Here is a 57,671-nt window from a genome sequence, read left to right as displayed (position 1 = left end):
CCAACTGTCGTGGCGACGTTTTCTGCCGGCGGTCGTATTCAGCAATCTTGGCATCGCGATCGCGTACTCGGTTTTTGGCGATTTTGCCGAACGACATCAATGGCTGCCACTTGCGTTAGGGGTATCGGTCGCCGTCCCCGTGCTCGTTGCCGCAGCGGCAAAACGGTACCTCCCCCAATGAGGCATTGATGGCCCCAATGAGACCTTGCTGGCATAGACGGACACGATTCTTCGGTTAAACTTTCGGCGATGAATAAACGACTTACCAAAATCAGTAAATATCTAAGCTTCGTGCTGAAGCATCACCCCGAGGCAATCGGCATCCGTCTCGATCCCTACGGCTACGCGAACATCGAAGAACTGGTAAAAAATGCAAACGCCAGCGGCAAATCGATCACGACCGAATTGGTCTACCAAGTCGTCGCCGAGAGCGAAGAACAGCGTTTCAGTTTGAGCGACGATCGGCTTCGCATTCGCGCGACTTGACACCGTTTTCTGAGTCCTCTTTCGAGCCCTCTTTCGAGTCCGTCTGCCGCAGCCCCCCACAACCCGACAACGCGCCTGTGACGCTCGAAACCATCGCCATCCCCAAATCGATCAAAGCGAATCCGCTAACGCCACGCGAGATTGATTTGATCGACCAAGTCAACGACCGCATCGAAGCGTTCATGCTGGGCGATTCCGCCGTGATCGAGACCTTCGTGCCTTGCGATTTCCAATGGCTGGCTCAATGTTTGGATTGGATTGATCAGCAACACTTCTCAGCGGGGCAGCGGTTTTGCGAACTCGGCAGCGGGTTTGGCGTGGCCGCGATGTTGGCCGCCCTGCGAGGGAAGACCGCCGTCGGCATCGAAATCGAATCGGCGTTGGTGGACCAGTCCAATCGACTGGCGAAGGACCTTGGGATTGCCGCTCGGTTTTACTGCGGCACCTTCGTGCCAAGTGCGATGGCGGGATCATTGGCGTTGTCACGCGAAGTCGATCACATTGCTACCGGCGGCGATGACGTCTACGACGCCACCGGGATCGCGTTCAACGCGTTCGATCTGTTCTTTGCCTTTCCATGGCCTGGCGAACACGAGTTCTATGAAACGCTGGTCGACTCCGCCGCCACACCGGGCGCAATGTTGTTGACCTACAACGAACGCGCAGGCATGAAGTTGTTTCGCAAGACTTATTGAGCCGCGACGCGTCAACGGCCGGGTTCCACGCACGCCCCGGTGCCTTACGGCTCACGGCTCCGGCTCACCTTTGCGATTTGGATCTGCTCAACATACGATGTGTGACATTCGTTCGATCGCGTAGGCTCCCCCGAAACTCTTGACGGCTTGTTGACTTAGTGAAGCTTCCTGCGGCAAGGGACGTATGATGGACTTCCTAGTCCGTCAATGGTGCATTCGACGGACTAGGAAGTCCATCGTACGACTAAATCAACAAGCCGTTATGGTTTCAGCTGTGTGCCGATCCAGCGTCCCCACTGCGGCTTGAGATCCGTTATGCTGGGGACGCTCCCACCTTGAACGTCCCGCCACTGAATCGCCTTTGTTCGCGGTTTCCCCGCCAACAAAGACGCTGAGAGCCCCACCTATGACTGCTCCACAAGCTTCGCTGCGTCGTGGCGATCTCGAATCGCCGCACGCCGCCAGCACCGTTCGCATGCGAGTTGTCGCGGTCAGTGTGCTGATGGCGTTTATGCTGTATCTGGACCGCGTCTGCTTGGGCGAGATCGTCAAAAGCAACTCCTTCCTGGGCGATTTTCCGGACGCGAGTAAAGAAGAAATTGGCGAGGTGCTCGGGGCATTCTTTTTTGCCTACGCCCTTTTTCAAGTTCCCTCGGGGTGGGCCAGCGACCGGTTTGGCGGCCGGGTAATGCTGACGTTCTATATACTTGCATGGTCGCTGTTGACCGGATTGTCAGGAATGGCAGGCACGCTCGGCGGGCTATTGATGGCCCGACTCGCCTTTGGCGTCGTCCAAGCCGGGGCGTATCCGACTAGCAGTGGAGTGATTCGCCGCTGGTTCCATTTTCGCAATCGAGCGATGGCCAGCTCGTTTGTGTCGATTGGCGGCCGTTTGGGCGGAACACTCGCCCCGTTCCTGACCACGCTGTTGATTCTGCAGCTCGGTAGTTGGCGTTACGTGCTATACCTGTACAGCATCATTGGGATTGTTGCGGCAGCGGCCTATTGGATCATCGTTCGCAATCGCCCCGAGGATCACCCGCGAGTCAACGCAAACGAAATTGAGTTGATCGGCAAACTCGACGCTGCCGAACCCAAGACCGATGCACGCGACATTTTGCCCATGCTAGGGGCGATCATCCAAAGCCGTTCACTTTGGCTCAATTCGATTGCTCAATTTTGTCTTGTGTTTGGCTGGGCATTTTTGATCACTTGGCTACCCACCTATTTAAAAGAAGAAAAAGGAGTCGAGTCGTTCTTGGGGTCATTGATGGTAACTGGGGTGCTTGCGATCGCGATTCCGGGACAATTGATCGGAGGCTGGCTCGGCAATCGGGCAGTCCGTTCGCTTGGACATCGCTGGGGACGTATCGCCCCGCTAAGTGCGACCTGCTTTTTAGCCGCACTTGCTTACGTCGGATGCTCGAGCTTTGATTCGGTTTGGATGATCGTTGCCTGTTGTGCGATGGTCTCGCTGATGACCGACATTGGAAACCCAACGGTGTGGGCGTTCATGCAAGACGTCGGCGGACGCAACACGGCCGCCGTCTTTGGCTGGGGAAACATGTGGGGCAACTTTGGTGCCGCCGCCAGTGCGATCGTGGTGCCACGCTTGATGACCATGGGCCGCTCGATCGAGGGAGTTTCAAGCGACGGACAATCGCTCGTCTTTCTTACTTGTGCGGGCATGTACATGATGGCGGGAATCGCCATCCTTGGAACCGACGCAACCCGGCTGATTCGCCAACCTACGACACCCCAGCCCTCGACGACTCTGGAATAAACTCAGCATGAAAATGATCTTCGACGCGCATCTGGACCTCAGCCTGAACGCTCTGGAATGGAACCGCGATCTGCGGCGACCGGTCGCCAAAATCCGCGAAACCGAGCGACCGCTTCCGGCGCGTTTGAATGGTCAAGCCGCTGGCACGGTTTCGTTACCCGAGATGCGTCGCGGAGGCATCGGGTTGTGTGTGGCGACTCAGATCGGAGGCTGTATGAAGCCCCGGTCGTATGTTGCCAACTGGGAATCGCCATCGCAGGCATGGGCGATGACGCAGGGACAATTGGCCTGGTATCGCGAGATGGAACGACTCGGTGAAATGGTACAAATCACTGATCGCGATGGACTCGAAACTCATTTACGTCGCTGGGCGGATCCCGTTGCTGCAGCCGAGCGAAACGAACCGATTGGCTACGTCTTGAGTCTGGAAGGATCCGATTCCATCGTGACGCTCGATCATCTGCAGCGTGCTTGGCAATATGGACTGCGTGCACTTGGCCCTGCGCATTATGGAATCGGACGCTACGCGATGGGGCATGACGTGCTGGGAGAATTTCCGCCCAGCGGAATTGAATTGATACGTGCGATGGATCAACTTGGCATGATCCTAGACGTGACGCATTTAAACGAGCCCTGTTTTTGGCAGGCGATCGAGATCTACGAAGGCCCGGTGTGGGCCAGTCATCAAAATTGCCGCGCGATCGTGGACGACGTTCGGCAATTCAGTGACGAACAAATCAAAGCGATTATCGATCGCGATGGAGTGCTCGGCGCCGCCTTTGACGTCTGGATGGTCGTGCCAGGATTTGTTCGTGGTCAATCCACCCCCGAATCCATCGGAGTCACGATGCGGCACATTGCCGACCATATCGATCACATTTGCCAGTTGGCGGGAAATACCAAACATTGCGGAATCGGCAGCGATTTGGACGGCGCCTTCGGTCGCGAACAATCCCCTAGCGATCTGGATACGATTGCGGATCTGCAGTCACTCGACTCGATTCTCAGCGACCGCGGCTACAGCGACGATGATGTGTCCGCCATCTTTCATGGCAATTTCCTGCGGGTCCTGCGACGTGCTTTTGCCTAAACGCAGGGGTGTTGCCAGGTAAATGGTTGCAAAACGGAGTTATCGAGTTCGTTGCTGCATCTCTCGTTCCGCGGTATCTTAACAGGTAGGTCCAAGAGGATTGACAAGCGAACGCTTGTCCTCGTTCCCGATGCAGCCTTATCTCTACTCGGAATTCCATGATGCGCAACGTCATTTACGCTGTTTCTTTGTTTACCTTAGCTGCATCGCTGGGTTGTGTCCCATCGACATCGACATCGACGTCCGACTCGGCGGGTTCATCGACGCCAGGCGTGACGGCCGAAGAGGCGACTCCACGCGAAACCGTTGGCAAGACAACTCAAAACGTGTTGGATTTGGAACAAGCGTTTCGCGACGGAGCGGAATTAGCAAGTACGAAAATCGAGTCTAAAAACCCATTGATGATCAATGCGGAAGCCTATCGAACCTCGGTCGGAAAGATTGGTGGCATGGGAGTCGAGCACGCCATCCAACTTCGCAATGCACAAAGCATCCAAGATCCCAAACCGCTGACCCACGAAGTGTTCATGGCCGAGATCATCAAGAAGGATCAGCCCGATGGCATCCGTTTGCCGATGCTGCCGTTTTACCAAGAATACGCGTGGGATCAAAAGAATCAGAAATTGGTCGTGGTCGATTTCCCGGCCAGAAAAGCGGAACGCGAGAAACAACGATAGCCGATCCTGCATCGATTCGATTGCCGCCCCATCCTTCTTAATTTCATTTCTAGGAGCGAAGGCAATGAGTGACGAAAACGGCCCCGCCGCAGTGGCGGTCCTCGATGCACACGGCTGTCATTTTATCCGTACGGTTGATCCCGACACCGCCCTCACGCTGTTCGCGGTCGTATCAGAGGATCCGCATGACTGGGATGAAATCGTTGACTACTGGCCACGTTACCGAACCCCGGTCGTGTGTGAGTTCCTTAGCGGTTTGGCTGTCGAAAACCTCGATCAGAAAACGGCGATCGAAACGATTCGGGAATGCGACGCATGGATGGTTTTGGATCTGAACGAGAAACGGCTTATCACCGGGCCGGGGGTTCCGGCGATCGGCCGCGACGAAGCGTTCTCGATGGCGCAAGACGACGCCAGCGAAGAGGAAAGGCAGAGTCAAAACTACCCGCTAAGTATCCATCTGCCGCCGTGGTGGGAATTGCATGAACAAGTCGACACGGCCGTGATTGACGCCCCACGCGAAACTCCGATCAACAAGCCTCATGTTGACCGCAACGTGTTGTACGGAGATCCGTTGATCCAGGACATTGCCGCTCGAACGCTCGAGACGGCTGCTAGTGAAGCGTGGTTGGCAAGTGACGCCAGCGAAAATCCTCGCAGCCGCCATCCGTTTACGATCGCAGTGCACCGCGATTGGCTGATGACGCCCCGAGATGACCTTGACGGCCGGATGCCGCGGCAATTGCTGCACGGCGGCCACCACTGGATCGGGCTTCTAGTCTGGGGACAACAACTCCGCGTGCAGGAACACGCTCCCGTCGTCGCCGCCCCCGACCATGTTTTCGGCTATGAAACCGCGCCGATGGGCGATGAAGAAATGGTGGTCTATTTCGATCTTTGCCGCGAACTGATCGACGCCGCTTGGGATTGGTGTACCTGTGAACGCGGGAAACACGCGATTGAACATGATCCCGAACACCGATTGCAGTTGGTTCAGTGGTTACGCGAGGTAAAGCAGCAGTGGCTCGAGGCGCCGTTTGAAGGCGGATCGCCGCCCAGTTTCATTATCGAGTGCAGTCAGCGACGCGTACCTCGCGGAGTCGGAGTCCCGATCGAGGGCATGACACGCCTGGAAGAAAAGGAACAACATGTCATCGATTGCGATTGCCCGATTTGCAGCATGATGGCCGATGGAGTCTTCGGTATGGGCTTTGTCGGCCTTGATGGCCACCACCTCGAACTCGACAACGAATTCGCGTTTTCGATGTTCGAAACACGTGAACAGTGGGAAGAGGAACAGCGCAGCTATGCAGCATTCTCAGAAGAATTTGAACACCAAGCGTCGGAACATTCCGAGCCAAAGGAACTGGACGAATTCGAATCAGTGTGGTCAGGGATCGTTTCTGACGCGCCCATCCCAGGCGATCCAAATGGGCATTTAAAAATGGCTTTCCTGCTAGCAGAAATCATCTCGGACATGGAAACGCTAGAAAATGCCGAAGACGAGATCCCCGTCTTAAACGAACGGTTTCGCGATTATCGCAACAGCGACGAAGATCAGCTAACCGCAACGGCGGAACGTCTAAAACGATACCTACAATTCCTCGCTAACGAACACCCTGAACTAACAGGGAAGTCAGCCGACTTTCAAAGCCGCATCGACGAACAACTCCGCCAACGAGACTCAGACGCATCAACCTGACACCGACTTGCCTTGACACCGCTTTACATAGAAATTCGCGATGCAAAGGCTCGATAGCGTGACACATGGCGTGACACGTTGGATCTCCGTTAGGCAGATCTCGTTTAAGCATAGGTCAAATAGGCAAGCAATCCGAGTTGAAACAACGTAATCCCCGACGTGACGCAGTGCCAACTATGAAATCGGTTGCGAAAGAGATGCACCAGCACGCCAAGCACGGTGATGGTTCCCAACGTTTTTCCGATCACAAAGTAACTGAAGAACGTCGGTTCCATCTTCAATAGTGCCAAGCAAATGGGATTCTTCTCCATCTCGAAAATCGTCTCCGAGTGCACAAACACAAGCAGCATGTCGTAGCAGGAAATCAAACCAATCACTGTACAACACACTGCGAAATACATGGAACGAAACCATGCAGGCAGTGTGGGGCAACCTTTTGAAAACCCGACATATTCCAATGTGGGGAATACGTTCGACATCATGTCTCTCTCCATTTAGTTGAAGTGAAAACGAGGTGAAGCACTGGACTAGCGACACCTTGAAACAAGGAGCGAAGTCCTTCGATTTGTTTTTTTACGAGTACGCACATGGCGTGCCACTCACACCCGAAGGAGGTGAGCAACCCCTTATGCATCCTCAACGGGTGATCATCGCCATCATTGAATTCCGGAACGTGCGATGCTGCTTCAAATCAGCTCTTGCGGTGCCGCGTAAACTAGCAAGCGGTAATTCGAGCGACCGTCACACACACCGGTTTTCCAACGCAAAACACAAGCAAAACTGCCTTTAATCGACTCTATTTTGAATTGCTAAAAAAACAGGCAGCATCGAATTTCGCCGCAGCCTCAAAAGGGGGCGCTAAGTGATTGGATCGACGTTGCAGCCTCGATTGTTTGATAGCTTGGGGAGGAATTGCTGCCAAAGCCGCATCGGCGATCCGCTTTCGCGTCGCATCGATATCGAGGCACGAAATAGAGGAAACGAATGGAAGGAAGCGAAGCAAACCTAATGATCAATCGGGGCGTCCCGACCCAAAGTCGCGTGGTCGGTTTCGGAACGACGGAGACGCTAAATTGATTCGCTGCAAAATTAGGAACGTGATATGCTGAGTCTCCTCCATTCCCTCAGGCTGTCTTTCCCACTCCTCTTGATTGCGATGACTTAAAACTGATGAGCATCTTGGCTGATTTCAAAAAGTTCGCGTTGCGTGGCAACATGATCGATCTGGCGATCGGATTCACGGTCGGAGCCGCTTTTACGACCGTGGTCAAGTCGTTAGTCAACGACATCATCATGCCTCCGATTGGCTGGATCACAGGCAATGCTGACTTTTCCGATTTGTTTTGGGTACTGCACGTTCCCGAGAAAGTGACGGTGCCCGAGAAAGGTTTCCAGACGCTCGAATCCGCGCAAGAGGCAGGCGCCGTCACCATCAACTACGGTATGTTTCTCAATACCTGTCTCTCGCTGGTGATTGTTGCCCTTGCGATGTTCATGATCATTCGCGCAGTCAATCGTGTGGACGAAGAACTTGACGAGCGTTTTGGTGAACCGAAGCCGTCGGAAGAACCGTCAGACAAAAAGTGTGACTTCTGTCGTTCGACGATCCCGTTTCGCGCCATCCGATGTCCCCAGTGCACGTCGGAGCTGAACGTCCCGAACATCAGCGATTCCGGCAAACCCGCCGAGCGCCCGGCCACGTAACCGCGGTCGGCCGTTTGAACGCTAGCCTGATCCGCTAAACGTGGGGAGGGCGAAGCAAGTCACTACGCGATCAATCAAGCAAAATGCAATTGGCTCATTCGGTCGCAGCGTCATGCGATTTCATTCGCAACCGCACCAACAAGTCGCTCAGCGCATCACGTGCCGTGGGCATCTCGGGAAGTTGCGAACGTTCGTATTCGGCTTCCAGCGTCGCGACCAGTCTTTCGTACTCGGACGTATAAAATGCCAAGTCGGCCGCGTCGAGGGTTGCCTTTTCAGGCCCTTCACGTTTCTGACGCAACAAATCATCGATGTATGAAAGTCGTGCATCCTCGTTCAACGTCGCCAAATTGGCTTCGACGGTGCCCGTTCGCATCAAATGGATTCCGGTCAACAGCACTCGAAACACATACAGCAGCGGTTTGACCCGCTGTGGTGAATCCTTGTGAAACAACCGCCACTGCGTGCCGGCAAAGCCAAGGTAGTGATGCGCATGATGCCGCGTGATACAGTCGGCTGCGATGCTTTTCAGTTCCTCGTGCTCTGGCGTCGTCGACACCACTAGCGGCGAAAAAAGTTGTTCCAGCACGTAGCCATTGCGACGCAGCATCAGTTTAAAAAACTTGGCGGCATCATGCGTCACCAAATCAATTTCCAATCCATCATAAATGCCCTCTTTCTCGACCGTTTCGCGTCCAATGTCCAAACCGAGCACGGTCTTCAACGGCAACAAATGCACGCCACGGAGATCAAAGTCCGAATCGGCAGACGGAAAACCATACAGATGCGCTCCACTGATCGTGGCAAACACCAGTGGAAACGGATGCAGCCGCACATGCTTCATCATCTGATCCTGTGGGATAGGCATCCTGCCTGTCATCGGAGTCCCTTCCCCTGGGCTGTTTTCCCGAATCCTATTTTCCCTCTCATCGGTCATCGCAATCCTCCGGTACCCGTCTTAGATTCACGCAATCTTTCCTACACCGCTTTTCTGCCACCGCTCGATCACGGCAACTCGATTTCCAAGGCCCGTCGACGTGCATCGACAAGAAACGCGTTGGCGCGTTCGTAATCCGGCCGATCAGGCAATTTCGTCGACTTAAACGCCGATTCAAATTCCACTTGCAATTCTCGACGCCATCGATCCGCATCCGCAAACGACATCTCCCCTCGTTTGATCCTCAACAATGATTCACGATGCTCGCCCACTTCGACTCGCACCCCCCCTTCGCGAAGCACGAACGTTCCCGACATCAGCAATCGCACCAAATGCATCACGTGCTTCCACTTCACACGTCCTTGGTTGCGGTTATCGGTTTGCATTTTTTTGAATTGCGACGCGACATAGCCTGAATACGTCTGAAAAACTAATTTCGACAAAAACGCGTCTCGCATCTCAAGCAGTTCACGCCCCAGCGGCGTCACCGAATCGACGATGGGCGAATAGAGACACTCCAGCACGTTGGGGTTCGCTTTGAGTGCCAAGATGATAAACTTCTGCAGCTCCCAATAAACCTCTTGTGTCTCGTCATTCTCCAGTTGGTCGGGCACGCCATAGAGCGACCATTGCAATTCCGCGGGCGGCAAATAAACACCACGTCGATCGGTATCCGAGTCGTGATCATCCAGCCCATACGCACGCGACCCAATCACACAGCGATAGATCACTCGGTCGTAAAGTCCCGCACTCATCAGCGGCGACGTGTCGGTCCGAATCGATTGACTCTTGTACTCGGACAACCGAACCATTTGGTCGTGATGAATCGGGGCTTCGAACCCGTCTGCAAATTTAACTCGGTACGCATGCGTTCGGTCGATCGGACAGCGAACGATCACTCCGACGGCACCTGCCGGATGAGCCACCCGGTCGTTCGCTGTCATGACGTCCTTTTGAGCCACCACTTGAGTACCAGCCGAATAGATCAGCGGTTGGGTCGGTTTACGATTCACAGCAATAAGTTCTTGGGTGATGATGTCTGAAATAATTCGGTTAAGTTCGTTACGATGAATGCCAAACAAATCGTCACGAGCTATTTGATTGTCCAAGCTGTCGCTACGGCAGCTTGGTGGAGCATGCTGTGGTTTGTGCCCAGCAGTGTGTCTTGGTTCCATCCTGCATCGTGGCCGCGGGAAACGCTCCTTGGTTTTTGGCTTGCCGATTTCTTGTTGCTGATTGCCGGATCGAGCATGACAGCGATCGCGATCACAAGTGAAAAAGCGTGGGCGTCCACGGCGGTTTGGTCGCTCGCCGCTGCCCTCTGGTATCCAACATTCTACTGCATCGGTGTCAGCATCATTACGGACCAAGCCTGGATCGCCGCGTCGCTGATGGTTTGCATGGCGGGAATGACGTTGGCGATGGCCACCATTTACGGAACGCCGCATCAAACGCCCGCTACGATTCGCGAGACACCGCTGAACAGGACATCGGCAATCGTTTGGACGTTCACTCAGACGGCGATTTTTTGGAGCGTCTTTCTATGGATCTTGCCCGAGGGCATCGTCGAGTTCCAAACACGATTGCACTGGCCTCTTTTTTTGCACCCCGGACAAACCTCTGGGTCGATCACATTGTTCACCGCCGCATCGCTGTTGGGATTGTGGAGCGGATGGGCGATGGCGGTCCGTGGCGATGGCACACCGTTACCCACGGCAACGGCACCGAAATTGGTGGACGCGGGTCCTTACCGCTTCGTCCGCAACCCGATGGCATTGGCGGGAATTGTGCAAGGGATCGCGGTCGGATGGTATCACGGCAGCTTCGTTGTGTTCATCTACGCAATCGCGGGCGGTTTCGTTTGGCACTGTTTCGTTCGTCCGGTCGAAGAAGCCGACTTGGACCAGCGATTTGGCGAACGGTACCGGCAATACAAACAGCGTGTCCGACTGTGGATACCGCGATAAATCTGCCGCAAATCAGCGCCAATTCTTTCGCTTATCGATAAGTTTTTAATTAACTTAGTTGTACTGCCACGCACCAGCTAAACTACGACATGCGACCGCCTTTTCGTCGATGTAATGTTTGACAATGTTCAAACTGCGCTGACGCCCCTCGTCCTGAGAACGCGTCCATGGTTTTAAAACCCCGCTTCCTTCTCGCCTTGGCGATCATTGCCATCCCCCACGATCTCATCGTGATGCGGTTGGTGGCAAAGGAACCCGTCACGCCGATCGAGCCGCTGCGACTTCGCGCCGATGACGCTCCCAAACGCGCGCTGCCCAAGGCGGCGTCCGGATCCCACGTCAAAGTATGCCTGCCCAGTTTGCCGTATTTGTATACGTCGCACGCCATCAACGGAGCGATGATCAAACCGTCGGACAATGCTCAGGGGTGGGAGTACGACATGGCAGTGTCCCATCAGCAAATCGACGAAACAACCTATGAATTCCAACTGCGAAAAGGAGTCCGGTTTCAAGACGGCAGCCCGTTTGATGCGGACGCGGTGGTCGAGAACATGGATGCGTTTAAAAAGCAACCCACGACCTATAGCAAGATCGACCAAGTGTTTGACTTCGTCGAAAAGATCGACGACTACACGGTGCGGTTTCATTTGACCGAAGAATACGGTTGCTTCATGAACGATTTGGTTTGGATGCAGTTTTACACGTCCGAGTACCTTCGGGTCTGTGGTGGCTGGAACGGCAAAGCAAGTTGTCCCAATCTGTCGCGTCCTGGCCCCTATGGCTTGGGGCCGTACATCTTGAGTGAAGGCTATATCGAAGGCGACCGACAAACCGACAAGGCGGTTTTGACCGCGAATCCTTACTACTGGAATCCAGAATACCCCAAGGTCGAAACGATCACGGTTTTCACCCAACTGGACGCAGTCGATGCAAAAAACAAAACACTGCATCGCGAAGGCGAGGTCGACATCACCGACATTCCGCCCGAATCGAAAGTCGAGACGATTTTGTCTCCCTTTGCCAAAGTCATCACATCGCCGTCCAACAACAACATTGCCATTCATATCAATATGATCAACGGCAACCCCAAACTTCGCGACAAGTCGGTCCGACGTGCGCTGAACGAAGCGTTGAACCAGCGAAACCTGCTGTACTTTGTCTTTGACAACGAGGGAACGCTTTCGCCCACCATGGCGTCGCCTTATTTTCCGGGCGTACGCGAAGTAGTCAAAACGCTAAAACCGTTTTCCGAAGTCAACGATCCCTACACGCCAAGCCAACAGGCCCGCTTGAGATCAATTCTCAGCGGTCTGCAATTAAAAGTGCTAACGCAAAATCGATTTCTTTCGATGTGGCGTGGAATCGAATCACAATTGAACCGAGTCGGCGTGACACTACAGATCACGACGGCCCCCAGCGAAGCGGAAATTTTTGGGCCGCTGTTATCCACCAATGCGGGGAAAAACCAAGTCGACTGGGATTTATTGGTGTGGGGTAATGACGATTGGTTTTTCAATCATCCCTACACCGCATTTCTCGTCTACCGCACCACCAACGTCTGGAGCACGGTCTATCCCGATCCAGTCATGAACCATTACATCGATGAAATGTTCCGCGTCAGCGTTGAGGATCCCCAGTTCAGCGAGATCACCGCCAACATCATTCGGCGGGCATATGACGAGGCTTACATGTTGTTTGTGCCAACCCCCAACCGAGTCATGGCGGTCAACAAGGAAGTCGTGTATCGCCCATATAAAATGGCCTGTGCTCCGCTGTGGAAGATCCAAATCACCGATCAACATTGGTCTGTCCGCCGCGGCCCGTACCCTGAATCCTCCAAAGGCCCGGTGCGAATCACTCGCATGTCCATTGACCAGGAGTCCAAGTGATGCGAAATCGTGGCGTTTGGATCAAATTGTTGCTGCTGGTGACGATCTCGGTGATCGCGTTCTGTGCGATGGGAGTCTATGGAATTCTGACGACACGAATCACGTTCCGCTCCGTCAACGACGTGCGTGATACCGCGTTGAAGTTGCGCCGCGGGGCGGTCGAGATTGCCGAACCGCTGAATGAACTACGCCAACTTTCGCTGACCCTCGTGATGGCGCCCGACGACGATTTGCAGCGGCAACTCAATCGGCAGCAACAAGCCAAAAGCAAACAAATCGACTTGGCCTTTGAAAATTGGAATACCTCCTCGAACGACGCCGCAGAAATTTCGACTTTTCGCGACCTGCGCGAAACATGGAGTCGATACAAACGCATCAAAGACGTGACGACGGGCAAGGTTTTGGACGATTATCGCGAAGAAGCATTTATCAATGCGATCCAGGCGGAACAGCAACAATTTGCCGAAGTCAAACGCGACCTCGATTTGTGGATGCAAGCGATCGAAGACAACGCCGACCATGTATACGAGTCGGCGCAAAGCCGCTACGTCGCCGCGCGACAAACTTACATCATCGTGATCGTTGCGTTGACGCTGCTAGTCGCCGCGGTCGGCTACCTCACCGCAAACAGCATCATTGGCCCGCTGGAAACGATGCGTAATGTGGCGACACGAATTTCGGGGATGGCGTCGACCGCGTCGATTGACGGGTTGAACGAACGGATCGAGATCCGGTCCAAAGATGAACTCGGTACGTTGGCCACCGCGTTTAACCAGATGGTCGAAAACATGCAATCGACTCTGGGCCGATTGTCCTACGAGGAACGCCGCACGTTGGCGGTACTGAATTCAACCGCCGATGGCATCGTGACGATCGATGCCGAGGGCAAGGTCAGATCAATGAACGCCGCAGCGGAACGGTTGCTCGAATGTCGCAGTGACGATGTGATCGGTACCGCGATCGAGCCATTGGTTCCCGCGCTTGGCACCGCGTGGCAGGTGGGTGATGCAAATCCCGTGGCGAGCGAAGATGAACACGAAGTCATGGCGCACACTTGCCAAGGACACGAATTCCCAATCGCGCTGCGTGTGCGTGAGATGAATTACATGGATCAAAAACTGTTCATTGCGACATTGCAGGACATCACGTCGCGAAAACAGACCGAAGCCGAGCGGCAAAAGTTGTTTCATGCGATTCGCGATGCGGTTCAACGATTGGCCGTGGCAAGCGACCAGATTCTCGCCACCACATCCAAGCAGGCCTCGGGGACACAGGAACAAGCCGCAAGCGTTTCGGAAACGGTATCCACGGTCAACGAAATCGCACAAACCGCGAAACAGGCCGCCGAGCGATCGCAAGAAGTCGCAGAATCAGCCCGTCAAGCGGACGACGTCGGCAATGCCGGCCGGACCGCGATCGAAGAATCCATCACCGCGATGTTGCAGGTGCAAAACCGCGTCGAGTCGCTTGCCGAGCGAATCTTGTTGTTGTCCGAACGCGCCCAAGCGATCGGCGAGATCACCGCGACCGTCAAGGACATCGCCGAACAAACCAACGTCCTCGCCCTCAATGCGGCGGTCGAAGCATCGCGTGCCGGCGAACACGGCCGCGGCTTTGCCGTCGTGGCATCCGAGGTCAAATCATTGGCGCAGCAATCCAAACAGGCGACCAATCAAGTCCGCAAGATTCTAAGCGAAATCCAAGAGGCGACCAAAGATGCGGTGCATTCCACCGAAGAGGGTCACAACGCGGTGCAAGCGGCTAGCCGGGTGGTCAAAAGCGCCGGCGAAACCATCAATCAACTCGTCACGCTGTTGGCAGTTTCCGCGGAATCCGCAATGCGGATTTCCGCATCGGCCAACCAACAAGCCGCAGGCGTCAGCCAATTGAACGAAGGGATTCGAGATATCAATCGCGTCACGCAAAACAACGTCCAAACCATCGGTCACATCGAACAGGCCGCACGCAACCTGAACTCGCTCAGCCACGAATTGGCTAAATTGACCGCAAAATAGATTTTGTATCGAAATTGTGTTGCGTGAAGCCATCTTCTTCGACCTCTGTCTTCATAGCCGCCTCACCGCGACATCGGTACGTTTGCTTTGAGCTGCATCACTTCGCAACGACACGGAATCCGTGATGCACGGTATCGAAGCAACTTCTACAAATGAAATCGTTGTGACGTGAGACAGGTTTGTTGACGACGGGCAACGGTTTCTTCCATAGCATTCGCCGCAATGCCGGGATGAACGCTGTTACCGTTGTCGTCTTGTCGCGCCCGCGGCCCTCGGCACAGCCATTGCACTTCGCAGTGCTGCGTTGGACACAAGCGGCGTGGGTGCTACATGGAACCGCATCACGGACGCTCCGTTTTGTCGGTAACGTCGTTCCTTGTCAAAAAAATCGATCATCATGACAATACGCGCCAAACCGTTAACACAGCGTGCCACTTACCCTTCGTCGTGGATTCGTGTGCAACCACGACAAGCCTGCGATTTGACGTTCGAAATCGCCGACAACGTCAACGGAATGCGGGTCGATTGGGCGGGACACCAACCTCGATTTCGCGTCTACAGCCAAATCGACGACAACACGGTCGTGGTCGAAGTGACCGATCCGCAACGTTGTGCATTCGAACAGGGGGGAATTTGGCGTTTGCAATTGACGGCGGAAGAGACCGAGGCGTTGCCCGTGGGAGGCATGCGATTCACGTTGGAACATCGCGAGCCGTCGGGCGAGTATTTGCAGGGGATCCAAGGTGGAGTCAGTTGCTGCAACCCCTGCGGTGATTGACGTCCGTAGCGGAACTGCAATCAAATTTGCGAATTTGTTCCGTTGGTGCGGAAAATACGGTGTAGGGTTAAGTGGTTGCACGTCCTCACTTTCCGATGGATCCGACATGTTTCGACTCACGTTTTTCCTGGCGTTAACGCTAGGAATCAGCCTCAGCAGCGAAGTTCAGGCACAGAACTGCCCCACGCATTCGCACCGCCATCACTGGCAATCGCCAGCGTCATCGCCAGGCTTTAGCATGCGTGCAACGCAATACCACGGCCGCAATCACGGCGACATCCACAACCCGTACGGCTACCCGTTTTACGGCTACGGATACATCAACGATCCCTATCAATCGGGCAGCTTTCGAGCTCCCGATCTGTTGGATGATCCCTATTTCAACGCTCGGCACAAATTCGACAGCCATTTTCCGGGCCGTTATTCTCGCCGCCCCCCACTAGAGTTCCGCCATCCGATGCAAGATCCTCGGTAGCCATCGCGAGGAAAAAACGCTTTCAACCAGCCCGTGATTGCCCGGCGGACGACTTCGAGCCGCTTTTTGGTCCCTGTCGTTTTTTCACTCGATGCACTACGATTGTCAGTTGCGCCGCACGCCAACTCCGACAATCCCGAGTGAAATCCAAAGCATGAAACGCATCCGGAACTTTTGTATTATCGCCCATATCGACCACGGTAAATCGACGCTTGCCGACCGATTGATCCAGGCGTGTGGCGGGGTAACGCAGCGTGAGTTTCATGACCAAATGCTCGACTCGATGGACATCGAGCGAGAACGTGGGATCACGATCAAAAGCAATACGGTCACGCTGAACTATACCGCCACCGACGGCCACGACTATCAATTGAATCTGATTGATACGCCTGGCCACGTTGATTTTTCGCACGAAGTTCGCCGCTCGCTGATGGCATGCGAGGGAGCCTTGATGGTCGTCGATGCCTCGCAAGGCGTCGAGGCACAAACGGTTGCCAATTTGTATCTCGCGATGGAATACGATTTGGAATTGTTGCCGGTGATCAACAAGATCGACTTGCCGGCCGCCGATGTCGAACGCGTTCGTGAAGAGATCGATTCGGATCTTGGGCTCGATCCGTTTGCCGCGATCCCGGTTTCCGCAAAAACGGGCGTCGGTATCGACAATGTTTTGCAAGGCATTGTCGAACACTTGCCGCCGCCCAAGGGCGATCCCGAGGCCCCGGTCAAAGCACTGGTCTTCGACGCTCACTTTGACAAGTACCGCGGTGTGATCCTGCAGTGCCGTGTGATGGAAGGCACACTGAAACCTCGCGATACCATCCACTTTATGCATGCCGATCGCGACTACAAAGTCGACGAATTGGGGTACAACCAATTCAAACTTGTCCCCAAAGACCAACTCAGCGCCGGTGAGGTCGGCTACATCGTCGCAGGCGTCAAGAGTGTTCAAGACATCGAAATCGGCGATACGATCACGCTGTTGGATCGGCCGGCGGCGGAACCGATTCCGGGTTACCAGCCCGCCAAACAGGTCGTGTTTTCGTCCGTCTATCCGATGAGCACCGATGAGTATCCGGATCTCACCAAGGCGCTCGAAAAATTGTCGATCAACGATGCGGCGTTGACGTTTGAAAAAGACAGTTCCGCCGCGTTGGGATTTGGATTTCGCTGTGGTTTTCTAGGACTGCTGCACCTCGATGTCATCCAAGAACGACTGCAACGCGAATTTGATCTGGGGCTTGTCATTTCCGCTCCGTCGGTGAAGTACCGCTTGGAACTCAATGACGGCAGCACCTTGGAAGTCGACAACCCAAGCTATTGGCCCGATCCAACCAACATCCAATCGTCGAGCGAACCGTACATCAAAGCGTCGATTTTGATCCCCGAAGAGTATGTCGGACCGGTGATGGAATTGTGTCGTGAACACCGTTCCGAAAATCAAACGATGAACTATTTGTCGGCGGGTCGGTTGGAAGTGATCAGCGAAATGCCGCTGGGCGAAGTGTTGTTTGATTTCTATGGCAAACTAAAGATGATCACGCGTGGGTACGGATCGTTTGACTATGAACCGATCGAATATCGTCCCACCGATGTGGTGAAGGTCGATATCTTGGTGAACAAGGAACCGATCGACGCCCTTTCGTATCTGGTCCATCGCGACAAAGCTCGCACCCGCGCCCTGCATTACTGCGAACAGTTAGCCGAAGCGATTCCACGGCATCAGTTCAAGATTCCGATCCAAGGTGCGATCGGCGGAACGATCATCGCGCGTGCCACGATCCAGCCCTACCGCAAAGACGTCACGGCGAAACTGTATGGCGGTGACGTGTCGCGTAAAAAGAAACTGCTCGAAAAGCAGAAGAAGGGCAAAGCAAAAATGAAGCAATTCGGCAGCGTCAACATCCCTCAAAAAGCCTTCGTCTCGGTGCTCCGCGCCGACAAAGATTAACGAAACCGCCAATACGGAGGCCCTCCGTTGATGGCGAAGCCCTCTGCGCTCTGGCATAATACTCGGCAATCGAAGCCGTTCGTAGCGCCAACTTGCCTTGTAGGGAGTCGCAAAGGATGTCCAGCCGCCAGCTTGTTTTTTCAGACGGAAAGTCTCACAAATTCTGGAATATCGAATTGGAGGGCCAATCGCACACGGTGACGTTTGGCCGCGTCGGAACCAGCGGCCAATCGCAAACCAAAGAGTTTGATGATGCTGCGGCGGCTAAAAAATCGTTCGACAAACTGGTTCAACAAAAAGTCAAAAAGGGGTACTCCGACTCCGATGTGACCGCAACTTCGTCGGCGGCAACCACCAAGTCGCCAGCCCCGAAATCGACGACAAAATCGACCAAAGCCGCCTCAAAAACCGCAGGTGGCAAATCGGCCGCCGGCAAATCAGCTGCCGGCAAACCCGCGGCCAAGACCGAAGCTGCCGCCCCGGCGGCCGACGTGGTGACCGAGATCACCCACGTCATCGATCTTGAACCGGCCGATTGGGCTTTGGCCAGTTTTCGTGCATGCAAACCTCTTGAACGCGGCGAACCGAAGCCCGCCGACATCGATGCGGGCGTCAAGCGATTTACCAGCTTGAGAACCACCGACTATGGTTGGACGATTCCCTACGAAAAACTGAAATTGCCATCGATCTTGGCTCCCGAAGAGGCGCACTTTTGGTTGTGCTTGATGACGGGCAACCCCAGTCGCTTGGAAAACAAGGCTGCTCTGGAGAAATACGCCGAAAAGATTGTCAAGGCAAACAAATTCACCGGAAAGGTCTCGGTCGATGAAGCAACTAATCTGGTCAGCAAGGTCGAGCGACGCGTTCCTCAGCCATTCATGCAACCGCTGTTTAGTCTGTTCAGCGCCGACGAGTGTTTGCAAATTCTGATCAAGGCAATTCAAGGGTACAAGAAAAAACAAAGTTACGATAAATCCGAGTTGATGCGGTCGCTGTGCAACAGTTTTCGCAGCCACGTGCTTCCCTATTTGCAGCCGAGCGAGATCGATCAACTGCAAGCACGGATTCGCAAGACGTTCAACCCGCAATTTGAACCGGCCGATTCCTACTCGTCTTACCCTGCCGAGCATTACCTTGCCGCGATGTTAGGGATGCACGACGAAATTCAACAAGTTGTCTCGAGTTGGGAGGACGACCGCTACCGCCGCAGCGACGAGTGGATCGATCACTATCATCGTCCTCAAGCCTTGCTGTTTGGGCTCGGAAGTGCCGAGCAGGTGGAATCCGAATGGCGGCGGCTCGGACTTCGCATCAACACCCCCGAAATCGCACGCGGCTTTTTGGCTTGTACCGAATTTTCGGCACTCGATGTCGTTGCCGATCAGATTTGTCGACAAACCAACAAGGACGATTGCACTGCGTTGTTGAAAGTCCTCGGGCTCGTCCGAGCCCCCGAAGCGGCCGAACCGATGTTGCAGTGCCGGTTAGAGGCCAAGACGCCTGCGTTGGCACGCGACTGGATGGCCCACGAGATCGGCAACGCCGTCTCGGGGTTGATCGACACGGCGGGATCCAAAGGCAAACTTGCCGACGCTGCCATCGAGTACTTGCGATCGGTCAAACGCATCGGTTTGGAATCGGTGATTGAAGATGCGGTGACGAAGGCCGGCAAAAAATCCGAAGGCGCCGCTCGTGTCCAACGCGACGTGCTCGATTTTGAAGAGAAGACCTTTGACCCGCTCGATGAAAAAACAACGCCCAAATGGCTGCGTGACGCATTGGCGACGGTCGAATTGCCGCGTGTTCCCAAATTGCCACCGTGGGCCAATGCTGCTCACCTGCCGCCGCTGACGATCGGCGACCAACGACTCAGCGACGAGCAACTGCTAACCGTGCTGCACGTTTTGGCGGTCACTCCGGTCACCGAACGGCATTCTTTGCTAACCGCGATCAAACAACACGTTGACAAAGGCGTGCGTGATGCGTTTGCATGGCGATTGTTTGAACTTTGGCAAGAAGACGGATCGGTCTCAAAAAACAAATGGGCGATGGGGACCATCGGCCACATCGGCGACGATGGTTGCGTGATGAAATTGACTCCGATGGTCCGCGTTTGGCCTGGGGAAAGCCAACACGCTCGAGCCGTCTTTGGGTTGGAGTGTTTGCGAGGTGTCGGCACCAACACGGCGCTGATGCAGTTGTCCGGGGTCGCTCAGAAATTGAAATTCAAGGGACTCAAAACCAAAGCAGCCGCGTTTGTCGAAGACATTGCCAAAGAAAAGGGAATGACTCGCGCGGAACTCGAAGACCGGGTGATCCCCGATTGCGGTCTCGATGAAATGGGACGACGCGAGTTCTCCTTTGGCTCACGATCGTTCTCGTTTGTACTAGGCGGCGATCTCAAACCGATGGTCCGCGACGAGGCGGGCAAGATACGCCCCAACATGCCCAAACCAGCAGCGAAGGATGATGAAACGATCGCTAACGAATCGCTCAGCGAATGGAAGCTAATCAAAAAGCAAATCAAAGAGGTCGCCACGCTGCAGGCCGGACGACTCGAGCAAGCGATGGTCACCGGTCGTCGTTGGTCGGTCGACGATTTTGAATCTCTGCTGGTCAAACATCCCTTGATGACGCACTTGGTACAGAAATTGATTTGGGGCTCGTTCGACGCCAAAGGCAATCGCTTGGGCCTGTTCCGCGTCACCGAGGAACGTGACTATGCCGATGCCAACGACGCCACGGTCGCGATCGACAAGGCGGATCAGATCGGGCTGATGCATCCCTTGGATCTTTCCGAAGACGAGCGCAGCACGTGGGGCGAAGTGTTAAGCGATTACGAAATCATCACTCCCTTTCCACAGCTCGGACGCGAAATCTATCGGTTGGAAAAAGGCGAAGAGAAAACCAGGCAACTTGATCGATTCTCGGGACTGTCGTTGGCAGCACCGACGATGGTGTTCACGCTGGAAAAACTCGGTTGGGTCCGTGGGGTGGCCATGGATGGAGGTTGCTTTGACGAGCATTCCAAACAATTTCCCTCGGCGGATGTCACTGCGGTCGTGCACTACGATGGCGTGGTGGGCATGGGATACATCGATCCCGATGAAATGTTAAAGACCGAAACGATTCACTTTTGCAAAGGCATGCGGGATCCGTCGGGATATGGCTGGGGCAGCGAAAAACCGCTCAAACTAAGTGAAGTTTCCCCGATCGTGCTCAGCGAAGTCATGGCGGATCTTCACGTGCTGAAATCGAAAGCAAAATAGCGATGGCCAAGAAAAAAGCGGGTTCCCGAAAATTGCAGGGCGAATCAAACGGAGCGTCCGCGTCGCAGCAACGTCCTCCGGCGGAGGTCTTGTTTGCCGACGAACTTGCCGAATTGGCCAGTGCCTCGGCGGACGATCCGAAACCGCCGGGTTGGCAGATGTCGCCGCGTGCGGTGTTGTCGTTTGTCTTGGGCGACGCGTCACAAGGCCGACCACCTAAATTTGTCGGGCGGCGTGCGTTCCTGGAACGGTGTATCGTCTCGCTGGCTACCAACCGCGGACTGATGTTGATCGGTGAACCGGGGACCGCCAAAAGTTACTTGAGCGAGTTGTTGACCGCAGCGATCAGCGGCGATTCGACGCTGACAATCCAAGGCAGTGCGGGGACCACCGAAGACAACATCCGTTATTCGTGGAACTATGCATTATTGGTCGCGGAAGGGCCGTGTGAGAATTCGCTCGTACCTGCGCCGCTGTACTTGGGGATGACGCATGGAAAATTGGTTCGGTTCGAAGAGATCACGCGTTGTGCTTTGGAAATCCAAGACGTGCTGTTGTCGGTGCTCAGCGACCGCGTGATGGCGATCCCTGAATTGCCCGAACAAAGTCGCAGCTTGTACGCACGAGCTGGTTTCAATGTGATTGCCACTGCGAACACGCGTGACCGCGGAGTCAACGAGATGAGTGCGGCGCTGAAACGGCGATTCAATTTCGAAACGGTGCATCCGATTGCCGATATCGGCGAAGAGATGCAATTGGTCCAGCGGGAAACCAACCGTAATCTCGATCGCTCGCAAGTCCCGGTGACGATCGATCAAGATTTGACCGAATTGTTGGTCACCACGTTTCGTGAACTTCGCCAAGGCAAAACGATCGAAGGTCAAGGCATCGATCCACCGACCACCGTACTCAGTACTGCCGAAGCGGTCGGCACGGCCTATGCCGCCGGCGTGCATGCGTATTATTACGCCGACGGCAAAATCGAACCGACTCATTTGGTTCGCCATTTGGTCGGCAGCGTGCTGAAGGACAATCCCGACGACCTGAAAAAAGTCCGGCACTATTTCGACCATGTGATCAAGAAACGCAAGCACGGTCGATGGAAGGACTTCTTTGATGCTCGTGATGAACTGACTTGAGCTCTGCGTGAATCACTCCTCGACAACTCGCACACGGATTTTTGAAAAGAAGATAGCGTCGGATGCCAAACCGCGATCCAGCACCGGATGATCAACCGCTGATCGATCGGCTGTGTGATACCACAGCGGACGTGGTCTATTTCCCCGTCCGTCACCACAGCCCGGCATGTGCCATGTTGATCGCTCAGCTGATCGAAACACTCCGCCCAACCGCGGTGTTGATCGAAGGGCCGAGCGACTACAACGAACACCTTGGCGAACTGCTGCTCGACCATCAGTTGCCGATCGCGATCTACAGCTATTTTCGAGCCGGAGTGGCGGCCCGCGACGAGCAAGCCGAAACCGAGCTGACGCACCAAGGGGTGTACTATCCATTTTGTGAATATTCACCGGAATGGATCGCGATCCAGCACGGGCATCGCATCGATGCCGAGGTCCGTTTTATCGATCTGCCGTGGTCAGAAAGTGCCGGCGATGAACGTGCGTCACACCGTTATGCCGACGCCGAACTGCGTCGTGGACGCTACGTCAACGCGTTGTGCGAGCGGCTGCAAGTCGAAGATTTTGACGATCTTTGGGACCGGCTGATTGAGTCGCATCAGACGCTTGAGCCAGCGGATTATGTACGTCGCACTCATTCATTGTGCTGGAACATTCGCACGTGGGAACCCAGCGTGAGTGTTAGCGACCGTCGACGCGAAGCGTTTATGGCAGCCCAAATCGCGGCGACGTCCAAACAAACCCGTGGCCAGACCTTGGTCGTGACCGGCGGTTTTCACAGCAGTGCGTTGCTGGCTCGAAACGAAGGCTACGCGTGTGCAGGAATCGATGATCCGCCTCCGAGTGAAGCGGCACAGCAAGTGATCGCGGCCATCATCGATCGCGGAATCGCGTTGACAACCTATTCCTACGAACGGCTCGACAATCTAACCGGTTACAACGCGGGGATGCCCAGTCCGGGATTTTACCATCACGCTTGGACGCAACGAAATCGCGACGAACCGTTTGACCACCAACCCTTGTTGACTGGATTGGTGGGCGCGCTGCGGAACCGAAAACAGACGCTCAGCACGGCGGATTTGATCGCCGTCCAAACGTCGGCTCGGGCGCTAGCCGCGTTGCGGGGACGCCACCATGTGTGGCGACGAGATTTGATCGACGCGGTAACGTCATCGCTGATCAAAGACGAATTGGAATACGATTGCGAATCCCCCTTTATCGATGCCGTGCATGCGGTGCTGCGAGGTGACCAGCGTGGGCGATTAGCCAGCGGAACTCGTACTCCGCCGTTGGTCCAGGAAATCCAGCATCAAATTACCTCACTTGGCCTCGCACCAACGCGGCGGAGCGAATCGATCGAACTGGATCTATTGGATGCCGCTGATGTACAAAAAAGTCGACTGCTGCACCAATTGAGCGTGTTGGACATCAAAGGATTTCGCCGCGAAGGGGGAACCGACTTTCTCACCCGAGGTGAACTCGAGCGGCTCTGGGAAACATGGCAGCAGCGATGGACTCCCGAGTTTGAATCGTCCTGCATCGAAGCGTCTCGCTACGGCACCACGATGACCGAGGCGGTGGCCGCTCGATTGACTGAACAATCTCGTCAACACCAACGCGACGCTGCGATGGCAGCCGAGTTGTTGGTCAAAGCATCGCAGTGTGGCGTTCATTCGCTATCGAAATCATTGCTCGAATCACTCGAACGTCTGATTGCAACAGAACCTCGCTTTGTCGAGGTCGCTCAATCACTCGGACACTTGTTGTATTTGTATTGCTTTGATGAAGCCTTTGGGACGACCCGTTTGCCTCAGCTGCAGAACTTGGTTCGTCAATCATTTGCGAGATCGCTATGGTTGCTCGAATCATTGGGCAAGCAAACTGCCGCGGATGGTTCGATTTTGCGAGGCATTCAAGCGATGCTGGAAACGTATCGACGCATCGGCGACGTGTTGGATTTGGACGAGAATGAATTTGCGGGGGTGTTCGCTCGAATCCAAGCGGACGCTCACAAACCACCGAGCGTGCGAGGGGCCGCCGCAGGCATCCTGTGGACGATTGGCCGGGCGAGCCCCGATCGAGTGCTCGAGGATCTGATGTTCTTTGCCAAGCCCGAGCATTTGGGTGACTTTCTAAATGGTTTGTTCACGCTGGCCCGAGAGGTCGCTCAGCGGCATCCGCAATTGGTTTGTTCGATCGACCAAGTTCTGCTGCGGTTTGGCGGCGACGAATTCCAAACCGCATTGCCGTCGCTGCGGTTAGCATTCACCTCGTTCACGCCTCGCGAAAAGCATCACATGTTGTCCACGCTGTTTGATTCACTTGGACTCAAACCGTCGCAACCGCTAAGCCCATTGCCCGCCGACGAAGCGACCGCCGCCGATGCGTTAGCGATTGAAGATCGGCTGTTCGAATCCATTGCCAAATATGGACTGGAGCAAATCGATGGCCGACTCTGATTCGAATCGCTCGCATGCATCGGAAACAACCACCCAGCGTCAGGCACGATGGCGATTGGTAATGGGATCAGGCAGCGAACAATTGTGTGGGGGGCTGTCGCCGGAACAACAACGGCAAGAAGAATGCTTGGGGTTTCTGTATGATCGCGAAGGACGTGGTCAAAACGTACGCGGCAAGGACGGCAATCGATCCGGCAGCCTCGACGCCAGCTCGTTGACCGTGCCTGAGTGGATCAACCAAATCCACGAACTGTTCCCAAAATCGACCATCGAACGATTGGAAAAGGATGCACTTGAGCGATATCAGCTTGACGAGATGGTAACCAACCCGGATGTGCTTGCGCGTGCTCAACCGAACCAAACGTTACTCAAGGCGGTGCTGCGAACTAAGCACTTGATGAATCAAGACGTATTGAAGGCGGCACAACAACTCGTTCGCAAAGCGGTCGAGCAGTTGATGGAAGAAATGGCCCAGCAGGTTAGCAGTGCGTTCGAAGGGGCCGTCGATCGACGCCACCGTTCCTTTCTACGCATCGCCAAAAACTTTGATGTGCAAACGACATTGCGACGAAATTTGAAGCACTACGATCCCGAGAAACGGCGTGTCTTGGTGGAAACGCCGTACTTTTATTCACGCGTACGGCGACAGGTCGATCGTTGGCAAATCATTATCCTGGTCGATGAATCAGGCAGCATGCTCGACAGCGTCATTCACTCGGCCGTCACCGCAGCAGTGTTTTACAGCATGCAAATGATGAAGGTCCATCTTTGTATCTTTGATACTTCGGTCGTCGATTTGACCGACCAGATCGTCGATCCGGTGGAAACATTGATGAAAGTTCAACTCGGCGGCGGAACCGATATCGGCCAGGCGGCCGCTTATGCATCCACGCTGGTGGAAAATCCGCAACGCACCATCGTGGCGTTGATCACCGATTTTTACGAAGGCGGTCCCGCCGGACGGCTCTACGCGGCCGCTCGCCAATTGGTCGAAAGTGGCGTCACGTGTTTAGGCTTGGCCGCATTGGATGGACAAGCCGATCCGACGTACGATGAACAAATCGCCGCCCAGTTGGTCAAAATCGGTTGGCATGTCGCGGCAATGACTCCCGGTGAACTCGCTCAATGGGTCGCCGAAAAGGTACGGGCGTAACCACAATGACACGAGTCGATCTGCTGTCGCTGTCCACGGACGATTTGGCCTCGCTGACAAACCGAGGCACGGTCAAACGCGCCCAACGCGAATTGGACGATGGCGATTGGCGTTACGAAATCGACCAGCCCACCGACGATGCTGCGGTCCACGATTTAATCGTGACTTGGTCCGATGGAACGGTGTGCCGATTTGTGGCGGGGCAGACGATTCACGAAGCCCAATGTTCCAGCGGTTCGATAGGAATCAGCCGTCATGTCGTGCGATCGGTTCTGGCTTATCAACGACACATGGCGAACGAGACCGCCGCGAATCAAGGCGAAGACGACGAAAATTGCGGCGATGCTCTCGCGGTCCACGAGAACATCGGCACCGCAGAAGCGACGACCGCGTGGGATCCTGGACAAATCCCCGACGAGGAGTTGATTCACCATTTTCGCAAGGCCACGATCACGCGTGCCAGGAAGGTGTTCGACGACGGCGTGCTGGTCGAGTTGACGCGTGGCGAGAAACCGACCGCTCGATTTCTGCATGAATCCTGTACCGTTCGTTTCCCGGTGCCGGGGGACGCTCGCTATGCACGTGCGGATTGTTCGGCCACGATGCTGCCACAGTGGACGGCGATGGCGGTATGGGCGTTTCGCGAACTCGATCCACAGCGAAACGCGGGTCTAATCGCACTGGGGCAAAACGAGTTGCCCGTCCCTCACGATGCACTGGACCGGCTCGACGAACTGATGATCGAACTATGCAGCGATGGGATCTCCGGTTGCAGCGCAACGTGGCCCCAGCGTTTATCACGCCTGGAAAAACAATTGCGAACATGCGGTCTGGTATGGCCTGCCGAACTGGTGCTGCAGCTGATCCACCAACATGAACGTTACATCCAGAAGGATGCGAGATTCAGTCCAGTGGAAACCGTCCGGTTGCTTGGCGAATTGATCGCGCGGTCGCGATCGATTCGGTCACAAAACGGGTCGGTGCCTCAGCCGCTCGTGCGAGGCAACAAATCCGATCGCCGCACCGACATCAAGGCGGGACGATTGGTCGGATTGGGCCTTGGCGTTCGCCCGGGACGTTCGCAGACCAAGATGCTCGCCTATTTCCAAGACGTCGATACCGGTACCGTCGTTGCAGTGCAGCGGGTGTTTGCCGATCCCGAACCGAACGCAAAAACGACGGCGAAGTCGTTTTCGGATTTGGCTAGCCATTCACTCAGCCGCGGCGTGTCCTTGGGCTCAGCAGCGATGTCGCAATTGATGCTAGGCTCCGGAAAACGCACCGCCACCGATGAATTGATCCTGCCGCGAACCAGCGGAAAACTGACGACCAATCCTCAATCGTTTCAGTGGGAACAATTACAACCTCCGCTGGCGATGGATCATTTCCAACAGGCACGAGAGCGATTCGAACGTTTGCCTCCGGATTGGTTGCGACCGCTTCGGCACACTGAGAACCTACACGTATTGAAGGTCACTCGGATTACCGATTCGGATTTTGATGTCGTTCATCAACGACTGACCGCGACGATGCATGATGCCCATGACGAGACCGCTCGAATCGTGTTTCCCTATCACCATCGCGGCGATGCGGGGTTTACCCAATTGCAGCAGATGCTGGCCACGCGAGGCGAGGACGCACGCTTTGTCTGTGGCCATGTCCGCTGGGTGCACCAGCAACTGGAAATCGAGCCGATCACGATTGTGTTTGAATCGGACGACCGGACGCGTCAGGCCATATCCACTTGGATCGGCGGTGGCGACACGCACGCTCAAACCGAGACGCAAGCAGTGGATTCATCGCTGTCTTCGCCGCAGTCATCGATCAAGGATTTCCTAACCACGCTCAACATCCAGCTGAGCGAAATCCTGCTCACTGGACTCACCCAAACGTCCGAACAAGATTGGCGGGCGTTGTCCGAAGCGGCAGAGCGACTCGGCTTCGTGCGACTCAACCAACCGATTCGCAAATTGAGCGAAGAACTCGCCAAACGCAGGAACCAACTTCGTTGGAACCCGTTGTTGGCCGCACGCACAACCGGCCAATTGTGCATGTTCAGCCGAATGTTGGAATAGATCGGCAGTCCGCCGCCCGATGAAACGTCCTGATCATCCACGCCGGTGCCGGCCGCATTCATCGATCGCCCGGCCATGTTCACGCCGTATAGCGTTGTTGGCGGCGGCGGAATGGCCTAATCTAGACGCTGGCCAGGTTAAGAATGGACATGCAAAAGTCAACCACGGCTATGGGCCACTGACGAATGTATGGCAGAATACGTCCTTGTTTCATCCCACCTTTAAAGAGAGATCGATGCTCGTAATTGAAAAATACACCTTTGGCGTTGGCGACCGGTTTGCACATCAAGCGGCTGCTCAATTACGTGCGTTCGAGCAACTTGCCCAAGACGGCGTGGACGTCGCGCCGGTATGGAACAAATCCAATCGCGAACACACCTTTGTCGGGTCGAAGCCGCAAAGCGTTTACGATGCGGCGAAAAATGCGGTCGAAACTCGAGGTTGGAACAAGCCATGGCACGTCGATGCCGACCATATTCAACTGGCAACGGTCGATCCCTTCATCCCTTGCAGCGACTTCTTTACGATCGACGTGGCCGATTCGATTGGCAAGTCGGCACCCCAAGAGGAAATCGCTGCGTTTGTTGACCGCCACCCCGAACTTGTTGGCACCTTGACGCTCGACGGTTTGTCGTCACCGCTGGAGGTCAGCAAAGAAGACGTCCAACGCGTCGCAGAGCAATATTTGTTGGCCGTCAAAGAAGCGGGTGAAATTTATCGTCACATCGCCGACGCAAAAGGCGCCGACAACGTGATCGCCGAGATCTCGATGGACGAAACGGATTCGCCGCAAACACCCCCTGAGTTGCTGGTCATCCTGGCTGCGATTGCCGACGAGAAAGTCCCGGTCCAAACGATCGCTCCCAAATTCACCGGTCGTTTCAACAAAGGCGTCGACTATGTTGGCGATTTGAAACAGTTCGAGCGTGAATTTAATGACGATGTAGCGGTGATTGCACATGCCGTGAAAACCTATGGACTTCCTGAAACGTTGAAGCTAAGCGTTCACAGCGGCAGCGATAAATTCAGCCTGTATCCGATCATCCGCGAGTGCCTGCAACGCACCGGTGCTGGTTTGCACATCAAAACCGCCGGTACCACCTGGCTCGAAGAGATCATTGGGTTGGCCGAAGCGGGTGGCGATGGGCTGGCTCTGGCCAAAGAGATCTATGCTTACGCCCTCGAGCATGTCGAAGAGTTCTGTGCTCCGTACGCCAGCGTCATCGACATTGACAATAGCAAGCTGCCTGACGCGGAAACCGTCAACGGTTGGTCGGGTCCTCGTTTGGCCAGTGCGATTCGGCATATCCAAGACAACGAGCACTTTAACGCTCACATGCGGCAACTGCTTCATGTCTCGTTCAAGGTCGCGGCAAAACACGGCCAACGCTACACCGATCTGTTGAAGCAGAACCAAGAGATCGTCGGCAACGAAGTAACCAAAAACATCTACGAACGTCACTTGCGTCCGCTGTTCGTCGGCTAAAACTCGCCGCAGCAAGTAGGCATGCCGTGAAACGTTTCCCGTGGCTATCGACGCCAGACGGTGGTGATTCGCATTCGCGCGGCAATCATCCACGCTTTGGCGAGCATCAACGCACTGGCGAGCGTAGCTACCTAACACAAATGCGTTAACGTGCCGCCTCGGGAAGCGTCACGGTGCTAGCCGCAGCCGCGAACCATCTCGTTGGCCGGGTTGGGCAACGATTTCCGGCACGCTGTTTGGCTTGTGAGGCGTGAGATTCTGGGAAATTTCCCGGCGTTGCGATGCTCGCTTCGCCGCCGCAGCTCAGGGGTGTGCGACCAGCTGGATCACCGCAATTGCTTCTTTGGTAATAAAAGACGCCAATCTGGCCGGCATGGACTATCCCGTTGCAGGGAGAAACACGCTATTTTAGAGACAGACGGCACATCGTGGCCGATAGCGGCCGCTACGCTCCGCCGCTTCCCTTTTCCTCACAACTTATCGCTTTTTTGGAACGAATTTTATGTCCGACGGCATTGAAGTCCAATCTCACGAACCGGCAACCGACGCCACTGGCGAGGGTCAACCTCTTGAGACATCGCCGCCGAAAGTGGTCCCGCGTCAATACTTAATGGCGTTCATCTTGACGACCTGTTGTTTCGCGTTGTGGGGCTTTGCCAATGACATCACCAACCCGCTGGTGAAGGTGTTCAAAGAAGTCTTTCAGATCAGCAACACCCAGAGCTCGCTGGTTCAGTTCGCGTTTTACGGCGGCTATTTTACGATGGCGCTACCCGCCGCCTACTTCATCCGCCGTTTTTCGTACAAAGGTGCGATCATGGTGGGATTTGCGTTGTACGCGGTCGGGGCGTTGTTGAGTATTCCAGCCAGTTTGAACACGAATTTTTGGATTTTCATTGCCGGATTCTACATTCTGACCTTTGGTTTGGCGTTTTTGGAAACAAGCTGCAACCCATACATCCTTGCGATGGGACCTCCGGAAACAGCGACCCAGCGATTGAATCTAGCCCAAGCGTTCAACCCGATGGGATCGTTGACCGGCATGATCGTCGCCTCGACGATTATCGCACCGAATCTGCAGGTCGGTGAGTTCCGCGACAAAATGGAAGCCAAATTGCCCGAGGTGGTGCAGTATGTCGAGGCGGACTACGCGTCGGGATTGCCCGATTTCGATCAAGAATATGGAACATTGGACGCCGCGGTCAGCAAAGGATTGGCCAATATGCAAGTCACATCGCCCGAGACATTCCAAGCGATCCAACAACACGACCTTGGCGTCGTACGCACTCCCTACGTCGTGATCGCCTGTGTCGTAATCGGATTCTTGATCCTGTTTGCACTGACAAAAATGCCCACGTTTGCTGCGGATCAACCCGACGCTCCGGTGGGTGAATTAGCGGTTCGATTGTTTGGCAAAGCCCATTATCGCGAAGGCGTCATCGCACAGGCGTTTTACGTGGGAGCCCAAATCACATGTTGGACTTTCATCATTCACTATGGAATGGAACAAGTCGGACTATCGCTTGCCCAGGCACAAACGTGGAACATCGCCGCGATGGTCATCTTTTTGGTTAGCCGATTCGTATGCACGTTCATGCTGAAATTTGTTAGCCCTGGAAAACTGTTGGCATCGCTGGCGGTGGCTGCAGCGATCTTGACCTTTGGTGCCATCATGCTGCAAGGCAAAACGGGACTGATCTGCTTGGTGCTGATCTCGGCTTGTATGTCGCTTATGTTCCCGACGATCTACGGCATTGCCCTAAAAGGATTACCAGCCGAGGAAGCCAAACTGGGCTCAGCTGGTTTGATCATGGCGATCGTCGGTGGAGCCCTGTTGCCGCTGATGCAAGGTTGGTTTATCGACACGATTGGCGTTCGCAACTCGTTTTACCTACCGCTGATCTGCTTTGTCGCGATTGCCATCTTCGGCGTTCGCACCTTCACGCGATTCGAAAAAGAATCGAACTTCCAAACCGCAGCATAGGACCGTCCGAAGCATCATTGACGGCGTTTTCCGTAGTGGATGAGGTAACGAGTCCTTTTTGGCTGAATGAAGCTACAGGATTCAAAACCTCGTCCGCTACCATCGCGCCATCGATGGTTCCAAACGTCCTGAGTGTTGCAGGTCGGCGTTTGCAAAATCACGCCCCACTACGACTGGGTACGTTCCAACAAACTCGTCAAAGATTCCGCGAACGAATAAACATCGAAGTGATGCACATCGAATAACCTGAGTCCCTCCCATCGCAGAGACGAACACGATGAAATTCAGATGGTATTGTTGGCTCGCCGCCTTGATTCCAATCGCGTTGATGCCGCAGACCCAGGCCGAAGAAATCAACGTCGCTGATCATGGCGTTCTGCCCGGCGAAGATGCGACCTACCCCCTGCTTCGCTTGATCCAATCGGTCGAAGGCGAAAGCGACATTACACTTGTCTTTCCCAAGGGCACGTATCGATTCGCCCCCGACAATGCCCTTGAACAATTTCGCGCCGTCTCGAACCACGACAATAGTTTGAAACGAATGGGTTTCCCGCTGTTTGGTTTCAAGAACATCACTATCGACGGCGGCGGTTCGACGTTTCTGTTTCATGGACGGATCAGCCCGATCGTGATCGATAGCAGCAGCGGGGCAACGCTTCAAAATTTCTCAATCGACTGGGACCGTCCGTTTCATAGCGAGCTAACCGTCGTCGAAAACAACAAAGGCGATGACACATTTACGGTCGAAGTGGATCGCGATCGTTATCCGTACACAATCAAACATGGCGAGGTCCTGTTTGACCGCGATGGTTGGAGCGACCCTTTTGGATCGAACATTGTGTTTGATCCCAAAACCCAGTCGCCCATTTACGACACAAAAAAATATATTGTTAACTACTCCAAACCGGTCAAGGTGACCGCTGTTGGCAAGAACCGGATTCGCTTCCATGCCAACGGACGGGCGCTGCCTCCGGTCGGATCGGTATTGATCACTTACGGGGTGAATCCAACCAGCCGTCTGTGCCCAGCAATTCACGTTGCCAATTCCCGTGACATTCACATCGAAAATGTGACGGTTCATGCGGCGGGTGGGATGGCATTGATTGCCGAACGGACCGAGAACGTCACGCTTGAAAAGATGGTCGTCACCTCAACATCCGATCGGCTGGTCGCCACCCGCGCCGACGCCACACACTTTGTCGGATGTCGAGGCACCGTCAAACTGGAAAACTGCTTGTTCGAACACATGCTTGATGACGGCATCAACGTTCACGGTGCCTTCGTTAAAATCGAAGAGTATCTAGGTGACAACCGATTCATCGGTGCGATCAGCCATCCACAGCAATGGGGGCTGATGTTCGCCGCCCCAGGTGACAAGGTTGCCATCCTGTCTCGCGAAACCGTCCTGCCATTTCATCAAACCTCGGTCGAAAAAATCGAGGTCCTAAATGAAGAACGATTTATCGTCACGGTTTCGGATGTCCCCGACGATCTGCCAGACGGTCCGCTGTCAATGGAAAATCTGACTTGGTATCCCGACGTGGTCATGAAACACAACACCATTCGCCAGAACCGTGCACGTGGGGCATTGATCACGACCAAGGGCAAAGTATTGATCGACAGTAACTATTTTTCTTCGCAGATGCACGGCATCTTGATCGAAGGCGACAACAAGAAATGGTACGAATCCGGTGGCGTCCAAGATGTCACGATTTCGAACAATGTTTTCGACAACATTGGCTTCGAAGGAGGTCCGGTCTACCCGTTACTTGCTTCTCCGCTATTGACGGACGAACAACGAATGGGCGAAGGACATTTCCACCGCAATATCCGCTTCCTCAATAACACCATCCGCAGCTTCAATGGCTTGGTGGCTCAGACGCGATCGGTCAGCGGGTTGACGATTGCCGGCAACACATTGGAATTTAGTAGCGATTACCCCGCCAATTCCGAGTATCCGTCGATCGACCTGCATTATTGCGATAACGCGCAAATCGTCGACAATACCGCCACCGGGTTTGACCACGCCCTGACGATCGCGCAGTCCGCCGACTCGACCGATGTCGAAATCAAAGACAACATTGGCTTTCAAGCCGAGAGCAAATAGCGACGCCGAACTGCTGAAAACGGAACGAGCGAGCTAAGATTTTAATTAATCTATTAGCGTGCAGATCTCTTCAGCGTGCAGTCACTTTAGCAAGCAGGTTTCGCTCTCGCCTCGTGCCCGCCGTGCGGTCGCTAGTTCCTACCCCCAAAATCTCTCTCTCAGGAATCTCATGAAATCGCTTCTCATTTGCCTACTCCAGTGCTGCCTAGCCAACCTGGTGGCCGTCGCAGTATTAGCGGATGAACCACGCACCCCCAATGTGATTTACATCCTTGCCGACGACCTCGGTTACGGCGACCTCAGCTGTTATGGGCAAACCAAGTTCGAGACTCCCAACATTGATGCATTGGCCCAGCGGGGGATGCGTTTCACCCAGCACTATTCTGGCAGCACCGTTTGTGCCCCGTCGCGGTGTGCCCTGTTGACCGGACTTCACACTGGCCACACGGTAGTGCGCGGCAATGCGGAAGTTTCGCCCGAAGGCCAGGAACCGATGCCCGCAGATACCTACACCGTGGCAAAGCATCTGCAAGCTGCTGGATACAAGACCGGCCTCTTTGGCAAATGGGGATTGGGAGCCCCCGGCTCCGTCAGCGAGCCGTTGAAGATGGGGTTTGACCGTTTCTATGGATACAACTGTCAGCGAATTGCCCACTGCTACTACCCCGCATTTCTGTGGAACGACCAAGAGCGTCAATTGCTCTGGGGTAACGTCGCGTCACACAAACATGATTACGCACCGGATTTGATCCATGATCAAGCATTGAAATTTATTCGTGACAACAAAGACCAGCCGTTTTTCTGTTACTACGCCGCCATCCAGCCACACGCCGATATGGTCGCGCCGGAATCGTACATGAAAAAGTACCGGGGCAAATTTCCGCCCGAGACAGAGTACCCCGACGACTATTATTTGGGGCAGCCCGAACCGCATGCTGCGTTTGTCGCGATGGTCAATGTGCTGGACGATTATGTTGGCGAGCTCACCGCGGAACTGGAGCGATTGGGGATTGCAGAGGACACGCTGGTGATTTTCTCGTCCGACAATGGGCCTCACCAAGAAGGGGGCCATGCCCCCGACTATTTCGATTCCAACGGCCCGTTCACCGGGCTGAAACGCGATCTCTACGAAGGGGGGATTCGAGTACCGATGATCGCCGCTTGGCCCACCAAAATCGAAGCGGGAAGTGTCTCGGACGAAATTTCGGCGTTCTGGGATTTTTTGCCGACGATGGCCGATTTGGTCGACCGACCGCTGCCTGGCAAAACCGATGGCGTTTCGATCCTGCCCACGCTGCTTGGAAAACCGGAACAACAGCAAGAACGTGATTACCTCTACTGGGAATTTCTCGAGAAAAAGGGGCGTGTGGCCATTCGCAAGGGCAAATGGAAAGGGGTTCGCTACAATGTCGATCTCGATCCAAAATCGCCCATCGAACTGTATGATTTGTCCGTCGATCCCGGCGAAAAGAACAATGTCGCCGCCCAACATCCCGAACAGGCGGCCGAGTTGAGTAAGCTGATCTCCGAGGCGCGAACCATGTCGACGAATCCGCGATTTAACTTTCAATACCAACGCAAGTAAACTGAGTCGTGGCCACGTCGCTCGCTTTACGGCTTCACTGACATTCCCGAAATTTCCCACCCTTTGTGTTACGAGACACCTTTGATGAAAATCTCTCCCATCCGCCTGCTGACCCTAGTCGCCACCCTCACGCTGGGGTCGCTGCAAAGCCCCTCGATCGCAACGGCGGAAGAGGCAGCCAAGAAAGCCGAGCCGCTGAAGGTGCTGCTGGTCGCCGGCGGTTGTTGCCACGACTACGCGACGCAAACGAAGTTGCTGAAGCAAGGCATCGAAGAACGGCTGAATGCCGAAGTCACCGTCGAGCTGAGTGAGAGCACCACCACCACCGCCCGTTTTGACATCTACGAATCCGATGATTGGGCCAAGGGATACGATGTCATTGTGCACGATGAATGTTCCGCCAACGTGATCGAGCGGCCTTACGTCGATCGCATCCTGGCTGCGCATCGCAACGGCACTCCGGCCGTCAATCTGCACTGTGCGATGCACAGCTACCGTTGGGGTGATTTCAAATCGCCCGTGCAGCCCGGCGCCGACAACGCGGGTTGGTACGAAATGCTTGGGCTGCAATCGACAGGCCACGGCCCTAAATTGCCCATCGATGTGCTGAGCACCGATTCGACACACCCGATCATGAAAGGGTTCGAGAATTGGACAACGATCAACGAAGAACTGTACAACAACATCCGTGTGTTTGCCGGTGCGAGTGCCCTGATCGAAGGCAAACAAATGATGCCGCCAAACAAGAAGCAACTGAAGCAGAATCCCGATGCGACGGCCACGGAATCGACCGCAGTGATCGCATGGACCAATCACTACGGTCCTCAGAAAACCAAGATCTTCAGCACCTCGCTTGGTCACCAAAACGACACCGTCGCCGATGCTCGCTACATGGACGTCGTTGTTCGAGGCATTTTGTGGGTCACCGACAACTTGGACGCGGACGGTAAGGCCAATCCAGAGGTGACGAAGTAGTGCGGCTGATGATGGTCATTACCGATATGGCCTAAAGCGTGCATGCGGTTCGTCTTAGACACCATTCCTCACCATGAATGAAATTCATCCTCAACCAATGCCACCGACACCACGACGCTTGTTTCGCATGATCGCGTGCCTCTTTGCCCTCGCATCCTTGATGCTTGGCAGTGCGATGGCGGACCAGCGCCCGAACGTTCTGTGGATCGTTTTGGATGATCTCGGGCCCGAGATTGGCTGTTTTGGAACGCCTCACGTTTCAACGCCCGCGATGGATCGGTTGTGCAGCGAAGGCGTTCGCTATACGCAGTGTTACTCGACGTCGCCGGTCTGCTCGTCGTCGCGGAGTGCGTTGGTCACCGGCATGTATCAAACCTCGATTGGCGCACACCACCATCGCACGCGGCAAATGAAGCCGTTGCCTGAGGGCGTGCAAACGGTGATGCAGCAGTTTGGCGATGCAGGCTATTTTGTCTGTGACCTGAAGCCTCCGGGGGTCAAAGGCAAAGCCAAGCGGGACTACAACTTCATCGCCGACGACGACCTATTTCACGGTAACGATTGGTCGCAGCGTCGCGACGGGCAACCGTTTTTTGCTCAGGTGCAAATCCACGAGCCTCATCGCCCGTTTGTCCAAGACGGCGATCCCGAGCGGGCCGACAAACTAACGTTGCCGCCCAACGTTCCCGATCATCCGGTGACCCGCGCCGACATGGCGAACTATTTGGCATCGGTGGAAAAGGGTGACAAGCATGTCGCGGCCATCTTAGATCGTTTGGATGCCGAAGGATTGCGTGAAAACACGTTGATCATGCTCTTTGGCGATCACGGTCGGCCTCATGTTTGGGGCAAACAGTGGCTTTACGACGAAGGGATCCATACGCCACTGATCGTTGCCGGACCGATGATCGATAATCCAGGCACAAGCAGCGATGCCCTTGTCAGTCTGATCGACGTGGCTCCGACGTGTTTACGTGCTGCTAACATCACGCCGCACGCTCGCACCGAGGGCGTCAATATTCTGGCTGCCGATTTCAAAGGACGCGAATTTGTATTTGCCGCTCGCGATCGCTGTGGTGAAGCTGCCGACCGCATCCGCGCCATCCGAGACACACGGTACAAGTACATCCGCAACTTTCACCCCGACCGCCCTTATACGCAAACCAGCAGCTACAAGCAGCTCTCTTATCCGGTGGTCACGCTATTGGAAGTGCTGCACGCCGAAGGCAAACTCGCCCCGGAAGCGGCACGCATGATGCAAAAAACGCGCCCCGCCGAGGAACTGTACGACTTATCAGCGGATCCCGACGAACTGCACAACCTTGCCGAGAATCCCGAATATCAATCCACACTCAAGCGAATGCGAACTCAGCTGAATCAGTGGATTGAAACGAGCGGTGACCAAGGGGCGATCCGCGAAGGCGATCAAGCCTATCATGATGCGATCACTGCTGAAAAAAGAAAGTGGTATGAAAACACGCAGCGAAAACGCGGACTCGACCCGAACGTTTCCGCCGACCAGTATCTCGAATGGTGGAAAAAGGAACTGCGGCTCTCGACGCCCTAACCATCGAAGGTCCGCGGACCGCCAAAGATTGGCGTCTTTGCGACTACAACAAAGCTGCGTGGCAATGTGTCAATTGAAAGAACTCAGATCCTCGCGCCCTGATTGTTGCGTTACGCTGCCTGAGGCCTTGATCGCTCGCTCTTTTGATTCACACCGCTGACAACCTGGACGATTCGCATGGCCGCTGAGACCACCGAGACGCTCGAAATCGATCTTTCCGAAATGTTCGCCGGCCCCGTCTCCGTTACGGTGCATCAGCAATCACAGTTTGGTGATGCCCATTTGCACGTGGTCACAATGGGATACACCCGCGAGAATCGGTCGAGTGATGGGCCAACCACGACCAGTCATGTTCGCCAATCCGCTGTTGTATTGGTAGAGTCTGATCTGGATCTTCCTCAATTTGATTTAGCTCCGAAACCCAAGGGGATGGCCGGCAAAATGCTCTCGCTGCTTAGTTCTGCGGGGCTGCGCGGACTGGGCACGCTGGACTTTGCTGATTCCCCCCAATTCGCCGACCACTATCACTTGACCGCCTGGGCTGAATCACCGGTGCGGTTGATGTTCACTCGCAAACTACGTGATTTTTTGATCCAGCACCCAGGCTGGAACGTCAAAGGCCAGGGCCGGTACTTGGTCGTTTTTCGTCACAACGAGGTGATGAAGCAAACCGACCAGAAGGACTTTGTGCAAACGGCATTGGCGATCGCCGAAAAAATACAACAAGGCGAAGAAACACTTGACGCTCATCCAGACGTACACCGCGAAACACGAATTGAGGATGTCCAGGCGACAGCCGATCGGATGGGCGGTTTGGCAGGCACGTTACTGAAAAACCAACTGCGTAAATTGGCGGTCACCCGCGATCAATTGGACACATTCCTCGCTGAATCGCGACCGCGGACCCTGCCGCCGGGAATGAAAGCACAAGTGCTCGGCAACACTCTACCAGTCGTTTTGTTCGGCATCGTCTTTCTGATGGCAGGAATTGCGATTGGCATTACCGCACTCGCGATTGGTGATGCAGAGAACCGACGCATTGGGACGGTGATGCTGGTGGTCTTGCCGTTGGTCGGCGGCATCATGCTGTATGTCGCACAGCGATTCCGCTGGCGTAAAGTACGTGTTTGTCGACATGGCGATCTAGTGCATGGCGTTGTCAAAGATGTCAAACGCACAAGCACCACTGTGAACAACCAACGTCGCCATCATGTCCTATTCGAGTTCGATCACTTGGGACGCCCCCACACGGCAACCGTCAATGCGTATGGGATCAGCGTTAAACGAGCCGAAGGCTTTCGTGATCGTGGTGAATCGTTGCGGATCCTGGTCGATCCCAACAACACCTCCCATATCCTCTGTCCCGAACTGCTGATTCTCTGGGAATAAAACGCGACAAGCTTCAAGCCGCTCGAAACTCTTGGCGAGTTTCGCTACGATCATTCGAAACGATCGGCCCGTTTCGCTACGATCGGTTCGCGAAGTAAGGCTGCGTCAAATAACCGCCTGGACGCCTATCGGAGAGTTAGGACGATGATGACCGAAACGGAAATCGTAGAGCGAGTGCAGTGTCTTGTTTGCCAACGGATGGCGGGACAACAGGCCGGACATGATGTCGATCATGTGTTGCGTGTACTCAAATCGGCTCGTGAAATTCAAGCGGAAGTCGGCGGCGATCGCTTTGTCGTCGAATTGGCAGCACTGCTACATGATCTTGGCGATGCGAAATTTCACGACGGCCAAGAGCGAAGTGCCGAATTTGCACGCGATATTTTGTCCAAGCATTCCGTCGACCCCAGCACCATCGAGCACGTCGCGACGATTGTTGATACCATTTCGTTTCGCAAGGCTGCCGATCCCGCCACACTTTCACTCGAGGCCAAGATCGTGCAAGACGCCGATCGGCTCGACGCGCTCGGGGCGATCGGTATCGTCAGGACGATCGAGTACGGTGCCGCCATCGGACAACCTTTCTACCTGTCGGATAACCCAGGTGGAAAACACAAAACAGCAATCGACCACTTTGACGAGAAACTTTTTAAGCTACATGATCTGCTGAACACCGATGCGGCTCGCCGAATTGCAGGCCAACGCGAGCAATTCATGCGAACGTTCTTAGACCAATTCCGACACGAATGTGGTGAGACAGAATGAGTCATCAAAACACCATCAGCTGGGACGATTTCGAACAAGTCGAACTGTGTGCGGGAACGATCGTCGCAGTATTGGATTTCCCCGAAGCCAGGAAGCCAGCGTACAAGGTAACGGTCGATTTTGGACCAAAGATTGGTGTCAAGCGAACCAGTGCTCAGATCACGTCGCTTTACACCAAAGACGAACTGTTGGGCCGTCAAATCATCGGGGTTGTGAATTTTCCCGTCAAACAGATCGGCCCCTTTCTATCCGAGTTTTTGATCGTCGGTTTCTATCGTGACGATGGCTCGGTCGTGTTGGCGGTCCCCGACAAATCGATCGACAACGGCGCCAAGTTGGCGTAAACGGATGCAGCGGGGCTTATTGGAAAACCTTAGGCCGCAGGCTCAATCTTTCGATCGGATCAATCGTCGGCGAGCCGGATGCCGGTGAATTGCCAACGTGCTTCGGGTGGAAAGAAGTTGCGATAGGTATCGCGGATATGGTTGCTTGACGTCGCGACACTGCCGCCTCGCAATACATATTGATTGCACATGAATTTGCCGTTGTATTCGCCTACCGCGCCGGCGGGCGGTCGATAGCCGGGATAGCCTGCATAACTGCTGCAGGTCCATTGCCACACGCCGCCCATCAATCCGGCTGGCGATCGCGTCGGATGAATGCACTTGTTTTGCTTCATCAACACATCCGCAAACGGCTCTTGTTCGAGCGATACGTCAGACGAACGATTCGCGATCTGACACGCCGCTTCCCACTGAAACTCGGTAGGCAACCGTTTGCCTGCCCAGCGAGCGAAGGCATCGGCTTCGAAATAGCTGACATGTGTAACGGGCCAATCAGGGTCGACGGGGACCAATCCTGCGAGCGTGAATTGGTGCCAGCGACCATCTTGTTGCACCCAATACAGCGGGGCATCCCAATTGTCCTGCTGAACGGTTGCCCAGCCCATCGACAACCAAAACTCGGGTCGCTCGTAGCCGCCGTCTTGGACAAATTCCAAGAATTCGCCGTTGGTGACAAGCGTCGTTGCAATCGAGGTCGCATGCAAATGAGTCGCATGCCGCGGCGATTCGTTGTCATAGGCAAAACCGTCGCCTTCATGCCCAATGTCATGCATCCCATCGGGTACTTCGATCCATCGCTCCGCCCGCTCCGCCACTGCACGATCAAACGGATCGTCACGATAGATTGGCCACGTCGGATTGCATGACAACATGTGCTTGGCGTCAGTCAGCATCAACTCTTGGTGCTGCTGTTCGTGATTGATCCCAATCTGTAATAACTCGGCATTCTGGGTCGCGAAATCATCGCACCCCAGACGTCTCGACATTTCTCGATCGACATGGTTGCGATAATCCTCGACCTGCTGCATCCCGGGACGAGAGATCAGCCCCCGACGCGACCGAGGATACTGGCGACCGATCGAGTTGTAGTACGAATTGAACAAAAAATTGAACTCGGGATCGAATTCGCGATAGTCCGACTGAGTCCGCAGGATGAAGGTTTCGAAAAACCACGTGGTATGCGCAAGGTGCCACTTCGTGGGACTCGCGTCGTCCATCGACTGAACGGTGCAGTCTTCCGCCGACAAAGGCTGAGCAATCTGGTCGGTAAAAGATCGCGTTGCGAGGTAGGACGCACGAAGTTGTTCCCCCGGCGACAGGGCAGCAGCAGTACTACTCATGTGTCTATTCAATAACGAGGTGCAAGACTGCGAAATAGTTCTGTGGATCGGTCCAGGATTTGTGAAGCTGGAATCCGTACTGGCGAGCGAACTTCGCAAATCCGTCTACGGTGTACTTGTGAGAATACTCGGTCAGAATGCCTTCGCCCGCAGCAAACTCGATCGCATGGTCGCCAATGGAAACCACTTGATCTTCAAGACTGACAATGCTGATTTCAATTCGGTGGTGCAGGGTGTTGTAAACAGCGCGATGTTGGAAGCGATCACAATCAAAATTACCCCCGAGTTCGCGATTGATTCGGCTCAGCAGATTTAGACTAAACGCAGCCGTGACCCCTTCGCGATCATCGTAGGCGGCATGCAAAACGTCGAGATCTTTTTGCAGATCGATACCAATCAACAATCCACCTTGTTGCCCCAGCATTGCAGCCATTTGCTGCAACAGTTTACCAGCTTGCGGCGGAGTGAAGTTGCCGATCGTGGACCCAGGAAAGTAAAACGCAACGTGTGACGCAGGCGGCTCACAATCGGGTAGCGTAAACGGTTGGGTAAAGTCGGCGACGACGGGCAGGACCTTCAAGTCCGGGTAGGCTAATCGCAATTGTTCGGCAGTGTTCAGCAAGTGCTCTTCCGAGATATCGACAGGCACGTAGGCAGCAGGACGCGACAGCGAATCAAGTAACACACGCGTTTTCAAACTGCTTCCGCTGCCATATTCCACCAACATCACATCGGTATCAATTTGATGAGCGATCGATGACGCATTCTGTTGCATGATCGCCAACTCGGTACGCGTTACATAGTACTCATCCAGTTCGCAGATTTGATCAAACAGATGCGAGCCACGCTCGTCATACAAGTATTTACTAGGCAGCGATTTGTGGGGACGCGAGAGCCCGTCCAACACATCGTCGAGAAACGTATCCACTCGGACAGCAGTGGACTGCACAACGTTGGCTTGATTCATGTTCGTCAACTCTCGCTCGCGCCGAGGCAGCGTTTGAAGGGGCTTGCAAAGAAGTCAAAGCAGTGACATCACGCGGGTACTATTTTCAGCATAGACCCGCGGGCAAGCAGAGCACAAACTATGCCAACCGCAGCAGTGCCAGTAGCGATACCGGAGGAACGCCGGAGATCCCGGGAAATACAGCGAAATTAGTCAACAAATAAAATTTGGATGAATAAATAACGCTGGTCGACAAGCGGTCATCCCACGGCGGTTTCGCGACATTAGAAGATTGCGTTGACCGTGCCACCGTCGACGCGGAGCGCGGCACCGGTGATCGCAGAAGCCTGCTCTGATGCAACAAACACACACATATTCGCGATCTCGTCGACCGTTTCAAACCGCTGGATCAATGAGGTTGGACGGACTTGTTCAAAGAACTCGGTCTCGACCTGCTCGCGCGTCTTGTTTCCATCACGGGCCAAGTCATCGACAAATTGCGACACCCCTTCCGATGCCGTCGGCCCAGGCAAAATCGCATTGACCGTGACTCCCGTTGCCGCGACGGTAGCGGCAAGCCCACGCGAAATCGACAGTAACGCCGTTTTGGTCATCCCGTAATGAATCATCTCTGTGGGGATCGCGATTGCCGACTCGGATGAAATAAATTGAACACGCCCCCAACCGCGATCCACCATCCCCGGCGTGTAGTGACGTGACATTCGAATCGCACTCATCACATTGGTCTGAAAGAAGCGTTCCCAATCCTCATCCGGAATTTCAAAATACGGCTTCGGTTCGAAGATGCCGAGGTTGTTGATCAAAATGTCAGCCTGAGGTGCCTCGGCAACAAAATGCTTGAAGCCATCGACTGTCGCAAGATCCGCGGCGACGCCACGGATCGAACCGCTGTCCCCCCGATCAAGTTCCTTCAGTTCGCCTTCGAGCTTCTTGATTGCCTGGTCGACTCGCGCTTGGCTGCGTCCATTAATGACCACGCCCGCCCCGGCAGCAGCCAGCCCCTTTGCGATCGCGTAACCAATTCCCGCAGTCGAGCCCGTCACAACGGCTGTCTTGTTTTCTAATCTAATATGCATCGATTCTTTCTCCCAAAATGTGTCTTTAGATGGCAATGGTCACGCACGATCCCAACACGCCAAAAAAGACACCGTACGGCAAGAATAAATGGTGGGGTGCACAGCATGGACCAAAGCGGGACCGGTATCGGCCCCGCACTGCGGTGTCGCTCGCGGGCGCGAGGTACCCGAGGGGCATTGCATTTTGGCGTTTTAGCCCTAGGATTCTAGATAGAGAGGTGTGGTAGCCAACGCCCCCGCGAAACCCTGGTTTCTTCGGCAACGCTTAACACACACATTCTTCAATCAACCTCTCTTCGCGAGCCGCATGTATCGCAGGTTTTGATTGAAACTTGACTGCGTTCAAGGCATTGGTTCTTTGGATGAGTCGCCGGTGGGCTGCCCAACAAAAGGTGGCGGTTGTGTTCGATTTCGTCGCGGAAATAGAGCTTCCCAGTTTTGGGCAAGCGATGGTGGGATTGGGCGTCGTCGCAATCGTCTTAGGCTTGCTGATCGTTGCGATCTCCGCCAAGTGGGGCTCGTATTGGATCCAAGCCTACATGTCGGGCGCCGACATCTCGATGACCAGCTTGATTGCGATGAGCTTCCTTCGCATCGAACATCGCTTGATCGTCACCGCAAAAATCATGGCACGGCAAGCCGGTTTGTCCATCGATCGCAATACCGGAATGAGCACCAATCGATTACAAGCCCACCACTTGGCGGGCGGCGATGTGATGAATGTGGTGCAGGCGCAAATCGCAGCGCACCGCGCGGGGATTGACTTGGATTTTGATCGTGCCGCGGCGATTGACCTCGCTGGCCGAGACGTGTTGTTGGCGGTGCAAACAAGCGTGTCACCCAAAGTCATCCACTGCCCTCGCAACGATAGCGGCGGATCGCATACGTTGAGCGCCGTGGCAAAAAATGGAGTGGAGTTGCGAGTCGGTGCACGCGTGACGGTACGAACCAATTTGGAACAATTGATTGGGGGGGCAACCGAAGAAACCATTATCGCTCGCGTGGGCCAAGGCATTATCACCGCGATCGGATCTGCTGAATCGCACATGGATGTACTGGAGATGCCATCGACGATCTCCAAAGGCGCCATCACCCACGGCTTGGATAGCAACACCGCATTCGCGATCGTTTCGATCGACATCTACGACATCGACGTCGGTGAGAACATCGGCGCTCGATTGCAAAGTGACCAAGCCGATGCTGACACCCGGATCGCTCGCGCGTTGGCCGAAGGACGTCGCGCCGAAGCGGTCGCACTCGAACAGAAAATGAGGGCGAATGTCAGCCGCAACCGAGCCGCATTCGTGTTGGCCGAAGCAAAAGTCCCCGCGGCATTGGCCGATGCGTTTCGCGCCGGACCGCTTCGTCGTCTGCCTAACGGTTCGTCTTCGGAACGCCCTGGCAGTCCCCCACGCCCCGGCAGTACCCCGGCGCGGTTGAACGATCATTCTAATCCACGCTCCCCTACACCCCCAACGACTACGATGAATACGACTCCTGTTGCGACGCCCTACTACGTGCTGATTTTCGACAAATCACGCATCGGCCCCACCTTGACTGCCGCCGAGTCGGCGTCCAGCTATCAAGTCATCTATGGTTTCTCGGACAAAAAACCGTACGACACCTTTTGTGCCAATAGCCCACGTCCGTTGACTCCATACCCGCTCGTCAAAGGCTACCTGCAGAGCCAGATCGAAATGGCCCCCGACGTCATCCATTTGGTCGTCGTGGACGCCACCGGGCCGCACGACGCTGTGCTGTATGCCGCAACCATGCAGTCGGTCTTTGATTCCCAGAAAACGCAAAACCCGCAGGTCACCGCCTCGTTTCGCTTGACGCTGAACGCTGACAACGAATCCTACGCTGTCCAGCCGCTTGACGAGCCCGCGTTGCTTTAACAAAAAGCTGGCATAGACTTCCAGCCTGTCATCCTATAACGCCTCCTTAGGTTTGGTACGCTGGAATCGATGCCGAAAGTCTTGCGACTATCGCTACAGAAGCCTGTCATCCAATGACAGGCTGAAAGCCTATCCCAAATTGGAACAGATTGTGCACTGCCTGGTCGGTTTTCCGTTCCTTCTCTCGATTTAGTGTAGGCATTCTCGTGACGTTTTGTATCGGCATCCAAGTACGCGATGGAATCGTAGCACTGGCGGACACACGCATTACCCGTGGCAGTGAACAGGTCAACAAACAAAAGTTAGCCGAGTTCCAGCACGGGGACGCGTCGCTGTTCACGATGACCAGCGGGCTGCGCTCGGTTCGCGACAAGACGTTGATCTACGTCGAAGAAACCTTGCGACAAGGGCAAACGCCAGTCGATCGTCTCTACCAATTCGCCAATCTGTTTGGCGAACAACTCCGACGCGTTCGTAATGAAGACGGCCCCTCGCTATCCTCGACCGGACATACGTTTAACATGCACGCGATCATCGGCGGCTGTTTGCTGGCCGACCAATCGCCGCAATTGTTCTACGTTTATCCCGAAGGCAATTGGGTCGAAGCCGCGATGGATTCCCCCTACTTTATGATCGGGCGAACCTATTACGGCAAACCGATTTTGGATCGATTGTTGAACTATGAAACCTCGTTGCGGTCGGCCGTGGCGTTGGCACTGCTGGCCTTTGACGCGACGCGAACCAGCGTGACGGACGTCGACTATCCGATCGATGTGGCAGTCATCCCAAATCATTCGCGACACCCGCAATTCCAGCGGTTCACCGAATCCGATCTGGCAGAAACGACTCAGTGGTGGTCCGAAGTGCTCACCCATTCGTTGGCCTCGATGCCGATGCGATGGGCCGACTCGCTGCTCGGATTGCAAAGCGGTCAGTGATCTGTAACGATTTCGATCTCGTTACAAGAATCCTGCGGAACTGCCATGCGAATCATCTCTCTTCTGCCCAGCGCGACTGAAATTGTCTGCGGCCTGGGGCTTCGCGATCAACTCGTCGGCGTCACGCACGAATGCGATTACCCCGCCGACGTTGCCGAATTGCCGAAAGTCACCCAGACGTTGATCCCGCACGATGCGTCCAGCGGTGAAATCGATTCGTTGGTTCGCGAACGACTCAAAACCGAAAGGGCTCTCTATTCGCTCGATATGGCGGTCGTGGAGCGTCTGCGGCCCGATTTGATTGTCACCCAAGCCCTCTGTGATGTGTGTGCAGTGGCGGAAAGCGAAGTTCAATCGGCAGCCTGCTCGTTGCCGGGCACGCCGCGTGTGATCAATCTCGAGCCCACCTCGTTCGCTGACGTGATGCAGTGCATTCGCCAAGTTGGTGAGGCGGCAGGATGCCTATCAAGGGCAGAGGCGTACATCGCTCAATTGCAGCAGCGTGTCGACGCGGTGGCTGCGCGATCCGCGCCGATCAAAACACGACCAAGCGTGATGCTGCTGGAATGGATCGATCCACCGTTTTGCGCAGGCCACTGGAGTCCCGAACTGGTGTCGCTCGCGGGCGGTCGCGAAGCGATCGGAGTCGCCGGAGAGCGTTCGGTCACCACCGCATGGGACCAGATCGTCGCGGCGAATCCCGAGGTGTTGATGATCGCCTGCTGCGGTTTTGACATCGAGCGAACGATGCAAGATGTCCCGATCCTCAAATCGTATCCCGGTTGGGAAACGCTCGCGTGCGTCAAAAACGATCGTGTCTATGCCGTCGATGGATCGGCCTATTTCAGTCGCCCTGGACCTCGATTGGTCGACAGTCTCGAGATCCTTGCGAATGCATTGCATGAAACGGTCCATCCGCTTCCCCACGGGTTGCCCGCGGCTCAGAAAGTCAGGTAGCGATTCTTGCGAGGACGTCTGGCGTTTTATTCCGTTGGCGGACGAAGCAAGCCTTACACATGATGACAGGCTGGAAGCCTATCCCACGGTTAACGTTGGACTTGGTCTTCGAGTGCTTGGCGGCATGCGATGGCAGCGTTTTTCCAATCGCCCGCTTTTGCCGTCGCGATCAAGTCGAGAATGACTTGATGCGATTCGCCCAACGTCGCTTGGCTTGCTTCGAGCTCTCGGATTTGCTCTTCGATTTTCTGCAACCCTTCGCTACTGCGTTGGTTGCAAACTCGATAGAGTGCAATCGTGACATCGTAACCTTGCTCGTCAAGCTTGACGGGCGTATGCGACATCCACCATGCGGCGGTGACAATCGCAAGCACGATTAATGCGGTAAGGGCCACGACTTTGAATCGGGAATCCGACTTTGCGTTCGTAGAATTGCGTGCCATTAAAACTTCTCCCAATCAATGACTTCGTGCTCATCCATGCTGGATAGTTCCGCCCATAGATACAAATCAACAAAATTCGTGACAAAGCGAACCGATCCGTCGCCCATGCAAACGTAGCCGCCACCGAGATGTTCGGCGAACATTTGCCCGACGTGATAGGTGGGGAAATTGACAGGATGGATAATGGGACTGCCGGTAATGTCGAGCTCGCCACCCGAAGGTCCAGCGTGAACCAACGTCAGCGTCGCAGCGGCATCGGGGCCATTTTCAGGCGACGAAAACCGTGGATGGGTGAACGCTCCAGGAACAACGCCAACCCAAGTTTTTTCGCTTAGGGCCGAGCTATGTTCGCCAAAGAAAATCGTGTTGGACGTGCCATCCAGCACGTCGCGAAATCGTGTTTTGGAATTGCGAAAAAAGGGCCCGTCGGCAACGTTCGCAGCATCGCCATTGATCGGAACAATCTTGGTCGTTGATGTATAGATGTTCGTGAACACTTCGCCGGTCGCAGCTGAACCACATTCCCCCCAACAGCTTTCTTGGCCGTGGCTTGCCACATAATGGCTGCGCCCAAGCTTCATTGGCTGTCCCCCAATGAGCAGCGGATTTCCCGATTGGTCTTTGACTTCAAACGGTTCATCGCCACCGGTCGCACTTGGACACAAGAACATGGGAATGCTTGCGGAAATCGCTTGCCGATTAAACGATGACCAAATCGGTTGATCATAGCGAAGGCTGTCTGCTAACGCGTTGCCTTCGGCGAATGGCAAGAGTCCGGCGGCCCAGCCCCAACCAGGACCGGCGTCCCACGTGACCGAATCCATCATCACCGACGCTGGCGCCGATCCGTCGCGTGTGGGATGCGAAACATAGCCGGCGGGAAATCGTTGGTAAGCCGAATGATAGTTTTGTGCTGCTAAACCCACTTGCCGTAAATTGTTACTACACGACATACGCCGCGCCGCTTCACGTGCGGCTTGGACCGCAGGAAGCAGTAGTCCGACTAACACGCCGATGATCGCGATCACCACGAGCAATTCAACCAGCGTGAACCCACCGCGGCGAGGACGATCGTGACGATGGATCGTGCATCCGGTGGAAACCGACGTATTCAAAACGGATTTCTGCTCCGCAAAATAACACTCTAACTTCGGCATTCGAAACCTCTATCTTCGTTATCGACGTTTGTCATGAAGCTGACGCCAAATGTTAGCCGCCACTAACTTTAACCTCGTAAAAAACAGGAACACGCGTTCCCTATCGCGACTTGCTGGCAGCAAGCCAAATGTTAGCCGAAACTAACTTCATGGGCAGAGTCTAGCGATCGTGACAGACACAATCAAGGGGATTCCGCGTGAAAACAATTTTGTTAGGATATGGGGCTACGATAATGGCACATTGCGGGTGGTGATTACACCACTTGGGGCACACGAAGGGAACCAGAACTTGCCATCGAAGACTTACCAACGAATTCGATCGGACCATGCCAGCGAGGTTGCCGAGGACTACGTCGAAGCGATCGCGGACGCAATTACCGAGCGAGGCGTATGCCGGGCGATCGATCTCGTCAAACATTTCGCAGTCACGCACGCCACGGTCAACAATACGATCGGCCGGCTGCAGCGTGATGGGTTTGTCGTGACCGAACCCTACCAACCGATCGAATTGACCGCCGCAGGCAAGCGGTTGGCGACGCAGTCACGACAACGCCATGAGATCGTGGAGAGCTTCTTGCGGCGAATGGGAGTCAGCGCGGCGACGGCGGCTGCCGACAGCGAAGGGATCGAGCACCATGTCAGCAAAGAAACGCTGGCGGCTATGAAACGCGTCCTGACCAAAGGCTGGCCCAGCGAGCCGTCCTAAGGAATATGGCCGGGCCCTGCACGTTCGAATCCATGAGCCGTGACGCGTAAGCGGCTGGGTCCTGCGCGGCCGAGTCCTGTGCGGTCGAGTCCTGTGCGGTCGAATCCGTGAGCCGCGACGCGTAAGCGGCCGGGTACTGTGCAGGCCCCGGCGATTCACGGCCAATGCCATCGACCTTGGGTAGCGCTCGCGGCGCAGTACCCCGTCCGGTTGCGGCGAGTGAAACGTTCGATTTTGACCGGTCGGGCCCCGCGCCGCTCCGCCTTAAAAAACCCCCGTTTGGCGGCACCGACCTTTCTATTTGGTCAAAATTAGCTTGCCTTGCCGCGTCTCTCGCAATCGGTACAGCATCCCTTGATGCTCAATCCAAATCTCATCCCCGCAGCGGGCAAGATCCTTGAATCGGACGATTTTTGGCGCGATCTGGCTCGTCCAAACGCCGTCGGTGGCGTCCGTTTTTTTGGGTGCAGGCGGCGTCGCTTCGTTTGGATTCGTCATAAGTCTTTATTTTCAGGTCGCTTACGCGTTTTGATTTTTTTACTCAGCCATTCTTGCGAAAAAACCGTTGCAACACAATACTTGTTGAGACTGATTCGCATTAGCGATACACATTCGACGACGCAGCAAGCAACTGGGACGACAGCCCCCCCCGATCCGCGATCGGCTGCTGATTTAGCAAACCGTGGCGAACGCCATGAAACGGCTATCTAAATTCAGCGGCCTGCCATCGCTGGGGCATCAGCACCTTCGCCAGCCACGCTCGGATGCATCTCTCGTGTTCACGTTCGAACATCGAGAGCTTGTTTCCTTTCTCGTAGGCTCATTTGAAGGAGTTGTTTGATGACAACGTTACGCCCTCAGTCCGTTCCCGCACACGCTGCCGAAAACCCAATATCCCCTCGTCGCACTCGGCCTGGCTTTACGCTGGTCGAATTGCTGGTCGTGATCGCGATCATCGGCATCCTCGTCGGATTGTTATTGCCCGCCGTGCAAGCCGCCCGCGAGGCGGCACGCAAGATGTCGTGCACCAACCACATGCGTCAAATCGTGCTGGCGGCCCACAACTATCACGGCACATTTGGCCAATTCCCCGCTGGCAGTATCCAAAGCAACTTCATTAGCCCGTTTGTTTCGGTGCTGTCGCATCTCGAGGAATCCAACAACTACCAGCAATGGGATTTCTCGAAAAGCTATAGCGATCCCTACAACGAAAGCGTTTCGTCGCAAAAGATCGCCACGTTCTTGTGCCCGTCGATGATTCTCAATCGCGATGCGCCGGATACTCGCATCGGATCCAACGGTCGTCCCGTCGAAACCGGCGGCCCGACCAGCTATCTGTGGTGCGAAGGAACCGACGACTACATGCAGAAGGGTGACGGACTGTTCGGTCTGCATTGGCCATCGTACGGCTACCAAAACCCGCCGAACCGTTTCCGCGATTGTCTGGACGGAACCTCGTCGACCATCGCACTGGGCGAAACCGTCTACAATTACAACGACTACCTCTGGACCGGCAGCACGCTGCCGAGCGACATGGTCGGGACAGTGAAATGGGGCACCGCACGCTGGGTCGTCGGTTACCCAAAAATCGCATTGGGCACAACGCTTTATCCCCTAAATGTCCACACCGCGGCAAATATGGGTGGATTTGCAAGTCAACATTCCGGCGGCGCCCATTTTGTCTATGCCGACGGCAGTACGCATTTCATGACCGATTCGATCGACTATGAAATCTACAATGCTCTCGCTAGCAAGAATGGTCACGAAGTGATTCCGAGGGACGATCGATGATCCAGCGACGCTCTCGCGAGGACACCGTTCGTCCCGTCATGGCAAAGGCGATGTTGATCGCGGTGTCCATTTCGATATCGCTGGCAACCGGATGCAGCGAACCGGCCCCCGAACGGATCGCACTACACGGGACCGTCCAATCCGACGGCAAACCGATTGAGCGTGCGACCTTGATTTTGACGCCCGCATCTCAAACAGGAACTCCCGTGGCAACACGAATCGACACAGGACGTTTCGCTTTCACTCGACTGACGGGCCCCTACGCCGGAGAATACACCGTACGGGTGAATCCCGACGAACCTGCGATCGAATCGATCATCGAGGTTGCTGAACAAGACCCTCGCAAAGCGGCTCGCGAATTCGGAGTGCAACGCTCAAAAAGCTTGCCGCGCAATGCGACTACCAACATGACGAAGCAAATCGAGGTCACGCCACAGCAGAAAAGTCCGCTGCGGATCGACCTGTAGTAAAACCGTGGGATAGGCATTCAGCCTGTCTTTTTCCCTTCCACTTTTACTCGACGCCAAATCCTTTCTTGAAAACACCAAAATGAAATCACACCACCTCTCCTTCATCGCCTGCCTGTTTGCCTTGCTTAGTGTGTTCGGGCCTACCCCAGTTCACGCCCACTTTCCTTGGCTCGCTCAAAACGATCAAGGAAAACCGATCCTGTTCTTCGGCGAAGGGCTCGACGATCGCACCTACCATTTGCCTGAATCGATGAAAGCATTCGAACTGTGGCAGACCGACGGAAACTCAGCCCCCAAATCGCTGACGCTACAAACCGTTTCGACCGACGACTTGGTTGGGCTGCAGGCTGCGGATGCTGTCGCGAAAACCGGATGCATCTATGGCACGCAAACGTACGGCATCTACCATGGCTCGAAATTGGTGTATTACGTCCAGCATTTCCCCAGCCCAGATCCAGCCACCTGGACGACACCTCCGGCTGAAGGCAAATCAGGCGGCAACCAGCTTCGTGCCGAAATCAAGGCGGTGGACGAGGGAATCCGCGTCTTGGTGCTTTGGCAGCAAAAGCCGCTGCCGAACGCCGAAGTCAAGCTGTTTTGTGACGAGGGGCATGAGGAAGGATCGGCAAAAACGACCGACGACGGTGTGGTGACGTTCCCAAGCAAGCAAGTGGAACCAGGCTTGAACGCGATCATGGTTGGCTTCACGGACGATCAGGCTTCGGGTACGTTCAAAGAAGAGTCCTTTCAAGCGACCAGCAACTATCTGACCGCTACGTTTCCTCGGCCGCAATCCAACGGGGAATCACACCGCACCGACTCAGCCCGCGCTAACGAATCAAAAATGACGAAATCAAATGAATCGTCGGTCACCGTCAAAGCCTCGTCACTTCCAGATTTGCCGCGGAAGTTGACCAGTTTCGGTGGCGCGGTCGCAAACGGAAAACTGTTTGTTTACGGCGGTCACATCGGAGATGCACATTCGTATTCCACCGCTGAACAGTCCAATGCATTTTGGTCGCTCGATCTGCCCGGTGGACAGTCTTGGGATTCGTTGCCCTCGGGACCCAAGTTGCAAGGCTTGGCAATGGTCGGCCACGGCAATTCGGTGGTGCGAATCGGCGGCTTTACCGCGATGAATGACGAAGGCGAAACGCATGATTTGCAATCGCAAGCAACGGTCAGCCGTTATGACATTGCGGCCAAACAGTGGAAGGACGACACTCCGCTGCCTGAACCACGATCTTCGCACGCTGCTGCGGTGATCGGCGACCAAGTCTATGTCGTTGGCGGATGGGCGATGTCGGGCGAGAATGAAACCAAGTGGCACAACACCGCGTGGACCGCCGACTTGAGCCAGCAGCCATTGCAGTGGAAAGCGATCGCAGCGCCACCGTTTGAGCGACGTGCATTGTCGGTCGCTGCACATGACGGACGGATCTATGTCGTGGGCGGCATGGATCAAGAGGACGGACCGAGCACCGAAGTCGATGTCTTTGATCCAAAGTCGAACCAGTGGTCCAAGGGAGCTTCGCTGATCGGTGAAGCGATGACCGGTTTTGGATGCTGGGCTCAATCCCATGCCGGTCACTTGTACGTCAGCACCGTCAACGGCACGATCCAACGTTTGACCGAGGACGGCGACGATTGGGAGATCGTAGGCAGCTACGATCCCGGACGCTTCTTTCACTGCATGTTGCCACTTGATGATAAATCAATGGTGATGGTAGGTGGTGCCAACATGTCGATTGGACGCTTTACAAATCTCGAGATCGTCGAGATCCAATAGTTACCGACGAACCATCGGTTGACCGTAAAACCGCATTGCCCCGTCGCATGACGGGGCTGCTTGCCCCTGCAAATCATAAATCGCCTCCCAATCCGACGCGTCAGCGAGGGACCAAATCAAGATCCATTTTCCCTCACTTACGCTTCGATTGATGACGCATGGGGAAGTCGGAAACCACGCCCCTTGGGATCGAAATCTTTACTGTCGTCGTCTCGAAATCTCAAGAAATCTCGCGAAAAACGAGTCCAAACGAAAACAAACGACATTGTGCTAGCAAAGCATTGACGTCACCGTGTCAGCTGTTAGATTCTTAAGCGTTCGTGGTGACTTGCGGTGTTTCTACACTCGCGAGTGAACAGGGAACTCCGGTGAAATTCCGGGATGGTCCAGCCGCTGTGAACTGCCCTCGGATGCGTAAATCAAACGCATCCAAACCGAAACTCTTTCATTCAAAACGCCATTGCTCGGGAAACCTGTGTGACAGGAAATCGGGGCGAGAAGGCTGTGAGAACTCGGTCGGCAGTAAGTCAGAAGACCTACCACGAAATAGACGATTTCGTGCCCTCTTGGATTGGGGTGATCGTTGCGATGTGATTCGACGGGAATGTCTGCCGAAAGCCGATTGGCTGCACGGGCAACTTGATCTTCTGTGAATCGCGTCGATTCGTTTTTCATTGTTCGTGAGCTTCTGCTCGATCACTGTTATCGCCGTATCACCAGGCTAGCTGAAGGTCCATGCAACATGGTTTTCAGCCTGAGCTGACGGTACGCGCGAACCCATTGGGCCAACCCCGCCACGGCATTTGCAATCCGTCGCTGGCCCAAGATCGAACCGAGCTAGCACTGCAGACTTAGGATGACCATGTCAAACACGACTTCGGCACAGGCAAGCCCCACCACCGTATTGAAAGTTCGCAAACGCGATGGTCGCGAAGTCGACATGGACCGTGGTCGCATCGAATCGGCGATCGAAAAAGCGTTCCGCGCGGAATTGAACCTCGCCGAAGGCCAACCGCTTGCACCACAAATCGAGCAAGATGTGCTGGCGATCATCGACCAAGTCTATGAGTTTGCGTCCGGGGATGCGGCGTCGGGCTGCCTGAGTGTCGAACAGATCCAGGACGTCGTCGAAATTGGCTTGATGCAGCGAGAGCATTTTCGAGTCGCGCGTCGCTACATCCTGTACCGAACCGAGCATGCACGACTGCGAGCGGTGCGTCACGTCGACTCGGGACTCGACGAATTGTCCATCGACAACAGCGGTTCTGCCCCGAAATTGCGGCTGCAGATTGAACCGGGCGTGCATGTTGCATTTTCAGAAGCCAAGCTGAAAACATTTCTCGAATCGATTCCCGAGTCGACGCTACCGAACATCGAGACCAGCGAGATCGTTGCCGAAGTCATTCGCGGATCGTTCGACGGAATGACTCCCGAGGACATCGCCCGCGCGCTTGTGCTTTCCGCTCGCAGCCGTATCGAGCGAAGCATGGACTATGACCGCTTTGCTGCGGCAATGCAGTTGGCCATCGTGTATCGCCAAACGCTGGGTTTGACCCAAATTGACGAGGACTTTGCGGACACTTATCGCGATCGTTTTGAACACTACGTGATCGAAGGGATTCGCTGCGGTCGACTGTCCGAACAACTGCGAAGCTTCGATCTTCAACGACTTGCCGACGCCTTGCTACCCGAACGAGACAAGCTGTTTCGCTATTTGGGCGTGCAGACGATTTACGACCGCTACTTGCTGCATGTGGACGGACGCCGAATCGAAACCCCGCAATACTTCTGGATGCGAGTCGCGATGGGACTAGCCCTTCGTGAAGATGAAGACCAGCGAACCGATCGGGCGATCGAGTTCTATCAACTGCTGTCGTCGTTCCGGTTCACCAGCGCGACGCCGACACTGTTCAACTCGGGCACTCAGCATCCGCAATTGAGCAGCTGCTACTTGACGACGGTGCAAGACGACCTGGCTCACATTTTCAAAAGCATTGGCGACAACGCGATGCTTTCCAAATGGGCGGGCGGGCTAGGCAACGACTGGACGAGCGTCCGTGCCACCGGTTCGCTAATCAAGGGCACCAATGGGACAAGCCAGGGGGTGATTCCCTTTTTAAAGATCGTCAATGACGCGGCGGTGGCGGTGAACCAAGGCGGCAAACGCAAAGGGGCGGTATGTGCCTACCTTGAGCCTTGGCATCTTGATTTCGAAGAGTTCTTGGATCTGAGAAAGAACACCGGCGATGATCGCCGCCGGACGCACGACATGCACACCGCGGCGTGGATCCCCGATCTGTTCATGCAGCGGGTTCGCGAAAATGGAACGTGGACGCTGTTTAGCCCCGACGAAGCAAGCGATCTGCACGACACCTACGGCCGTCGTTTCCGCGAGCGGTACGAGCATTACGAACGCCTCGCCGCTGCAGGCAAAATGAAACAACATCGCCAAGTTTCGGCAACCGAGTTGTGGCGAAAACTGCTCACTCGCACGTTTGAAACCGGGCACCCCTGGGTAACATTCAAAGATCCGTCGAACATCCGCAGCCCGCAAGACCACGCCGGCGTCGTGCATAGCAGTAACCTTTGTACTGAAATCCTGCTAAATACCAGCGAAGACGAAACCGCTGTTTGCAATCTGGGCAGCGTCAATCTGGCCGCCCATATCGTCGACGGTCGATTGGACCATGATTTATTGAAAGCGACGATCACCACCGCGATGCGGATGTTAGATAACGTGATCGACATCAATTTCTATCCCACCATCGAAGCGCGTAACGCCAACCTTCGCCATCGCCCCGTGGGCCTTGGGTTGATGGGATACCAAGACGCACTGCATCGACTACAGATCGCCGTAGCCAGCGACGAAGCGATCGAGTTCGCCGACCGCAGCATGGAAGCGATCAGCTACTACGCGTTGTTGGCATCGAGCCAATTGGCGGCCGAGCGAGGCCGGTACGAATCGTACAGCGGGTCGAAATGGGATCGCGGACTGTTGCCGATCGACACGATTGAATTACTGCAACAAGAACGCGACACGCCGGTCGACGTCGACCGATCGATGACGATGGATTGGCAAGTCGTTCGCGACTCAATCGCCACGCACGGGATGCGAAACAGCAACTGTTTGGCGATCGCGCCCACCGCGACGATCTCGACCATCATCGGGGTGACTCAGTCGATCGAACCGACTTACAAATTGTTGTACGCCAAGAGCAATTTGTCGGGCGAGTTCACTCAGATCAACGAACCGCTTGTGGATGTATTGAGTGAACATGGCTTGTGGGATGCCCCCATGCTCGATTCACTCAAGTACCACGATGGATCCTTGTCTGACATCCAGCGTATCCCCGAATCGATCAAGCGTTTGTTTGCCACGGCGATGGAGATTGAACCGAAATGGTTGATCGAAGCCGCCTCGCGACGCCAAAAATGGATCGACCAGGGCCAATCACTGAACCTGTATTTGGCCAAACCGAGTGGGAAATCGATTGATGCGATGTACCACCTGGCATGGCAACGCGGACTGAAAACGACGTACTACCTGCGTTCATTGGCAGCCACCCAAGTGGAAAAGTCCACGGTCGATGTGAACCGGCACGGCATCCAACCGCGGTGGATGAAATCGCAGAGTCAATCGGGGCAGATCCGTGTCGATCGCATGCCCACCCCCGCTGCTTCGGCTTGCTCGAT

At 55.0% G+C, this 57,671-nt stretch carries 43 protein-coding genes, 2 pseudogenes and 1 riboswitch (2 of these 46 cut by a window edge); of the genes and pseudogenes, 36 read left to right on the top strand and 9 right to left on the bottom strand.

Annotation, left to right across the window (positions count from 1 at the left end):
- The 7 genes from ABEA92_RS14510 to ABEA92_RS14480 all read left to right on the top strand — a co-directional run.
- Positions 1–181: the final stretch of a TVP38/TMEM64 family protein gene (locus ABEA92_RS14510; protein ID WP_345684563.1), read on the top strand. 452 nt of this gene lie to the left of the window's left edge; the window shows 181 of its 633 coding nt (coding positions 453–633); its start codon lies beyond the left edge, outside the window; it ends in the stop codon at positions 179–181.
- A gap of 68 nt (positions 182–249) precedes the next feature.
- Positions 250–486, top strand: a complete 237-nt coding sequence (locus tag ABEA92_RS14505; protein ID WP_345684562.1) for an RNA 2'-phosphotransferase — start codon at positions 250–252, stop codon at positions 484–486.
- A 77-nt stretch (positions 487–563) separates the two neighbouring features.
- Positions 564–1,181 (top strand): class I SAM-dependent methyltransferase, encoded by a 618-nt coding sequence (locus tag ABEA92_RS14500; RefSeq protein WP_345684561.1) that lies wholly within the window; start codon positions 564–566, stop codon positions 1,179–1,181.
- Positions 1,182–1,587: 406 nt separating this feature from the next.
- Complete coding sequence (locus ABEA92_RS14495; protein ID WP_345684560.1) at positions 1,588–2,964, top strand: MFS transporter; 1,377 nt, start codon at positions 1,588–1,590, stop codon at positions 2,962–2,964.
- A 7-nt stretch (positions 2,965–2,971) separates the two neighbouring features.
- Positions 2,972–4,054: a dipeptidase gene (locus ABEA92_RS14490; protein ID WP_345684559.1), complete on the top strand. Its 1,083-nt coding sequence runs from the start codon at positions 2,972–2,974 to the stop codon at positions 4,052–4,054.
- A 158-nt stretch (positions 4,055–4,212) separates the two neighbouring features.
- Positions 4,213–4,731 carry a hypothetical protein gene (locus ABEA92_RS14485; protein WP_345684558.1) on the top strand — a complete coding sequence of 173 codons (519 nt, stop codon included), beginning with the start codon at positions 4,213–4,215 and terminating at the stop codon, positions 4,729–4,731.
- A gap of 64 nt (positions 4,732–4,795) precedes the next feature.
- Positions 4,796–6,433 carry a hypothetical protein gene (locus tag ABEA92_RS14480; RefSeq protein WP_345684557.1) on the top strand — a complete coding sequence of 546 codons (1,638 nt, stop codon included), beginning with the start codon at positions 4,796–4,798 and terminating at the stop codon, positions 6,431–6,433.
- Positions 6,434–6,537: 104 nt separating this feature from the next.
- Here ABEA92_RS14480 and ABEA92_RS14475 read toward each other — a convergent pair whose 3' ends face one another.
- On the bottom strand, positions 6,538–6,744 hold the full coding sequence (locus tag ABEA92_RS14475; protein ID WP_345684556.1) for a hypothetical protein: 207 nt from the start codon (positions 6,742–6,744) through the stop codon (positions 6,538–6,540).
- An 859-nt stretch (positions 6,745–7,603) separates the two neighbouring features.
- Here ABEA92_RS14475 and mscL point away from each other — a divergent pair.
- Positions 7,604–8,137, top strand: a complete 534-nt coding sequence (mscL, locus tag ABEA92_RS14470; RefSeq protein WP_345684555.1) for a large conductance mechanosensitive channel protein MscL — start codon at positions 7,604–7,606, stop codon at positions 8,135–8,137.
- A 94-nt stretch (positions 8,138–8,231) separates the two neighbouring features.
- Here the strand turns inward: mscL and ABEA92_RS14465 are convergent, their stop codons facing one another.
- Together ABEA92_RS14465 and ABEA92_RS14460 are read right to left on the bottom strand one after the other, a co-directional pair.
- Positions 8,232–9,017, bottom strand: a complete 786-nt coding sequence (locus ABEA92_RS14465) for a nucleotidyltransferase domain-containing protein (RefSeq protein ID WP_425572438.1) — start codon at positions 9,015–9,017, stop codon at positions 8,232–8,234.
- A gap of 125 nt (positions 9,018–9,142) precedes the next feature.
- Positions 9,143–10,087, bottom strand: a complete 945-nt coding sequence (locus ABEA92_RS14460) for a nucleotidyltransferase domain-containing protein (RefSeq protein ID WP_345684553.1) — start codon at positions 10,085–10,087, stop codon at positions 9,143–9,145.
- Positions 10,088–10,141: 54 nt separating this feature from the next.
- Between ABEA92_RS14460 and ABEA92_RS14455 the strand changes: the two genes are divergently transcribed.
- The 20 genes and pseudogenes from ABEA92_RS14455 to ABEA92_RS14360 all read left to right on the top strand — a co-directional run bounded on the left by ABEA92_RS14455 (position 10,142) and on the right by ABEA92_RS14360 (position 40,446).
- Entirely contained in the window at positions 10,142–11,041 is a 900-nt protein-coding gene (locus ABEA92_RS14455; RefSeq protein ID WP_345684552.1) for a methyltransferase family protein, read from the top strand.
- Between the two features lie 167 nt (positions 11,042–11,208).
- Positions 11,209–12,930, top strand: a complete 1,722-nt coding sequence (locus tag ABEA92_RS14450) for an ABC transporter substrate-binding protein (RefSeq protein ID WP_345684551.1) — start codon at positions 11,209–11,211, stop codon at positions 12,928–12,930.
- Entirely contained in the window at positions 12,930–14,945 is a 2,016-nt protein-coding gene (locus ABEA92_RS14445) for a methyl-accepting chemotaxis protein (RefSeq protein ID WP_345684550.1), read from the top strand. The genes ABEA92_RS14450 and ABEA92_RS14445 overlap by 1 nt, the downstream gene beginning before the upstream one ends.
- 397 nt (positions 14,946–15,342) lie before the next feature.
- Positions 15,343–15,723, top strand: coding sequence for a hypothetical protein (locus ABEA92_RS14440; RefSeq protein ID WP_345684549.1), 381 nt, complete (start codon positions 15,343–15,345; stop codon positions 15,721–15,723).
- A gap of 106 nt (positions 15,724–15,829) precedes the next feature.
- Positions 15,830–16,198: a hypothetical protein gene (locus ABEA92_RS14435; RefSeq protein WP_345684548.1), complete on the top strand. Its 369-nt coding sequence runs from the start codon at positions 15,830–15,832 to the stop codon at positions 16,196–16,198.
- A 154-nt stretch (positions 16,199–16,352) separates the two neighbouring features.
- Positions 16,353–18,149 (top strand): translation elongation factor 4, encoded by a 1,797-nt coding sequence (gene lepA, locus ABEA92_RS14430; RefSeq protein WP_345684547.1) that lies wholly within the window; start codon positions 16,353–16,355, stop codon positions 18,147–18,149.
- Positions 18,150–18,265: 116 nt separating this feature from the next.
- Positions 18,266–21,418, top strand: coding sequence for a WGR and DUF4132 domain-containing protein (locus ABEA92_RS14425; RefSeq protein WP_345684546.1), 3,153 nt, complete (start codon positions 18,266–18,268; stop codon positions 21,416–21,418).
- Between the two features lie 2 nt (positions 21,419–21,420).
- Positions 21,421–22,557, top strand: coding sequence for an ATP-binding protein (locus ABEA92_RS14420; RefSeq protein ID WP_345684545.1), 1,137 nt, complete (start codon positions 21,421–21,423; stop codon positions 22,555–22,557).
- Positions 22,558–22,619: 62 nt separating this feature from the next.
- On the top strand, positions 22,620–25,016 hold the full coding sequence (locus ABEA92_RS14415; protein WP_345684544.1) for a DUF5682 family protein: 2,397 nt from the start codon (positions 22,620–22,622) through the stop codon (positions 25,014–25,016).
- Positions 25,003–26,169, top strand: a complete 1,167-nt coding sequence (locus ABEA92_RS14410) for a VWA domain-containing protein (protein WP_345684543.1) — start codon at positions 25,003–25,005, stop codon at positions 26,167–26,169. The genes ABEA92_RS14415 and ABEA92_RS14410 overlap by 14 nt, the downstream gene beginning before the upstream one ends.
- Positions 26,170–26,174: 5 nt before the next feature.
- A complete protein-coding gene (locus ABEA92_RS14405) occupies positions 26,175–28,244 on the top strand; it encodes a hypothetical protein (RefSeq protein ID WP_345684542.1) in 2,070 nt (689 codons plus the stop codon).
- A gap of 19 nt (positions 28,245–28,263) precedes the next feature.
- The gene (locus tag ABEA92_RS14400; protein ID WP_345684541.1) at positions 28,264–29,730 is read left to right on the top strand and encodes a tagaturonate epimerase family protein; all 1,467 of its coding nucleotides are present in this window, start codon (positions 28,264–28,266) and stop codon (positions 29,728–29,730) included.
- Positions 29,731–30,208: 478 nt separating this feature from the next.
- A pseudogene (locus ABEA92_RS14395) lies at positions 30,209–31,714 on the top strand (MFS transporter); the annotation flags it as partial.
- Between the two features lie 277 nt (positions 31,715–31,991).
- Positions 31,992–33,821 carry an alpha-1,3-galactosidase-related protein gene (locus tag ABEA92_RS14390; RefSeq protein ID WP_345684540.1) on the top strand — a complete coding sequence of 610 codons (1,830 nt, stop codon included), beginning with the start codon at positions 31,992–31,994 and terminating at the stop codon, positions 33,819–33,821.
- 169 nt (positions 33,822–33,990) lie between these two features.
- Positions 33,991–35,406 carry an arylsulfatase gene (locus tag ABEA92_RS14385; RefSeq protein WP_345684539.1) on the top strand — a complete coding sequence of 472 codons (1,416 nt, stop codon included), beginning with the start codon at positions 33,991–33,993 and terminating at the stop codon, positions 35,404–35,406.
- Positions 35,407–35,490: 84 nt separating this feature from the next.
- On the top strand, positions 35,491–36,381 hold the full coding sequence (locus ABEA92_RS14380) for a ThuA domain-containing protein (protein WP_345684538.1): 891 nt from the start codon (positions 35,491–35,493) through the stop codon (positions 36,379–36,381).
- 73 nt (positions 36,382–36,454) lie between these two features.
- Positions 36,455–37,948, top strand: coding sequence for a sulfatase family protein (locus tag ABEA92_RS14375; RefSeq protein WP_345684537.1), 1,494 nt, complete (start codon positions 36,455–36,457; stop codon positions 37,946–37,948).
- A 177-nt stretch (positions 37,949–38,125) separates the two neighbouring features.
- Positions 38,126–39,337, top strand: coding sequence for a DUF3592 domain-containing protein (locus ABEA92_RS14370; protein WP_345684536.1), 1,212 nt, complete (start codon positions 38,126–38,128; stop codon positions 39,335–39,337).
- A gap of 147 nt (positions 39,338–39,484) precedes the next feature.
- Positions 39,485–40,102, top strand: a complete 618-nt coding sequence (locus ABEA92_RS14365) for an HD domain-containing protein (RefSeq protein ID WP_345684669.1) — start codon at positions 39,485–39,487, stop codon at positions 40,100–40,102.
- The gene (locus ABEA92_RS14360) at positions 40,099–40,446 is read left to right on the top strand and encodes a tRNA-binding protein (protein ID WP_345684535.1); all 348 of its coding nucleotides are present in this window, start codon (positions 40,099–40,101) and stop codon (positions 40,444–40,446) included. Before ABEA92_RS14365 ends, ABEA92_RS14360 begins: the two co-directional genes overlap by 4 nt.
- A gap of 59 nt (positions 40,447–40,505) precedes the next feature.
- Here ABEA92_RS14360 and egtB read toward each other — a convergent pair whose 3' ends face one another.
- From egtB to ABEA92_RS14345, 3 genes are all read right to left on the bottom strand, one after another.
- On the bottom strand, positions 40,506–41,786 hold the full coding sequence (gene egtB / locus ABEA92_RS14355) for an ergothioneine biosynthesis protein EgtB (RefSeq protein ID WP_345684534.1): 1,281 nt from the start codon (positions 41,784–41,786) through the stop codon (positions 40,506–40,508).
- 4 nt (positions 41,787–41,790) lie between these two features.
- Positions 41,791–42,753 carry an L-histidine N(alpha)-methyltransferase gene (gene egtD, locus ABEA92_RS14350; protein WP_345684533.1) on the bottom strand — a complete coding sequence of 321 codons (963 nt, stop codon included), beginning with the start codon at positions 42,751–42,753 and terminating at the stop codon, positions 41,791–41,793.
- 263 nt (positions 42,754–43,016) lie between these two features.
- Positions 43,017–43,829, bottom strand: coding sequence for an SDR family NAD(P)-dependent oxidoreductase (locus tag ABEA92_RS14345; RefSeq protein WP_345684532.1), 813 nt, complete (start codon positions 43,827–43,829; stop codon positions 43,017–43,019).
- A gap of 449 nt (positions 43,830–44,278) precedes the next feature.
- Here ABEA92_RS14345 and floA point away from each other — a divergent pair.
- The 3 genes and pseudogenes from floA to ABEA92_RS14330 all read left to right on the top strand — a co-directional run.
- A pseudogene (gene floA / locus ABEA92_RS14340) lies at positions 44,279–45,223 on the top strand (flotillin-like protein FloA); the annotation flags it as partial.
- A gap of 710 nt (positions 45,224–45,933) precedes the next feature.
- On the top strand, positions 45,934–46,665 hold the full coding sequence (locus ABEA92_RS14335) for a proteasome-type protease (protein ID WP_345684531.1): 732 nt from the start codon (positions 45,934–45,936) through the stop codon (positions 46,663–46,665).
- A 45-nt stretch (positions 46,666–46,710) separates the two neighbouring features.
- Positions 46,711–47,622 (top strand): cobalamin-binding protein, encoded by a 912-nt coding sequence (locus ABEA92_RS14330; protein ID WP_345684530.1) that lies wholly within the window; start codon positions 46,711–46,713, stop codon positions 47,620–47,622.
- Positions 47,623–47,711: 89 nt separating this feature from the next.
- Here ABEA92_RS14330 and ABEA92_RS14325 read toward each other — a convergent pair whose 3' ends face one another.
- A complete protein-coding gene (locus tag ABEA92_RS14325; RefSeq protein WP_345684529.1) occupies positions 47,712–48,065 on the bottom strand; it encodes a hypothetical protein in 354 nt (117 codons plus the stop codon).
- Positions 48,065–49,222, bottom strand: a complete 1,158-nt coding sequence (locus tag ABEA92_RS14320) for a DUF1559 family PulG-like putative transporter (RefSeq protein ID WP_345684528.1) — start codon at positions 49,220–49,222, stop codon at positions 48,065–48,067. The genes ABEA92_RS14325 and ABEA92_RS14320 overlap by 1 nt, the downstream gene beginning before the upstream one ends.
- A gap of 289 nt (positions 49,223–49,511) precedes the next feature.
- On the opposite strand from ABEA92_RS14320, the gene mntR reads away from it, so the two are divergent.
- Complete coding sequence (mntR, locus tag ABEA92_RS14315; protein WP_339941719.1) at positions 49,512–49,928, top strand: manganese-binding transcriptional regulator MntR; 417 nt, start codon at positions 49,512–49,514, stop codon at positions 49,926–49,928.
- A gap of 297 nt (positions 49,929–50,225) precedes the next feature.
- On the opposite strand, the gene hemP is transcribed toward mntR, so the two are convergent.
- Positions 50,226–50,426, bottom strand: a complete 201-nt coding sequence (hemP, locus tag ABEA92_RS14310) for a hemin uptake protein HemP (RefSeq protein WP_345684527.1) — start codon at positions 50,424–50,426, stop codon at positions 50,226–50,228.
- Positions 50,427–50,768: 342 nt separating this feature from the next.
- Between hemP and ABEA92_RS14305 the strand changes: the two genes are divergently transcribed.
- From ABEA92_RS14305 to ABEA92_RS14290, 4 genes are all read left to right on the top strand, one after another.
- Positions 50,769–51,719 (top strand): DUF1559 family PulG-like putative transporter, encoded by a 951-nt coding sequence (locus ABEA92_RS14305; protein ID WP_345684526.1) that lies wholly within the window; start codon positions 50,769–50,771, stop codon positions 51,717–51,719.
- On the top strand, positions 51,716–52,186 hold the full coding sequence (locus tag ABEA92_RS14300) for a hypothetical protein (protein WP_345684525.1): 471 nt from the start codon (positions 51,716–51,718) through the stop codon (positions 52,184–52,186). The genes ABEA92_RS14305 and ABEA92_RS14300 overlap by 4 nt, the downstream gene beginning before the upstream one ends.
- Positions 52,187–52,268: 82 nt before the next feature.
- Positions 52,269–53,978, top strand: coding sequence for a Kelch repeat-containing protein (locus ABEA92_RS14295; protein ID WP_345684524.1), 1,710 nt, complete (start codon positions 52,269–52,271; stop codon positions 53,976–53,978).
- Positions 53,979–54,282: 304 nt separating this feature from the next.
- Positions 54,283–54,536, top strand: a riboswitch (cobalamin riboswitch).
- A gap of 304 nt (positions 54,537–54,840) precedes the next feature.
- On the top strand, positions 54,841–57,671 hold the 5' portion of the coding sequence (locus ABEA92_RS14290) for a ribonucleoside-diphosphate reductase subunit alpha (protein WP_345684523.1). Its footprint extends 31 nt past the window's final position; the window shows 2,831 of its 2,862 coding nt (coding positions 1–2,831); it begins with the start codon at positions 54,841–54,843; its stop codon lies beyond the right edge, outside the window.

It is taken from the genome of Novipirellula caenicola, from assembly GCF_039545035.1.
GTDB lineage: Bacteria > Planctomycetota > Planctomycetia > Pirellulales > Pirellulaceae > Novipirellula > Novipirellula caenicola.
This window is presented reverse-complemented; position numbering and strand designations above follow the sequence as displayed.

What these genes read in the sequence shown, in the direction of transcription:
- ABEA92_RS14505 (WP_345684562.1), top strand. Translation starts at nt 250, where the DNA reads ATGAATAAACGACTTACCAAAATCAGTAAATATCTAAGCTTCGTGCTG.
- ABEA92_RS14495 (WP_345684560.1), top strand. Translation starts at nt 1,588, where the DNA reads ATGACTGCTCCACAAGCTTCGCTGCGTCGTGGCGATCTCGAATCGCCG.
- ABEA92_RS14490 (WP_345684559.1), top strand. Translation starts at nt 2,972, where the DNA reads ATGAAAATGATCTTCGACGCGCATCTGGACCTCAGCCTGAACGCTCTG.
- ABEA92_RS14485 (WP_345684558.1), top strand. Translation starts at nt 4,213, where the DNA reads ATGATGCGCAACGTCATTTACGCTGTTTCTTTGTTTACCTTAGCTGCA.
- ABEA92_RS14480 (WP_345684557.1), top strand. Translation starts at nt 4,796, where the DNA reads ATGAGTGACGAAAACGGCCCCGCCGCAGTGGCGGTCCTCGATGCACAC.
- ABEA92_RS14475 (WP_345684556.1), bottom strand. Translation starts at nt 6,744, where the DNA reads ATGGAGAAGAATCCCATTTGCTTGGCACTATTGAAGATGGAACCGACG.
- mscL (WP_345684555.1), top strand. Translation starts at nt 7,604, where the DNA reads ATGAGCATCTTGGCTGATTTCAAAAAGTTCGCGTTGCGTGGCAACATG.
- ABEA92_RS14465 (WP_425572438.1), bottom strand. Translation starts at nt 9,017, where the DNA reads ATGACAGGCAGGATGCCTATCCCACAGGATCAGATGATGAAGCATGTG.
- ABEA92_RS14455 (WP_345684552.1), top strand. Translation starts at nt 10,142, where the DNA reads ATGAATGCCAAACAAATCGTCACGAGCTATTTGATTGTCCAAGCTGTC.
- ABEA92_RS14450 (WP_345684551.1), top strand. Translation starts at nt 11,209, where the DNA reads ATGGTTTTAAAACCCCGCTTCCTTCTCGCCTTGGCGATCATTGCCATC.
- ABEA92_RS14445 (WP_345684550.1), top strand. Translation starts at nt 12,930, where the DNA reads ATGCGAAATCGTGGCGTTTGGATCAAATTGTTGCTGCTGGTGACGATC.
- ABEA92_RS14440 (WP_345684549.1), top strand. Translation starts at nt 15,343, where the DNA reads ATGACAATACGCGCCAAACCGTTAACACAGCGTGCCACTTACCCTTCG.
- ABEA92_RS14435 (WP_345684548.1), top strand. Translation starts at nt 15,830, where the DNA reads ATGTTTCGACTCACGTTTTTCCTGGCGTTAACGCTAGGAATCAGCCTC.
- lepA (WP_345684547.1), top strand. Translation starts at nt 16,353, where the DNA reads ATGAAACGCATCCGGAACTTTTGTATTATCGCCCATATCGACCACGGT.
- ABEA92_RS14425 (WP_345684546.1), top strand. Translation starts at nt 18,266, where the DNA reads ATGTCCAGCCGCCAGCTTGTTTTTTCAGACGGAAAGTCTCACAAATTC.
- ABEA92_RS14420 (WP_345684545.1), top strand. Translation starts at nt 21,421, where the DNA reads ATGGCCAAGAAAAAAGCGGGTTCCCGAAAATTGCAGGGCGAATCAAAC.
- ABEA92_RS14415 (WP_345684544.1), top strand. Translation starts at nt 22,620, where the DNA reads ATGCCAAACCGCGATCCAGCACCGGATGATCAACCGCTGATCGATCGG.
- ABEA92_RS14410 (WP_345684543.1), top strand. Translation starts at nt 25,003, where the DNA reads ATGGCCGACTCTGATTCGAATCGCTCGCATGCATCGGAAACAACCACC.
- ABEA92_RS14405 (WP_345684542.1), top strand. Translation starts at nt 26,175, where the DNA reads ATGACACGAGTCGATCTGCTGTCGCTGTCCACGGACGATTTGGCCTCG.
- ABEA92_RS14400 (WP_345684541.1), top strand. Translation starts at nt 28,264, where the DNA reads ATGAAACGTCCTGATCATCCACGCCGGTGCCGGCCGCATTCATCGATC.
- ABEA92_RS14390 (WP_345684540.1), top strand. Translation starts at nt 31,992, where the DNA reads ATGAAATTCAGATGGTATTGTTGGCTCGCCGCCTTGATTCCAATCGCG.
- ABEA92_RS14385 (WP_345684539.1), top strand. Translation starts at nt 33,991, where the DNA reads ATGAAATCGCTTCTCATTTGCCTACTCCAGTGCTGCCTAGCCAACCTG.
- ABEA92_RS14380 (WP_345684538.1), top strand. Translation starts at nt 35,491, where the DNA reads ATGAAAATCTCTCCCATCCGCCTGCTGACCCTAGTCGCCACCCTCACG.
- ABEA92_RS14375 (WP_345684537.1), top strand. Translation starts at nt 36,455, where the DNA reads ATGAATGAAATTCATCCTCAACCAATGCCACCGACACCACGACGCTTG.
- ABEA92_RS14370 (WP_345684536.1), top strand. Translation starts at nt 38,126, where the DNA reads ATGGCCGCTGAGACCACCGAGACGCTCGAAATCGATCTTTCCGAAATG.
- ABEA92_RS14365 (WP_345684669.1), top strand. Translation starts at nt 39,485, where the DNA reads ATGACCGAAACGGAAATCGTAGAGCGAGTGCAGTGTCTTGTTTGCCAA.
- ABEA92_RS14360 (WP_345684535.1), top strand. Translation starts at nt 40,099, where the DNA reads ATGAGTCATCAAAACACCATCAGCTGGGACGATTTCGAACAAGTCGAA.
- egtB (WP_345684534.1), bottom strand. Translation starts at nt 41,786, where the DNA reads ATGAGTAGTACTGCTGCTGCCCTGTCGCCGGGGGAACAACTTCGTGCG.
- egtD (WP_345684533.1), bottom strand. Translation starts at nt 42,753, where the DNA reads ATGAATCAAGCCAACGTTGTGCAGTCCACTGCTGTCCGAGTGGATACG.
- ABEA92_RS14345 (WP_345684532.1), bottom strand. Translation starts at nt 43,829, where the DNA reads ATGCATATTAGATTAGAAAACAAGACAGCCGTTGTGACGGGCTCGACT.
- ABEA92_RS14330 (WP_345684530.1), top strand. Translation starts at nt 46,711, where the DNA reads ATGCGAATCATCTCTCTTCTGCCCAGCGCGACTGAAATTGTCTGCGGC.
- ABEA92_RS14325 (WP_345684529.1), bottom strand. Translation starts at nt 48,065, where the DNA reads ATGGCACGCAATTCTACGAACGCAAAGTCGGATTCCCGATTCAAAGTC.
- ABEA92_RS14320 (WP_345684528.1), bottom strand. Translation starts at nt 49,222, where the DNA reads ATGCCGAAGTTAGAGTGTTATTTTGCGGAGCAGAAATCCGTTTTGAAT.
- hemP (WP_345684527.1), bottom strand. Translation starts at nt 50,426, where the DNA reads ATGACGAATCCAAACGAAGCGACGCCGCCTGCACCCAAAAAAACGGAC.
- ABEA92_RS14305 (WP_345684526.1), top strand. Translation starts at nt 50,769, where the DNA reads ATGACAACGTTACGCCCTCAGTCCGTTCCCGCACACGCTGCCGAAAAC.
- ABEA92_RS14300 (WP_345684525.1), top strand. Translation starts at nt 51,716, where the DNA reads ATGATCCAGCGACGCTCTCGCGAGGACACCGTTCGTCCCGTCATGGCA.
- ABEA92_RS14295 (WP_345684524.1), top strand. Translation starts at nt 52,269, where the DNA reads ATGAAATCACACCACCTCTCCTTCATCGCCTGCCTGTTTGCCTTGCTT.